Source organism: Halorubrum distributum JCM 13561, assembly GCF_000337395.1.
Taxonomy (GTDB): Archaea; Halobacteriota; Halobacteria; order Halobacteriales; family Haloferacaceae; genus Halorubrum; species Halorubrum distributum.
On sequence record NZ_AOJF01000031.1, the window covers coordinates 1 to 56,532 of the forward strand.

53 protein-coding genes and 1 pseudogene (1 of these 54 only partly in view) are annotated in these 56,532 nt (G+C 71.2%); 27 read left to right on the forward strand and 27 right to left on the reverse strand.

Annotated elements, in window-relative coordinates:
• The 3 genes from C470_RS06105 to C470_RS06115 form a co-directional block, all read right to left on the reverse strand.
• Window positions 1-446 (reverse strand): ATP-binding cassette domain-containing protein (locus C470_RS06105; RefSeq protein ID WP_008365974.1); only part of this gene is annotated, 446 nt, incomplete at its 3' end.
• Window positions 447-605: 159 nt separating this feature from the next.
• Window positions 606-2,882, reverse strand: a complete 2,277-nt coding sequence (gene purL, locus C470_RS06110; RefSeq protein ID WP_008365975.1) for a phosphoribosylformylglycinamidine synthase subunit PurL — start codon at window positions 2,880-2,882, stop codon at window positions 606-608.
• 428 nt (window positions 2,883-3,310) lie between these two features.
• Complete coding sequence (locus tag C470_RS06115) at window positions 3,311-3,688, reverse strand: hypothetical protein (protein WP_004595161.1); 378 nt, start codon at window positions 3,686-3,688, stop codon at window positions 3,311-3,313.
• Window positions 3,689-3,857: 169 nt separating this feature from the next.
• On the opposite strand from C470_RS06115, the gene C470_RS06120 reads away from it, so the two are divergent.
• The 7 genes from C470_RS06120 to C470_RS06150 all read left to right on the forward strand — a co-directional run bounded on the left by C470_RS06120 (window position 3,858) and on the right by C470_RS06150 (window position 10,222).
• On the forward strand, window positions 3,858-4,907 hold the full coding sequence (locus C470_RS06120; protein ID WP_008365976.1) for an MBL fold metallo-hydrolase: 1,050 nt from the start codon (window positions 3,858-3,860) through the stop codon (window positions 4,905-4,907).
• Window positions 4,908-4,982: 75 nt separating this feature from the next.
• Window positions 4,983-5,927 (forward strand): DUF4129 domain-containing protein, encoded by a 945-nt coding sequence (locus C470_RS06125; protein WP_008365977.1) that lies wholly within the window; start codon window positions 4,983-4,985, stop codon window positions 5,925-5,927.
• Window positions 5,928-5,994: 67 nt separating this feature from the next.
• The gene (locus tag C470_RS06130; RefSeq protein WP_004595166.1) at window positions 5,995-6,546 is read left to right on the forward strand and encodes a DUF7269 family protein; all 552 of its coding nucleotides are present in this window, start codon (window positions 5,995-5,997) and stop codon (window positions 6,544-6,546) included.
• A complete protein-coding gene (locus C470_RS06135) occupies window positions 6,543-8,096 on the forward strand; it encodes a DUF58 domain-containing protein (RefSeq protein WP_008365978.1) in 1,554 nt (517 codons plus the stop codon). The genes C470_RS06130 and C470_RS06135 overlap by 4 nt, the downstream gene beginning before the upstream one ends.
• Window positions 8,036-8,692 (forward strand): DUF7519 family protein, encoded by a 657-nt coding sequence (locus tag C470_RS06140; RefSeq protein WP_007344896.1) that lies wholly within the window; start codon window positions 8,036-8,038, stop codon window positions 8,690-8,692. Before C470_RS06135 ends, C470_RS06140 begins: the two co-directional genes overlap by 61 nt.
• A 102-nt stretch (window positions 8,693-8,794) precedes the next feature.
• Complete coding sequence (locus C470_RS06145; RefSeq protein WP_004595172.1) at window positions 8,795-9,490, forward strand: phosphoribosyltransferase; 696 nt, start codon at window positions 8,795-8,797, stop codon at window positions 9,488-9,490.
• Between the two features lie 12 nt (window positions 9,491-9,502).
• Entirely contained in the window at window positions 9,503-10,222 is a 720-nt protein-coding gene (locus C470_RS06150; RefSeq protein WP_008365979.1) for an HD domain-containing protein, read from the forward strand.
• A 34-nt stretch (window positions 10,223-10,256) separates the two neighbouring features.
• Here C470_RS06150 and C470_RS06155 read toward each other — a convergent pair whose 3' ends face one another.
• Complete coding sequence (locus tag C470_RS06155; RefSeq protein ID WP_008365980.1) at window positions 10,257-10,991, reverse strand: helix-turn-helix domain-containing protein; 735 nt, start codon at window positions 10,989-10,991, stop codon at window positions 10,257-10,259.
• An 87-nt stretch (window positions 10,992-11,078) separates the two neighbouring features.
• Between C470_RS06155 and C470_RS06160 the strand changes: the two genes are divergently transcribed.
• The 3 genes from C470_RS06160 (at window position 11,079) to C470_RS06170 (ending at window position 15,093) form a co-directional block, all read left to right on the forward strand.
• Window positions 11,079-12,185, forward strand: coding sequence for an MBL fold metallo-hydrolase (locus C470_RS06160; RefSeq protein ID WP_008365981.1), 1,107 nt, complete (start codon window positions 11,079-11,081; stop codon window positions 12,183-12,185).
• A 3-nt stretch (window positions 12,186-12,188) separates the two neighbouring features.
• Entirely contained in the window at window positions 12,189-13,478 is a 1,290-nt protein-coding gene (locus C470_RS06165; RefSeq protein WP_008365982.1) for an MFS transporter, read from the forward strand.
• A gap of 151 nt (window positions 13,479-13,629) precedes the next feature.
• Complete coding sequence (locus tag C470_RS06170; RefSeq protein ID WP_008365983.1) at window positions 13,630-15,093, forward strand: FAD-dependent oxidoreductase; 1,464 nt, start codon at window positions 13,630-13,632, stop codon at window positions 15,091-15,093.
• Window positions 15,094-15,145: 52 nt separating this feature from the next.
• Here the strand turns inward: C470_RS06170 and C470_RS06175 are convergent.
• A pseudogene (locus tag C470_RS06175) lies at window positions 15,146-16,569 on the reverse strand (HD domain-containing protein).
• 127 nt (window positions 16,570-16,696) lie between these two features.
• On the opposite strand from C470_RS06175, the gene C470_RS16045 reads away from it, so the two are divergent.
• From C470_RS16045 to mtnP, 3 genes are all read left to right on the forward strand, one after another.
• A complete protein-coding gene (locus C470_RS16045) occupies window positions 16,697-16,858 on the forward strand; it encodes a hypothetical protein (RefSeq protein WP_008365984.1) in 162 nt (53 codons plus the stop codon).
• The gene (locus tag C470_RS06180; protein ID WP_008365985.1) at window positions 16,855-17,853 is read left to right on the forward strand and encodes a YeiH family protein; all 999 of its coding nucleotides are present in this window, start codon (window positions 16,855-16,857) and stop codon (window positions 17,851-17,853) included. The genes C470_RS16045 and C470_RS06180 overlap by 4 nt, the downstream gene beginning before the upstream one ends.
• Window positions 17,854-17,917: 64 nt before the next feature.
• A complete protein-coding gene (gene mtnP, locus C470_RS06185; protein WP_008365986.1) occupies window positions 17,918-18,796 on the forward strand; it encodes an S-methyl-5'-thioadenosine phosphorylase in 879 nt (292 codons plus the stop codon).
• A 389-nt stretch (window positions 18,797-19,185) separates the two neighbouring features.
• On the opposite strand, the gene C470_RS06190 is transcribed toward mtnP, so the two are convergent.
• The 3 genes from C470_RS06190 to C470_RS06200 are packed head-to-tail and all read right to left on the reverse strand — an operon-like array spanning window position 19,186 to window position 24,271.
• On the reverse strand, window positions 19,186-20,205 hold the full coding sequence (locus tag C470_RS06190; protein WP_008365987.1) for a segregation and condensation protein A: 1,020 nt from the start codon (window positions 20,203-20,205) through the stop codon (window positions 19,186-19,188).
• The gene (smc, locus tag C470_RS06195; protein ID WP_008365988.1) at window positions 20,198-23,782 is read right to left on the reverse strand and encodes a chromosome segregation protein SMC; all 3,585 of its coding nucleotides are present in this window, start codon (window positions 23,780-23,782) and stop codon (window positions 20,198-20,200) included. The genes C470_RS06190 and smc overlap by 8 nt, the downstream gene beginning before the upstream one ends.
• 18 nt (window positions 23,783-23,800) lie before the next feature.
• Window positions 23,801-24,271 (reverse strand): DUF7518 family protein, encoded by a 471-nt coding sequence (locus C470_RS06200; protein WP_004595185.1) that lies wholly within the window; start codon window positions 24,269-24,271, stop codon window positions 23,801-23,803.
• Between the two features lie 159 nt (window positions 24,272-24,430).
• Here C470_RS06200 and C470_RS06205 point away from each other — a divergent pair, with 159 nt between their 5' ends.
• The 4 genes from C470_RS06205 (at window position 24,431) to C470_RS06220 (ending at window position 27,885) form a co-directional block, all read left to right on the forward strand.
• Window positions 24,431-25,036: a double zinc ribbon domain-containing protein gene (locus C470_RS06205; RefSeq protein ID WP_008365989.1), complete on the forward strand. Its 606-nt coding sequence runs from the start codon at window positions 24,431-24,433 to the stop codon at window positions 25,034-25,036.
• 216 nt (window positions 25,037-25,252) lie between these two features.
• Window positions 25,253-25,432 carry a ribbon-helix-helix domain-containing protein gene (locus C470_RS06210; protein WP_004595187.1) on the forward strand — a complete coding sequence of 60 codons (180 nt, stop codon included), beginning with the start codon at window positions 25,253-25,255 and terminating at the stop codon, window positions 25,430-25,432.
• Between the two features lie 4 nt (window positions 25,433-25,436).
• Window positions 25,437-26,672, forward strand: a complete 1,236-nt coding sequence (ftsZ, locus tag C470_RS06215) for a cell division protein FtsZ (protein WP_004595188.1) — start codon at window positions 25,437-25,439, stop codon at window positions 26,670-26,672.
• A 193-nt stretch (window positions 26,673-26,865) separates the two neighbouring features.
• Complete coding sequence (locus tag C470_RS06220; RefSeq protein ID WP_008365991.1) at window positions 26,866-27,885, forward strand: zinc-dependent alcohol dehydrogenase; 1,020 nt, start codon at window positions 26,866-26,868, stop codon at window positions 27,883-27,885.
• A gap of 100 nt (window positions 27,886-27,985) precedes the next feature.
• Here the strand turns inward: C470_RS06220 and C470_RS06225 are convergent, their stop codons facing one another.
• From C470_RS06225 to C470_RS06235, 3 genes are all read right to left on the reverse strand, one after another.
• Complete coding sequence (locus C470_RS06225; RefSeq protein WP_008365992.1) at window positions 27,986-28,756, reverse strand: CDP-alcohol phosphatidyltransferase family protein; 771 nt, start codon at window positions 28,754-28,756, stop codon at window positions 27,986-27,988.
• A gap of 74 nt (window positions 28,757-28,830) precedes the next feature.
• On the reverse strand, window positions 28,831-29,217 hold the full coding sequence (locus C470_RS06230) for a DUF7475 family protein (RefSeq protein ID WP_004595191.1): 387 nt from the start codon (window positions 29,215-29,217) through the stop codon (window positions 28,831-28,833).
• 71 nt (window positions 29,218-29,288) lie between these two features.
• On the reverse strand, window positions 29,289-31,268 hold the full coding sequence (locus C470_RS06235; protein WP_008365995.1) for an aldo/keto reductase: 1,980 nt from the start codon (window positions 31,266-31,268) through the stop codon (window positions 29,289-29,291).
• Window positions 31,269-31,395: 127 nt separating this feature from the next.
• Between C470_RS06235 and C470_RS06240 the strand changes: the two genes are divergently transcribed.
• The 4 genes from C470_RS06240 (at window position 31,396) to C470_RS06255 (ending at window position 34,961) form a co-directional block, all read left to right on the forward strand.
• Window positions 31,396-32,271, forward strand: a complete 876-nt coding sequence (locus C470_RS06240) for a hypothetical protein (protein ID WP_008365997.1) — start codon at window positions 31,396-31,398, stop codon at window positions 32,269-32,271.
• Window positions 32,272-32,374: 103 nt separating this feature from the next.
• Window positions 32,375-32,752 carry a 6-pyruvoyl trahydropterin synthase family protein gene (locus tag C470_RS06245; protein ID WP_007994708.1) on the forward strand — a complete coding sequence of 126 codons (378 nt, stop codon included), beginning with the start codon at window positions 32,375-32,377 and terminating at the stop codon, window positions 32,750-32,752.
• On the forward strand, window positions 32,749-33,858 hold the full coding sequence (locus tag C470_RS06250; RefSeq protein ID WP_008365999.1) for a glycosyltransferase family 4 protein: 1,110 nt from the start codon (window positions 32,749-32,751) through the stop codon (window positions 33,856-33,858). Before C470_RS06245 ends, C470_RS06250 begins: the two co-directional genes overlap by 4 nt.
• A complete protein-coding gene (locus tag C470_RS06255) occupies window positions 33,855-34,961 on the forward strand; it encodes a hypothetical protein (RefSeq protein ID WP_008366000.1) in 1,107 nt (368 codons plus the stop codon). The genes C470_RS06250 and C470_RS06255 overlap by 4 nt, the downstream gene beginning before the upstream one ends.
• A gap of 12 nt (window positions 34,962-34,973) precedes the next feature.
• On the opposite strand, the gene ncsA is transcribed toward C470_RS06255, so the two are convergent.
• The gene (gene ncsA / locus C470_RS06260) at window positions 34,974-35,975 is read right to left on the reverse strand and encodes a tRNA 2-thiolation protein NcsA (protein WP_008366002.1); all 1,002 of its coding nucleotides are present in this window, start codon (window positions 35,973-35,975) and stop codon (window positions 34,974-34,976) included.
• Window positions 35,976-36,584: 609 nt separating this feature from the next.
• Between ncsA and C470_RS06265 the strand changes: the two genes are divergently transcribed.
• Window positions 36,585-37,103 (forward strand): DUF4442 domain-containing protein, encoded by a 519-nt coding sequence (locus C470_RS06265; protein ID WP_008366004.1) that lies wholly within the window; start codon window positions 36,585-36,587, stop codon window positions 37,101-37,103.
• A 30-nt stretch (window positions 37,104-37,133) separates the two neighbouring features.
• Here C470_RS06265 and C470_RS06270 read toward each other — a convergent pair whose 3' ends face one another.
• From C470_RS06270 to C470_RS06285, 4 genes are all read right to left on the reverse strand, one after another.
• Window positions 37,134-37,898: a response regulator gene (locus C470_RS06270; RefSeq protein WP_008366005.1), complete on the reverse strand. Its 765-nt coding sequence runs from the start codon at window positions 37,896-37,898 to the stop codon at window positions 37,134-37,136.
• Between the two features lie 105 nt (window positions 37,899-38,003).
• Window positions 38,004-38,954, reverse strand: coding sequence for an alpha/beta fold hydrolase (locus C470_RS06275; RefSeq protein WP_008366007.1), 951 nt, complete (start codon window positions 38,952-38,954; stop codon window positions 38,004-38,006).
• Between the two features lie 84 nt (window positions 38,955-39,038).
• Window positions 39,039-40,277 (reverse strand): methylmalonyl Co-A mutase-associated GTPase MeaB, encoded by a 1,239-nt coding sequence (meaB, locus tag C470_RS06280; protein WP_008366008.1) that lies wholly within the window; start codon window positions 40,275-40,277, stop codon window positions 39,039-39,041.
• Entirely contained in the window at window positions 40,278-40,697 is a 420-nt protein-coding gene (locus tag C470_RS06285) for a cobalamin B12-binding domain-containing protein (RefSeq protein WP_004595202.1), read from the reverse strand.
• Between the two features lie 133 nt (window positions 40,698-40,830).
• Here C470_RS06285 and C470_RS06290 point away from each other — a divergent pair, with 133 nt between their 5' ends.
• Entirely contained in the window at window positions 40,831-41,751 is a 921-nt protein-coding gene (locus C470_RS06290; RefSeq protein ID WP_008366010.1) for a VOC family protein, read from the forward strand.
• 339 nt (window positions 41,752-42,090) lie between these two features.
• Here C470_RS06290 and C470_RS06295 read toward each other — a convergent pair whose 3' ends face one another.
• From C470_RS06295 to C470_RS06320, 6 genes are all read right to left on the reverse strand, one after another.
• Complete coding sequence (locus tag C470_RS06295) at window positions 42,091-43,143, reverse strand: sodium:calcium antiporter (protein WP_007344916.1); 1,053 nt, start codon at window positions 43,141-43,143, stop codon at window positions 42,091-42,093.
• An 85-nt stretch (window positions 43,144-43,228) separates the two neighbouring features.
• Complete coding sequence (gene phoU, locus C470_RS06300) at window positions 43,229-43,930, reverse strand: phosphate signaling complex protein PhoU (RefSeq protein WP_007344917.1); 702 nt, start codon at window positions 43,928-43,930, stop codon at window positions 43,229-43,231.
• Window positions 43,931-44,764 (reverse strand): phosphate ABC transporter ATP-binding protein PstB, encoded by an 834-nt coding sequence (gene pstB / locus C470_RS06305; protein ID WP_004597992.1) that lies wholly within the window; start codon window positions 44,762-44,764, stop codon window positions 43,931-43,933.
• A 1-nt stretch (window position 44,765) separates the two neighbouring features.
• Window positions 44,766-46,532: a phosphate ABC transporter permease PstA gene (gene pstA, locus C470_RS06310; protein WP_008366013.1), complete on the reverse strand. Its 1,767-nt coding sequence runs from the start codon at window positions 46,530-46,532 to the stop codon at window positions 44,766-44,768.
• On the reverse strand, window positions 46,532-47,506 hold the full coding sequence (pstC, locus tag C470_RS06315) for a phosphate ABC transporter permease subunit PstC (protein WP_004597994.1): 975 nt from the start codon (window positions 47,504-47,506) through the stop codon (window positions 46,532-46,534). The genes pstA and pstC overlap by 1 nt, the downstream gene beginning before the upstream one ends.
• A gap of 56 nt (window positions 47,507-47,562) precedes the next feature.
• Window positions 47,563-48,573 (reverse strand): PstS family phosphate ABC transporter substrate-binding protein, encoded by a 1,011-nt coding sequence (locus C470_RS06320; RefSeq protein WP_004597995.1) that lies wholly within the window; start codon window positions 48,571-48,573, stop codon window positions 47,563-47,565.
• A gap of 215 nt (window positions 48,574-48,788) precedes the next feature.
• Between C470_RS06320 and C470_RS06325 the strand changes: the two genes are divergently transcribed.
• Complete coding sequence (locus C470_RS06325) at window positions 48,789-49,085, forward strand: DUF7853 family protein (protein ID WP_007344921.1); 297 nt, start codon at window positions 48,789-48,791, stop codon at window positions 49,083-49,085.
• 33 nt (window positions 49,086-49,118) lie between these two features.
• Here C470_RS06325 and C470_RS06330 read toward each other — a convergent pair whose 3' ends face one another.
• The 4 genes from C470_RS06330 to C470_RS06345 all read right to left on the reverse strand — a co-directional run bounded on the left by C470_RS06330 (window position 49,119) and on the right by C470_RS06345 (window position 53,595).
• The gene (locus C470_RS06330; RefSeq protein WP_008366016.1) at window positions 49,119-51,371 is read right to left on the reverse strand and encodes a (Fe-S)-binding protein; all 2,253 of its coding nucleotides are present in this window, start codon (window positions 51,369-51,371) and stop codon (window positions 49,119-49,121) included.
• A gap of 110 nt (window positions 51,372-51,481) precedes the next feature.
• A complete protein-coding gene (locus tag C470_RS06335; protein ID WP_004597998.1) occupies window positions 51,482-52,195 on the reverse strand; it encodes an energy-coupling factor transporter transmembrane component T family protein in 714 nt (237 codons plus the stop codon).
• Window positions 52,192-52,983: an energy-coupling factor ABC transporter ATP-binding protein gene (locus C470_RS06340; protein ID WP_008366018.1), complete on the reverse strand. Its 792-nt coding sequence runs from the start codon at window positions 52,981-52,983 to the stop codon at window positions 52,192-52,194. The genes C470_RS06335 and C470_RS06340 overlap by 4 nt, the downstream gene beginning before the upstream one ends.
• Window positions 52,984-53,013: 30 nt before the next feature.
• Window positions 53,014-53,595: a biotin transporter BioY gene (locus tag C470_RS06345; protein WP_007344925.1), complete on the reverse strand. Its 582-nt coding sequence runs from the start codon at window positions 53,593-53,595 to the stop codon at window positions 53,014-53,016.
• 145 nt (window positions 53,596-53,740) lie between these two features.
• On the opposite strand from C470_RS06345, the gene C470_RS06350 reads away from it, so the two are divergent.
• Complete coding sequence (locus C470_RS06350; protein ID WP_004598001.1) at window positions 53,741-53,956, forward strand: ribbon-helix-helix domain-containing protein; 216 nt, start codon at window positions 53,741-53,743, stop codon at window positions 53,954-53,956.
• Entirely contained in the window at window positions 53,949-54,668 is a 720-nt protein-coding gene (locus C470_RS06355) for a queuosine precursor transporter (RefSeq protein WP_004598002.1), read from the forward strand. Before C470_RS06350 ends, C470_RS06355 begins: the two co-directional genes overlap by 8 nt.
• 60 nt (window positions 54,669-54,728) lie before the next feature.
• Here C470_RS06355 and C470_RS06360 read toward each other — a convergent pair whose 3' ends face one another.
• Window positions 54,729-55,748: a WD40/YVTN/BNR-like repeat-containing protein gene (locus tag C470_RS06360; protein WP_007344927.1), complete on the reverse strand. Its 1,020-nt coding sequence runs from the start codon at window positions 55,746-55,748 to the stop codon at window positions 54,729-54,731.
• A gap of 142 nt (window positions 55,749-55,890) precedes the next feature.
• Between C470_RS06360 and C470_RS06365 the strand changes: the two genes are divergently transcribed.
• Window positions 55,891-56,532, forward strand: the 5' portion of a protein-coding gene (locus C470_RS06365; protein ID WP_004598004.1) for a DUF5781 family protein. 90 nt of this gene lie beyond the right edge of the window; only the first 642 of its 732 coding nucleotides appear in the window; it begins with the start codon at window positions 55,891-55,893; its stop codon lies off the right edge, out of view.

Consider the following 56,532-nt stretch of genomic DNA (forward strand, 5'->3'; position numbering starts at 1 on the left):
TCGAGCCCGAACGCGATGTTCTCGCGGACGGTGAGATGGGGGAACAGCGCGAAGTTCTGGAAGACGATGCCCACGTCGCGCCGCTCCGGCGGGACGAACGACCCGTCGCCGGCGACCACCTCGTCGCCGAGCGAGATCTCACCCTCCGTCGGCTCTTCGAGGCCCGCGATGGTGCGGAGCGTCGTCGTCTTGCCGCATCCGGAGGGGCCGAGGAACGTCAGCAGCTCGCCGGAGCGGACGTCGAGCGAGACGTCGTCGACGGCGGTCTCGGGACCGAACGCCTTCGTGACGTCCGACAGCGACAGGACGGGGTCCGCGCCGGCGCTCGACCCGTCGTCGGAGGCGGCGCTCGCCCGGTGTTCGACCGCCGAGTCCTCCGAGCCCTCGGCCGTCGCGTCGTCCGACTCGGCCGAGCGCGTCGTGCCGACTGGTTCCGTGGATGCCATCGATGGGGGGCGGGCGCCGGGCGGACCGGCGTCCCGCGGTTGCCACCTCATACTTTAGGAGTACCTAAAAGCGTATCGCTCGCTCTCGCGGCGTCGAAATCGGGTGATCGCGGGGAGTCGGCGTCCGGTCTCGCCGCTCGCCCACCGCGTCGCGCCGGTTCAGGCGAGTTCGCGGTCGATCACGTCGCGGTGGTCGCGGACCGCGTCGGCCGAGAGCGCGACGGACTCGTCGCCGACCGCGAGCGAGAGCGCGCCGTCCGTCGTCACGTCGCCGATCCGGAACACCGGGAGGTCGCCGACCGCGGCCGCGACCGCCTCGGGGTCCGTCGTCTGGACGAGCAGGCGTCCGGGCGTCTCGTCGAAGGCCGCGACGCGGTCGGGCAGCGTCACGTCGGCGCCCGCGTCGTCGGTCACCAACTCGGCGAGCGCGACCGCGAGCCCGCCCTCGCTCACGTCGTGGGCCGCGAGCGTCGACTCGTGGCGGGCGGCCGCCGCGAGCGACGCGACGAGGCCGCCGAGGTCGTCGGCGGCGCCGGACTCGTCGGGCAGCGTCGGGAACCGGTCGCTCCCGCCGGCGTGCGCGAGGTACTCGGAGCCGCCGAGCGCGTCGCCGCCCGCGCCGACGAGCAGGAGCTCGGAGTCGTCCCCGCGCTCGGCGTCGAGCGCGGCGGGCGGCGCGTCGTACCCGCGCGTCGTGCCCAAGACAGCGAGCGTCGGCGTCGGCGGGATCGGGCCCTCGACGCTGTCGTTGTACAGCGAGACGTTGCCGCCGACGACGGGGGTGTCGAGCGCGGAACAGGCGTCCGCGAGGCCGTCGACGATCCCCTCGAACGCCCCGTACACGTCCGGCTTCTCCGGGTTACCGCCGTTGAGGCAGTCGACCGCGGCGAGCGGGACCGCGCCGGTCGCGGCGAGGTTCGTCGCGTTCTCCAACGCGACCGCGCGGGCGCCCTCGTACGGCGCGACCGCGGTCCACTTCGGGTTCGCGCCGGAGGCGAGCGCGAGGCCGACGCCGTCGGCGGGGTCGCCGGCCTCGTCGGCTCCGGCCTCCGATTCCGTCTCCCGGACCGCGAGGAGCGCGGCGTCGTCGCCCGGCTTCACCGCGGTGCGCGTCCCGACCTCGTGGTCGTACTGGCGGTACACCCAGCGCTTGCTCGCGGTCGAGGGGGCCGAGAGGACGGCCGCGACCGCCTCGGCGAGCGGGGGCTCGTCGGCCGGGAGGTCCCGTTCGGGCTCGCTCGGCGGCTCGCTCGCGAGGTCGTTCATCGGCGCGCCGTCCGCGAGGAACTCGGCGGGCGCGTCGACGACGACCTCGGATTCGGCGCCGCCGTCCTCCTCGCCGCCTTCCTCAGCGTCGCCCGCGAACTCGCAGACGTAGTTTCCGTCGGTCACCTCGCCGATGACGGAGCAGCCGAGGTCGAACCGCTCGGCGAGGTCGGCGACGCGGTCGACGTCGTCCGGGGCGACCTCGTAGCACATCCGCTCCTGGCTCTCGGCGAGCAGGATCTCCATCGCGTTCATGTTCGGCTCGCGCTGGTGGACGCTGTCGAGGTCGATCCGCGCGCCGAGCCCGCCCTTCGCGACGAGTTCCGAGGAGGCGCCGCCGAGGCCGGCCGCGCCGAGATCGCGGGCCGACAGGACGAGGTTCTCGTCCACGAGGGCCTCGTTACACTCGATCAGCCGTTTCTCGGCGTAGGGGTCGCCGACCTGGACCGCGGGGCGGTCCTCGGTCTCGGCGTCCTCCGCGAGGTCCTCCGAGGCGAAGGAGGCGCCGCCGAGCCCGTCGCGGCCGGTGCCGTTGCCGACGAGGACCAGCTTATTTCCGGGGTCCTGCGCGGTGGCCGTGACGAGTCGGTCCTCGTTCGTGACGCCGACGCAGGCGACGTTGACGAGGGGGTTCCCCTCGTAGCCGCCGTGGAAGGCGACGCTGCCGCCGACCGTGGGGACGCCGATACAGTTGCCGTAGTGGGAGATGCCCTCGACGACGCCCTCGAAGAGGTACCGAGAGCGCTCGCGGTCGAAGCCGCCGAAGTACAGCGAGTCGAGGAGCCCGATCGGGTACGCGCCCATGCTCATCGTGTCGCGGACGATGCCGCCGACGCCCGTCGCCGCGCCGTCGAACGGGTCGACGAAGGAGGGGTGGTTGTGGCTCTCGACGCCGAAGGTGACGTAGGTGTCGCCGTAGTCGTCGGCGTCGCGCTCGCTCGCCGGCCGGTTCGCCGCCTCGGGGTCGGGCAGCGCGAGGACCGCGGCGTCGTCGCCGGGGCCGACCACGACCTGGTCGCCCTCGCTGTCGAACGCCGACAGCAGGGGCCGCGAGGAGCGGTACGCGCAGTGCTCGCTCCAGAGGTTCTCGAACAGCGCGGCCTCGGCCGCCGTCGGCTCCCGACCGAGCTCCGCGGTCACGAGCTCGTGGTCCGCATCGGACAGACTCATTCACTTACGTGGTTACCGAGCCGGGTCTAATGCTTTTCTATACGCACGTTCGTGTGTATCCGGCGACCGCGACGCCGACGGGACGTGAGACGGCTCGCAGTGTTGTGCGGTGGCGCGTGCCTGCGAGCGGCCGCTAGGCCGCGAGCCAGCACGCGCGAGGGACGCCGCGAGCGACCGGAGGGAGCGAGCGGCGAGGCTGGGGAGGCGTGAGGTGCGGTTGCGGTGCTGTGCGGGGCGGGAGTCAAAGGGGCAGCCGCGAGGACGAAGCACGCCGCAGCAAGCACCGCAACGAGGGAGCGAACGCAGTGAGCGACCGAGTGAGGCGCACAGCAAGGCGCGCGAGTCCTCGCGGCTGGGGCTTTGGCGGTGTTCACCGCCGATCCGCTAGCAGTTATTTATAAACGAACGACCAGCGATCATGCGACGATTTATAAGAGATAGGTCACCGCGACGAACACGACGACCGTTCCGGCGACGCCGAGCGCCATCGCCTTCGCGTTGAGCCGGACCGCCTTCTTGCGGTCGGCGGCGAGCGCCGCCTCGTTTTGAATCTCGTTCGCCCCGTCGCCCACGTCGAAGACGCCCATCCCGGCGAAGCCGATACAGAAGCGCTCGCGGTACTGTAACGCCCCCATCGCGGCGCCGTACAACGGGACCACCGAGGCGATCAGCGCCCACCGCGGCCACGCGAGCGCGACGGCCGCCGCGACGTACGCCGCCGCGGCCAGCAGCGACCCGACGCCGAGGAGGAGCCGCCGTCGCTGTTGGGTCGGTCCGATGTTACACACGCCCGGTTGGTACTCCATACCGGCGGTGAGGGACGCGCGAGTAAAAGCCCTCCCGACGGCGGAGATCGGAGGCGCCGGCCGCGGTCCCGACGTCCGACCGAGAGGGATCCGGTCGCCCGAGAGCGCGTCCGCCGGTCCGCCTCGCCGCGGTGGCAACCGTAAAAAGGGCTCCCGCCGACGTAGTCGTGTGAAACGGATCCAGCTCGGCAACACCGTCTTCGAGGGCGCAAACGACGTGTACCTGCTCGACGGGGAGACCACCGCGCTCGTCGACACCGGCGTCGCGCTCCCGGACGTGCGCGGGGAGTTGGTCGACGGCCTCGCCGAGTACGGCCGCTCGTTCGGGGACATCGACGCGGTCGTGCTCACCCACTGGCACCCGGACCACGCGGGGCTCGCCGGCGAGATTCAGGCCGAAGGCGGCGCGGACGTGTACGTCCACGAGGCGGACGCCGCCCTCGTCGACGGGTCGGAGACGCCGCTGTTCGCCGACCGCGACCTCCAGCGCGAGACGTTCGAGCGGTGGGGGATGCCCGACGCCGACCGGGAGCGACTCACCGATTTCTTCTCGGCGGTCAGCGCGGACCTCTCCGGGGAGCCGGCCGACGTGACGACGTTCGAAGACGGCGACGCGATCGAGGCCGGCGGCGTCGAGCTCGAAGCCCTCCACCTGCCGGGCCACACCGCGGGGCTCTCCGGGTTCGCGTTCGACCCCCGAACCGTCCCCGATCACGACCCCGTGGCGGGAGAGAATGCGACGGAGGAGGCGTTCACCGGCGACGCGCTGCTCCCGAAGTACACGCCCAACGTCGGCGGCGCGGACGTGCGCGTCGAGGGCGCGCTCGCGGCCTACGCCGAGAGCCTCGCGCGGATCGTCGCCCGCGACTTCGACGCGGCCCACCCCGGCCACCGGTGGCGGATCGACGAGCCGAGCCGCCGCGCGGCGACGATCCTCGACCACCACCGCCACCGGACCCGGCGAGTGATCGAGGTCCTCGACGAGTCCGGGCCCGCGACCGCGTGGGACGTGTCGGCCGCGCTGTTCGGGTCGCTGGAGGAGATCCACGTCCTCCACGGCCCCGGCGAGGCGTTCTCGCACCTCGACCACCTCGCGGCCGCCGGCGTCGTCGAGCCCGACGGGACCGCGTACCGCCTCGTCGACCCCGACCCCGACGTCGACGCGCTGTTCCCGACGACGCCCCTCGACGACCTCGTCGACGGGAGCGACGACGCGTAGGCGGAGCGTTCCGGTAATCCCTCCTCTCGTTTCGGCCGGCGAAAGCTATTCCCGGCCCCCGGCGTATTCGGGGACGTGAAGCGGGACGCCCTCGTCGCGGTCGCGGTCGCCCTCCTCGCCCTCGTCGCGCTCGGCGTCGCGGCCGCGACGCTGAACACCGCCGTCGACACGGGCAGCGGCGGGTTCGGCGGTGGCGGCGGCGACGCCCCGAGCGTCGGATCGGACACCGGAGACCCCGGCGTGCTCTCCCCGTCGGGCGAGGCCGGCGAGTTCTCCGCGTCGGGCCTCTGCTTCCCGTTCCTCAGGGAGCCGCCCGCCGTGCTCGCGCTGCTCGCCGGACTGACGCTGATGGCCGGGATCACCTATCGGGACACCGCGTCGCCGTTCGCGAGCGTCGCCGTCGCCGCCGTGATGGGCGCCCCGATCGGGGTCCTCTTCTGGGTGCTGTCGACGTGCCGCACGGTGGCGCAGAGCATTTCCATCTCGCTCGGCACCGGCGGCAACGGAACGGGGCTGTTGCCGGGCGGCGCGGCCGGCGGCGGGTTCGGCAGCGGGGAGGGCGCGGCGTCGGCGCCGCAGATCCTGTTCGCGCTCGTCGTCGTCGCCGCGGTGATCGCGAGCGTCGCCGCGCTCCTCCTCGCCGGCGGCGACGACGGGGCGGGCGGGGACGCGGGCGGTCGGCCCGAGGAGGCGGACGAGGAGCCGCCGGCCCTCGACGCGATCGGTCGGACCGCCGGCGAGGCCGCCGACCGGATCGAGTCGTCGGACGCGGACAACGAGGTGTACCGGGCGTGGCGGGACATGACCGACGTCCTCGACGTCGACCGCCCGGCCTCCTCGACGCCGGCGGAGTTCGCGACCGCCGCGGTCGACGCCGGCGTCGACGAGGAGCCGGTGACCGCGCTCACCGAGGTGTTCGAGCGCGTGCGGTACGGCGGCGAGGACGCGACCGACGACCGCGAGCGCCGCGCCGTCGAGGCGCTGCGCCGGATCGAGGAACGGCACGGGGGCGACTCGTGAGCCGCGAACCGAACGGCGTCGCGGCCGCGGTCGAGCGCCGCGCCGAGCCCGGCGGGGGTGACCCGTAGTGCGCCCGCTCGCGCTCGCGGGGGTGCTGGCGGTCGCCGTCGGCCTCCTCGCGGCGCTCGACCGCGGAATCGCGGCCGCAATCTCCCCGACCTCGGCCGTCGTCACGCTGATCGGCGTCCTCGGCGTGGTCCAGGGGGTCCGGTACGCGAACGCGCGCCGCGACCGGCGGCGGCTGCTGACCGACCCCGGCGAGCCGGAGCGGCGCGCGCCGGCCGCGGTGCCAGGGTCGGACCTCGACGAGCGGATCGCGCGGGTCGCCAGCCCGGCGCCGGGCGGCTACCGAGATCGCAGGGACCTCCGCGACCGGGTCCGGGAGGTCGCGGTCGACGCCGTGGCCCGCGACCGCAACTGCTCGCCGGAGGCCGCGGCGACCGCCGTCGACGACGGGACGTGGTCGGACGACCCCGTCGCGGCCGCGTTCTTCGACACCCGGACCGCGTATCCGCTCCGGGTCCGCCTGTCGGCCGGGGTCCGGGGGCGCTCCAACTACTGGTACGGCCTCCGGGCCGCGATCGACGAGATCGAGCGGGTCGAGGGGGGAGCGCCGTGAGCGACCCCGGAGACGCAGCGGTCGCGTCCGAGTCGGACGCGGCGACGCTCGATGAGGCCGAGACGGGCGCGCCGGAGCGGAGCGAGCGAGCCGGACCGAACGCCGCCGACGCCGACGAGACGGGAACCGAGAGCGACGCGGCGGAAAGCGCAGGCGGCGCAGCCGAAGGCGCAGGCGACGCGGCAGAAAGCGCAGGCGACGCGGCAGAAAGCGCAGGCGACGCGGCCGAAGGCGCAGGCGACGCGGCCGAACTGGCTTCCGAGACCCCGACCGATCGCGAGCGCCGTCGCGAGGTCGCGACCGACCGCTGGCTGGGGATCGCGGGCGCGGCGCTGGCGCTGGTCGGCCTCGGGGTGCTCGTCCGGCAGCCGTCGCTGGTGCTCTCGGGCGCGGTCGGCGTCGGCTACGCCGTGTACGCGCGGGCGGGCGACGCGCCGACGCCGACGCTCTCGGTGACGCGGTCCGTGAGCGACGAGGCGCCGGCCCCCGGCGACGAGGTGCGCGTGACCGTCCGCGCCGAGAACGTCGGGGAGACGGCGCTGCCGGACCTCCGGCTCGTCGACGGCGTCCCGCCCGGGCTGGCTGTCGTCGACGGCCCCGCGCGGGTCGCGACGGCGCTGCGGCCCGGGACGGCGGTGACGTTCGAGTACACCGTGCGAGCGGCTCGGGGCGACCACGAGTGGGAGCCGCTGACCGCGGTCACGCGCGACGCGGCGGGCGCCCGGGAGCGCACGACCGTCCTCGACGCGCCGACCGCGATCGCCTGTACGCCGGAGCTGTCGGCCGGCGGGGACCTCCCCCTGCGCGGGCTGACGACCGTCCACCACGGGCGGGTGCCGACCGACGTGGGCGGCGCCGGCGTCGAGTTCCACGCCACCCGGGAGTACCGCCGCGGCGACCCGCTCAAGCGGATCGACTGGAACCGGCGGGCGCGGACGGGCGAGCTGTCGACCGTCGAGCTGCGCGAGGAGCGCGCCGCCACCGTCGTGCTGCTCGTCGACGCCCGCGAGCCCGCGTACGTCGCCGCCGACCCCGACGCCGAGACGGCGGTGGAGGCGAGCGTCGCGGCCGCCGGCCAGGCGTTCTCCGCGCTCCTCGACGGCGGCGACCGGGTCGGGGTCGCTGCGCTCTCGCCGCTGGACTGCTGGCTCCCGCCCGGCAGCGGGACCGTCCACGCCGCCCGCGGGCGCGAGACGCTGGCCACCGACCCGGCGCTCGCGCCGACGCCGAGCGACGAGCGGTTCTACCGGTCGCTGTGGCTCCGGCGGTTCCGGCGGCGGCTCCCGGCCGACGCGCAGGTGCTGTTTTTCACCCCCTTGGTCGACGACACCGCGGCGACGCTCGCACGGCGGATCGACGCGCACGGTCACCTCGTGACGGTGCTCTCGCCGGATTCGACGACGACCGAGACGGCCGGCCAGCGGCTGACGACCTTCGAGCGCCGCCAGCGGCTGCGGTCGCTCCGGTCGGCGGGGATCCGCGCGCTGGAGTGGGGCGACGACTCCTTCCCGGTCGCGGTCGCGGCCGCGACGAGGCGGTGGTCGCGATGAGCGGGGAGGGGTCGGGGAGCAAAGTGGCGGGCGACGATTCGGCGGGCGGGGCGACCGGGGACCGCTCGCGGGCCGCGACGAGCGACGACGCGCTCGTCGACTTCCACGAGACGGACGCGCGGCCGCCGACGGTCGCGGTCGTCGCGAGCCTCGCGGCCGCAGGCGCGGCGGCGACCGCCGCGCTGGTCGCGAGTCCGACCGGCGGCGCGCTGCTCGGCGTCGCCGCGCTCGGGTTCCTCGCCGGGTCGCTCCGGGGCTCGACGCGGGTCTTGGGGTGGGGCGCGGCCGTCGGCGTGGTCGGCCTCGCGCTCGCGGGGTATCGCGGCGCGCCCGCCGAGGCGCTGCTCGTCGCCGCCGTCGGCCTCGCGGTCGCGTGGGACGTCGCCGACCACGGCGTCGGCCTCGGCGAGCAGGTGGGTCGGGGTGCCCGCGTTCGGCGCAACGTCGCGGTCCACGCGGGGGCGAGCCTGCTCGTCGGCGCGCTCGCGGCGGCCCTCGTCTACGGCGTCTCCCTCGCGGTCGGCGGCGGGCAGCCGGTGGCCGCGCTCGCGCTGCTGTTGGCGGGCGGCATCGCGCTGATCTCGGCGCTGCGGTGACGCCGGGGACGGCGAGGCGAGCGGCGTCGACCGGGAGGGAGCGAACGCCCCGCGACGCCGGAGCTAAACCCTTATCAGCGCGCGGGTGGCAGGTACGGTCGTATGAGCGACCTCCCGGACGACTTCGACTGCACGCTCACCAACTGGGAGTACATCTACGGGCTCTGCCGCAACGTCTCCGACGCGGTGAAGCGGGCCGACTTCGAGCCGGACGTGGTCGTCGCCCTGGCCCGCGGCGGCTGGTTCGCGGGCCGGTGCGTCTGCGACTTCCTCGGGCTCAACGATCTCACCAGCCTCAAGATGGAACACTACGTCGGCGCCGCGGAGAAGAGCGACGAGCCCCAGATCCGCTACCCGATGCCGGAGGGGAGCGTGGAGGGCAAGAACGTCCTCATCATCGACGACATCGCGGACACCGGCGGCTCGATCCGCCGCGCCGAGGAGTACGTCGACGAGCGGGACGCCGCCGAGGTCCGAACCGCGACGCTCCAGCTTCTGGGCACCTCCGAGTTCCAGCCCGACTTCGTGGGCGAGCGGCTCGAACAGTGGACGTGGGTCGTCTACCCGTGGAACTTCCTCGAGGACATGGTCGACCTCACGGAGGGGGCGATGGAGCGCGCCGACGAGTCGGCGTTCTCGCGGGAGGACCTGCGCCACTACTTAGAGGAGTTCCACGGCATCGGTCGGATCGAGATGGAGGTCGCCCAGCCCGACCGCCTCGACGAGGTCATCGACGAGATGGTGCGGCGCGACGTCGCGGAGCCCGTCGGCGACGAGACCTGGGCGCTCGCCGAGTAGCGGGCCGGAGCGATGGACGGGGAATCGGACGACGACGCCGGTGACGACGATCGCGACGCGGACGCCGACGACCGCGACGCGGACACCGACGACCGTGACGCGGACGCCGACGACGGCCGGGACGCGGCGCTCGACGCCGTCCTCGCCGCCTACGACCTCAAAGACGAGCGGCGCACCGGCTGGCAGCTCCGCGGGGTCGACGACCCCGAGTCCGTCGCGGCCCACTCGTGGGGGGTCGCGTACCTCGTCGTGACGCTCGGGGACCGGCTGGCCGCCGACCTCCCCGGCGTCGACCTCGACCGCGCCCTGCGGCTCGCCGTCGTCCACGACGTGGCCGAGGCCGAGACGGGGGACGTGGCGACGCGGGCGGATTCGACCGCCGACGCGGTCGACCGCGAGGCGAAGGTCGCCGCCGAGCGCGAGGCGATGGCGGACCTCGCCGGTCCGCTCCCCGAGCGCGTGCGAGACGCGTGGGAGGCGTACGAGGCCCGCGAGTCGCCGGAGGCGATTCTCGTCAAGGAGTGCGACCTGCTCGACACCTGTCTCCAGGCGGTGGTCTACGAGCGCGGCGACCGGTACGACCCGGAGCGCGGCGAGCCCGACGCGTTCCGCGAGTACGACGACCTCGACGAGTTCTTTGCCACCTCCGAGCCGCGGCTCCGGACCGAGGCCGGGAGGGAACTGTTCGCGGCGGTCCGCGATCGGTACCGCGTCGAGCGGGACGGGGCGTGAGCATTCGCTCCGGAGGGAGCGCGTCTCCGGCGAGCTAATCCGCCGCCCGTTCGGCCCGTCGCGTCGCCTCCACTTCCAGCGGGTCGCCCGTCGACGTCGCGGTGACGAGTCGCAGATACTGTCCCGCGCTCGTGAGCAGCTTGTTCTCCGCCTTCCGGAGGTGTTCCTCGTACGTCGAGCGGGCGACCGCCGTCTGGTCGGCGAGCTCCCGCAGCGAGGTCTTCCGCGGCTGGGTGTAGTAGCCGCGCTCCAGCGCCAACTGGAGCGCCGCCAGCTGTCGATCGGTGAGGTCCTCGAACAGCTGGTTCGCCGGCGCCAGCATGCTGTGCGGGACCTGCTGTTCCGCGATCGAGGTCTTCGAGAGCAGCTCGATCTCCCTGTCGGCCCGGAGGTCGCCGAGCAGCTCCCGGATGTCGGCGTCGTCGAACGCGACCACCGTGTAATGCTCCCAGCCCTGTCGGTAGATGGTCGGCGACTGATACAGGCAGTTGTGCTTCTCGAAGCGATCGATGACGGACTCCTCGAGCGAACAGAGACAGGACTGCGTGACGACGTGGTACCCGTCGTCGTCCGCGGACTCGTGGAGGACGGTCCCGAGCCGATCGATGTCGTCGAGCAGCGCGTCCGTCGGCGTCGTCTCGCTGGTGATCTCGAGCACCTGACAGTCGCTCAGCGGCCACTCGCGGATGGTGAGATCCGGATGTCGTTCGGAGATCTCCCGGTACGGACACTCGTGTTTGACCCGTATCGAGGCCTCGTACAGGCTCATACACCGAATTGTCACTGCCACTGATTAACGGTGCCGGTCATGTCCGGCAGCGGCCGTATCCCCATCTCCCCGCTATACCGGTGTACGATGCAGGAACTATCGCCGGACGCGCTCAGCGAACAGCTGCGAGACGACGAGGAGGGCCCGCTCGTCCTCGACATCCGCCACGAGGCGGAGTTCGAGGAGTGGCACGTCCCGGGCAGCGTCAACGTCGACGTGTACGACGAACTGACCGAGGATCCCGACCGCGCCGAGCCGGCGCTCTCCGAACTCCCCGAGGGCTCGGAGATCGTCACCGTCTGCGCCGCGGGGGTCGTCTCGCAGACGGCGACGGACGTCCTCCGCGAACTGGGCTACGACGCCGTGACGCTCGCGGACGGGATGAGCGGCTGGAGCCGCGTCCACCGGCACGCCGAGGTGCCGGCCGACCTCGACGGGACGCTCGTTCAGGTCGCGCGCCCGGGCAAGGGCTGTCTCTCGCACGTCCTCGTCTCGGACGGCGAGGCCGCCGTCTTCGACCCGTCGCACTACCTCGGCGAGTACGACGCGGTCCTCGACGAGTACGACGCGGAGCTCGTCGGCGTCTTCGACACGCACGCCCACGCCGACCACGTCTCCGGCGCGGCGGAACTCGCCGACCGCCACGGCGTCCCCTACTCCCTCCACCAGAAGGACGCGCTCGACGCGACGCCGATCGAGGACGGCCAGGTCGTGACCGTCGGCGGGCTCGACGTCGAGGTCGTCCACACGCCCGGACACAGCGAGGGGAGCGTCTCGTTCGACGTCGGCGGTGCGGCGCTGCTCACCGGCGACACCCTCTTCCACGAGAGCGTCGGCCGCGTCGAACTCGGCGTCGAGGCCGGGATCGAAGACGCCGACGTGGAGGGGAACGCCGCGACGCTGTACGAGAGCCTCCGGCGGCTGCTGGACCGGCCGGACGACGCGGTCGTGCTCCCGGCGCACGATCCCGGCTCGCCGGAGCCGCCGGTGGCCGCGACGCTCGGCGAAGTGAAGCGCCGGAACGCGGACCTCGACCGCGACCGCGAGTCCTTCGTCGCGGCGCTCGCGTCGGACGTCCCGGACCATCCCCCGAACTTCGAGCGCGTCAAGCGCACGAACGTGGGGCGGGAGTCGGTTCCGGCGGCCGAGCTGGCCGAGCTGGAGCTGGGGCCGAACAACTGCGCGGCCGAGTGACCGATGAGCGCGACAACCGACGTCAAACAGGGAATCCGCGAACACCTCGGCCAGTTCTCGCTCCACGTTCTGTTGGTGTTCGCCACCGGACTGACCATCGGGTCCGAGCGGACCGTCGTCCCCGCGCTGGGGGAGGACGTACTCGGCGTCGAGTCGTTCCTCGTGATCGGCTCGTTCGTCGTCTCCTTCGGGGTCGTGAAGTCGATCCTCAACCTCTACGCCGGGAAGTGGGGCGAGGAGTACGGCCGCAGGCCCGTGCTCGTCGCCGGGTGGGTCACGGCGCTCCCGCTGCCGGTCATCCTCATCTTCGCCCCGAGCTGGGGCTGGATCACCGTCGGGAACGTCCTGCTGGGGATCAACCAGACGCTGACGTGGAGCATGGCGATAAACGCCAAGATCGACCTCGCGAGCCCGGACGAGCGCGGCCTCGCGGTCGGCATCGACGAGTCGTTCGGTTACACCGGCGTGGCCGTCGGCGCCTGGGTGACGGGCGTCATCGCCAGCCGATGGAGCCTCCGACCGGAGCCGTTCTACTTCCTCGCTGCCGTCGTGGTCCTGGCGTTCCTCGTCTCGCTCTTCCTGATCAGAGAGACCGTCCAGTACGCGCAGGCCGAGGGAGACGACGACGACCGCGACGCGAACCTCCCGTTCAAGGAGGTCGTGAAGCGGGCGACCTACGGCGACCGGACGCTGTTCGCGGCGGCGCAGGCGGGTCACATCGAGAACTTCGTCGACACGCTGTTCTGGATCGCCGTCCCGCTGTACCTGCTGAACCAGGGGCTCGACATCGCGGCGGTCGGGGCCGTGGTCGGCGTCCACAGCGCGATGTACTTCCTCCAGATCGGCACCGGCGGCCTCGCGGACCGGATCGGCCGGCGACCGCCGGTCGTCGCCGGGATGTTCCTGGCCGGCGCGGGCGTCCTCGGGATGGTCCTCGTCGAGGGATACCTCGCGTGGGCCGCGCTGGCCGGCGTCTCCGGGTTCGGGATGGCGCTTTTGTACCCGAACCTGATGACCGTTCCGAGCGACGCGGCCCACCCGACCTGGCGGTCCGCCGGAATGGGGGTCTACCGGATGTGGCGCGACTCGGGCTACGCCGTCGGGGCGATCCTGATCGGGCTCGCGATGGAGTTCGTCAACGCCGAGGCGGCGTTCTACCTGACCGCCGTCCTGATGTTCCTCTCCGGCGCGATCGTGGTCGTCTGGATGGAGGAGACGCACCCCGAGTTCGGGACCCACGAGCCGCCCGCTCCGGCGCCGGAGTCGCCGGCCGAACCGGCCGCACGGGAGTAGCCGACGGCGGACGATCAGGTGAGCGACAGTAGTTTCGACGATCGTCGTATTAGTAATCGACGTTTGTAGGCGCTCTACCGGTCGATTTCGCGCGAGGATGGTAAAAGGGTTAACGGGGGAGGTCGTCTCACGAGGTGAGCTTTCACCACGCATGTCTGACACCGATCTCGTAATCATCGGCGGGGGGATAAGCGGGGCGTCGCTGCTGTACACGGTCGCGAAGTTCACCGACGTCGACGACGTCACGCTGATCGAGAAGGAGCGGGAGATCGCCGCGATCAACTCCCACCGGACGAACAACTCCCAGACCCTCCACTTCGGGGACATCGAGACGAACTACACCCTCGAAAAGGCGGAGGAGGTCAAGGAGGGCGCCGAGCTGCTCGCCGGCTACCTCGAAGGGGAGGACCCCGACCGGGAGATGCACAGCAAGCGCAGCAAGATGGTGCTGGGCGTCGGCGACGAGGAAGTCGCCAAGCTGGAGGAGCGCTACCACGAGAACGGCTTCGGGGACCTGTTCCCGAAGCTGCGCGAGATCGGCCGCGAGGAGATCGCGGAGCTGGAGCCGAAGGTCGTCGAGGGGCGCGACCCCGGCACGGAGCTGAAGGCGCTCCAGACGCCCGACGGCTACGTGGTCGACTACGGCGCGGTCGCGGCGTCGTTCGTCGACGCCGCCCGCGAGGAGGAGGGCGTCTCCGTCCACCTCGGGACGACCGTGACGAACGTCGACGACCGCGGCGACGGCTTCCTCGTCGAGACGGACGACGGCGACTTCGAGTCCGAGGCGGTGGTCGTCGCGGCCGGCTCGCACAGCCTCCAGTTCGCCAAGGAGATGGGGTACGGCGAGGGGATGTCCCTGCTGCCGGTCGCGGGGAGCTTCTTCCTCGCGGACGACCTGCTGAATGGGAAGGTGTACACGCTACAGATGAAGAAGCTCCCGTTCGCGGCGGTCCACGGCGACGCCGACGTCCACGACGACGGGATCACCCGGTTCGGCCCGACCGCGAAGCTCGTGCCCGCGCTCGAGCGCGGCCACCTCTCGACGGTGAGCGACTTCGTCGACGTGTTCGGCTTCAACCCCGACTCCGTGCTGAGCTACGTCAACATCCTCTCGGACAAGATCCTCTTCCCGTACGTCGTTCGCAACCTCGTGTACGACCTCCCGGTGGTCGGCAAGCGCGCGTTCCTGCCGGACGTCCAGAAGGTCGTGCCGAGCGTCGACGTCGACGACATCGACCGCGCGAAGGGGTACGGCGGCGTGCGCCCCCAGATCGTCGACACCGAGAACAAGGAGCTCGACATGGGCGAAGCGAAGATCGTCGAGGACGGAGTGCTGTTCAACATCACGCCCTCGCCGGGCGCGTCGACCGCGCTGAAGAACGCGATGCGGGACGTCGACACCGTCCTCGGCTTCTTCGAGGACGACTACGAGTTCGACGAGGCCGCCTTCCGCGACGCGACCATCGAGAACTTCCCGCGGGCCGACGAAGAGGCGGAGACCGACGACGAGGCGGAAACGGACGACGAGGCGGAGGCGGACGACGAGGCGGGCGAGGAGGCGACCGAAAACGACGACGCTGACGGCGAGGAAGTCGCGGCCGAAACCGACGACTGATCCGGTCGAAGGCCGATTTCGTCTCCGACCGCCTCGAACGCCGGCGCGGGGGCTACGCGCGCGCTTCTTCTCTGACCTCCCGCTCGAACGCCTCCCGGAGCACGCGGATCGCCCGTCGCTTCGCCCCGTCGGGGACGAACACGAAGGGGATCGGCACGTCGAACGCGCGGTCGCCGTACAGCCCCCAGTCGGCGACCGACCGCGTCGTGCCGCCGTACGCGATGGGGATGTCCTCCAGCTCGTCGGGGTCGTAGGCGGGGACGTACGAGCGGTCGATCCACACCTCGTGGACCGGCACGTCGAGGGCGTCGGCGAGGAGCCGCTCCAAGCGGTCGTCGCCGGCGGTGAGCCACGCGGTGAACTCGTCGAGGGGGTCGCCGTTCACGGGGAGGTCGTCGTCGAAGTCGCCGCCGATCCGGTCGGCGAGCGCGATCCGGTGTTTCCAGCAGGTGGCGGGGAAGCGCCGCCCGCGGAAGCGGTCGTACATCGACGCGAGCGTCGAGTCGGGGTTCTCGCGGGCGGCGGTCCGGAGCCGTTCGAGCACCGCGTTGTCGTCGAGCTCGCGGTCGAGTATGCCGTCGACCGTGACGGGGCTCTCCCCGGTCTCCCGCTCGTACTCGCCCAGGAGCGCCTGGAGGAGCCGGTTCGCGTACACCGACTTGTGGTGCTGGGTGACCCACATGTACAGGGCGATGCGGCCCTCGAGGTAGTTGCCGATGGTCGACAGCGCCTTCTCCGAGAGCGCCAGGCCCGCCTCGGGATGGGCGGTGTAGGCGTCGACCATGCGCTCGACGTCGAAGCTCAACACGCCCGCGCCGGTCATCTCGTTGTCGCGGGTGATGTAGTCCAGCCGGTCCACGTCGATGGGGGAGTGGAGCAGCTGGGCGCCGACCCCGTACTGCCACGGCTCGCCGCGCTCGTACGCAAGGCTGTATCCCAGCACGTACGCGCACACCTCGAAGGGGTCCACGTCGAAATCGCGGAGGGCGTCGCCGTACTCCTCGACGATGATCACGCAGCCGAGCAGCTCGTGGGGGTTCGCCGAGCGGAGCGGCGCGCCGCCGACCCGGCCGCGTCGAAGGCGTCGACCAGCCCGGTCTCAGCGACGCGCTCCCGGAGGATCCCCTCGTCGAGGAACCCCTCGGAGAGGTGCGAGAAGGGCGGGTGGCCGACGTCGTGGAGCAGACAGGCGCACTCCAGCGTGCGCTGGATCTCTTCGAGCTCGTCGACGGCCGCGTCCCGAGCGAAGTACGACTGCCGGCGGAGGTTCTCGAAGACGGTCCGGCCGAGGTGGTAGACGCCGAGCGAGTGCTCGAACCGGGTGTGGTTCGCGCCCGGGTAGACGAGGTGGGTCGCCGAGAGCTGGCGGACGTAGCGCAGCCGCTGGAACGGCCGCGTGTCGACGACGCCCTCGACGAGCGCGTCCGGCAGCTCGATGTAGCCGTGAACGGAGTCTTTGATCTGTGTGGTGGGCATCGATTGTGGGCACCACTCCCTCCCGCTCCCTGCCTCTTTCGGTCGTCAGCCGGCCCCGTGCGCTCCCTCGACCCCGGAAACCGCCCCGATTCACACTACATAAATGCGAGCGCGGCGAGTCACGCGTATGGTATCGGACGCCGCCGACGCGACCGACGGGCGACCGGACCCCGCCGACGCGACCGACCCCTCGCTCGTCGACCGCTGGACTGCGCTGGATCGCGGCTGGCAGGCGCTCGCGCTGGGGCTCGGGATCGTCGCCGCGCACCTCGTCGGACAGGCGCTGTGACGGGGATCGCCGAGGCGGTCCGGGCGTACCTCCCCGGCCTCGCGCTGCTCGCGGGCGGCGCCGTCGCGGCGACGCTCGTCGCGGACGCGGTCCCCGGCCTCCAGCCGCTCGTCGTCGCCGTCGCCATCGGCGTCGGGATCGGGAACACCGTCGGGATCCCGGCGGTCGCGGAGCCGGGCGTCGGCGTCGACAAGCTGTTCTTGGAGACCGGGATCGTGCTGCTCGGCGCGGCGGTCGCGGTCGAGGAGTTCCTGGCCGCCGGGCCGACCGTCCTCGGCCTCGTGGTGGCGTTCGTCGCCGGCGGGCTCCTGTTCGCGGAGGTCGTCGCGCGCGTCCTCTTCCGGATCGAGTCGCCCACTTCCTCGCTTCTGGCGGCCGGCGCGAGCATCTGCGGCGTCTCCGCGGTCGTCGCCATCGGCCGGGTGCTCGACGCGCGCGGGACGGCGATCACCTTCGCGGCCGCGACGGTCCTACTCTTCGACGCCGCGACGCTCGTCGCGTTCCCGCTCGCGGGCGAGTGGCTCGGCCTCACCGGCCGGCAGTTCGGCGTCTGGGCGGGCGTGAGCATGTTCTCGACCGGCCCCGTCGCGGCCGCGGGGTTCGCCTACTCGCCCGAGGCGGGCCAGTGGGCGACCGTGACGAAGCTGGCGCGCAACTCGCTGCTGGGCGGCGTCGCGGTCGCGTACTCGCTGGCGTACACCGCGCGCTCGGCCGCCGACCCCGGCGTCCGACGGCTGTGGGCGGAGTTCCCGAAGTTCCTGCTCGGCTTCCTCGTCGTCGCGGCGGTCGCCAACAGCGGGCTGCTCTCGCCGGCCGCGCTGGCGTCGATCGGCCGCGTCTCGGACGCGCTGTTCGCGCTCGCGTTCGTCGGCCTCGGGCTCTCGATCCGCGTCGAGGACATGCGCGCAGTGGGGGCCGCGCCGGTCGGCGCCGTCCTCGTCCACCTGCTCGTCGTGAGCGCGGTCGCGCTCGCGGCGGTGCGCTGGCTGCTGTGAGCGGATCGGGGCCCCCGGCGACGGGGTTCGGTCCGTATAAGTGGCGAGCGGGCGCACTCCGGGTATGGGCACCATCGGATTCATCGGCGGCAGCGGCATCTACGAGGCGCTCCCCCTGAACGACGTGCGGGAAGTCGAGTTCGACACGCCGTACGGCGAGCCGAGCGACGCCGTGACGATCGGCGAGTTCGGCGATACCGGGAAGGAAGTCGCGTTCCTCCCGCGCCACGGCTCCGAACACGGCGTCTCGCCGACCGACCTGCCGTACCGCGCGAACATGTACGCCTTAAAAAAGGCGGGCGTCACCCACATCTTCGCGTCGAACGCGGTCGGGAGTCTGAAGGAGGAGCTGGAGCCCGGCACGCTCGTCGTTCCGGACCAGATCTACGACCGGACGAAGGGCCGCGACCTCTCCTTCTACGGCGACGGCGTCGTCGTCCACCAGCCGTTCGCGGACCCGTACAGCCCGGAGCTCGTCGACCACCTCACCGAGGCCGCGGAGTCGGCCGTCGGCGGCGAGAGCGACGACGGCACGAAGGTCGTGAAGGGCGGCACCTACGTCTGCATCGAGGGGCCGCAGTACTCGACGCGCGCGGAGTCGGAGTTTTATAAGAGCCAAGGGTGGGACCTCGTCGGCATGACCGCGATCCCGGAGGCGAAGCTGGCCCGCGAGGCCGAGATCGCGTACGCGACGATCGCGGGCGTCACCGACTACGACGTCTGGAAGGAAGACAGCGAGGTGACGCTCGAAGAGGTGCTCGAGAACGCCGAGCAGAACCAGCAGGCGATCAAGGCCGCCGTCGAGGAAGCCGTACGGTCGCTCCCCGAGGACTTGGAGTGTGACGCGCACACGTCGCTGGAGGGCACCGTCAACACGCCGACCGAGGCGATTCCGGAGGAGACGAAGGAGCGCGTCGAGCCGCTGCTCGGCGACTACTTATAAATAGACGCGGCGGTGGCGCGTGCCGGTGAGCGCCGCACCGCGGCGCGAACCGCACGCGCGAGGGACGCCGCGAGCGACCGGAGGGAGTGAGCGGCGAGGCTGGGGAGGCGTGAGGTGCGGTGCTGTGCGGGACTGGGTGGGACTCAAAGGGGCAGCCGCGAGGGCGAAGCACGGCGCAGTAAGCACCGCAGCGAGCAACGCGAGCGAGGAGCGCAACAAGCCGCGCGAGTCCTCGCGGCTGGGGCTTTGGCGGTGTTCTCCGTCGATCCGCAATCAGCTATTTATAAGCGGGTGGCTGGGGCCTTGGAGATATTCACAGCCGGTTCGCAGTCGTTTATTTATAAGCGATCGCCGATGGCCCCACAACCGGTGACGACGTCGAAAACGTACTAGTCCGCGATCGCTTCCGACTCGCCGGTCATCGCGGTCGGGTCCTTCACCCACAGGTCGCCGAACAGGTCGTCCTGCTGGAGCCGGACCGAGCCGCGGTGGGCCATGAACAGCAGCGCGAGGTACGTCATGAACGGGCGCCCGCCGGCAGATTCTATCTCGGCGAACAGCACCTCCGTGCGCCCGCGGTCGAAGTGGGTCCGGAGGGCGTTGTCGATCTCCACGATCACCTCCTCGATGTCCTCGTCGTGGGTGCGGTCGGTCGCCTCGCCCGCGGTCGGCTCCCCGTCCTGCCGGAACTCGTCGTCCGCGTGGTAGTCGAGCGTCTGCGTGCCGCGGGCGTGGCCGTGCGGCGACTCCGAGGTGTCGTACTCGCGGGAGTCCTTCCACCACGAGCCGCGCTCGGCCTCGCGCAGCTCGCGGACCAACTCGTCGAGCGTCTCCGGCGAGCCGCGGGTGTTCTTGCGGTCGAGCCGGCGGTCGATCTCCGCTTCCAGCTCGTCGACCGGGTCGAAGTCGCCGTCGGCCGGGTCGGGCGCGCCGCCCTCCATCGCGACCTCCCACGGCTCCGGCTCGGGCTCCTCCTCTTCGTCGTCGTCGGCCAGCATGCCGTCGCTCTTCATCCGGAGCAGGACGCTGGCGTAGAACAGCGCCCGCCCGGTCGTCCGGAGGTCGGTCTCGTCGAGCTTCTCCAAGAACGCGTCCGTCACCTGGACGATGTCGATGTCCCACGGCTCGATCTCGCCCTCCTCGGCGAGCTGGACGAGGAGCTCGACGGGCTCGACCTCGTCGTCGTCGGTCTCGTCGGGCGGGGAGACGTCGGGCACGTCCGGGCCGGGTCCGTCGGTCGCGTCCGAGCCGGACTCGGCAGCCGAGTCGGAGCCGGATTCGGCGGTCGAGTCGGAGCCGCCGTCGCCCTCGGGAGCGTCGTCGGCGAACGGGTCGGCGCCGTCGCGCTCGCTCGTCAGGTCGAGGTCGGGGACGCCGCCGTCGGCGGCGCCGTCGCCGTCCTCAGTCATCCGCGCTCACCCCTTCCCCGTCGCCGTCGTCGCCGAACTGCATGCCGGTCACCGCCGAGAGGTTGTCGCCCTGCATCGTGACGCCGATGGCGCGGTCCGACCGCTCCAGCAGCGCCGAGCGGTGGCCGACGACGACGAACTGGGCGTCCTGCGCGAGTTCCTCGATCATCTCGCCGACGCGTTCGGCGTTGACCGCGTCGAGGAACGCGTCGATCTCGTCGAGGGCGTAGAACGGCGCCGGGTTGTGTCGCTGAACGGCGAAGATAAAGGAGAGGGCGGTGAGCGACTTCTCGCCGCCGCTCATCGCGTCGAGTCGCTGGACCGGCTTGTCCGCGGGCTGCGCCTTCATCGTTAACCCCTCCTCGAAGGGGTCCTCCGGGTTCTCCAAGACGAGCTCGCCCGACCCGGCCGAGAGCCGCGCGAAGATGTCCTCGAAGTGGTCGTTGATCGACTCGAACGTCTCCATGAACGTCTCCTTCTTCGCCGCCTCGTACCCCTCGATGCGCTCCTCGATGGCGTCGCGCTCCTCGACGAGCACGTCGCGGCGCTCCTGGAGCTCGTCGAGCGCCGCCTGGACCTCCTCGTACTCGTCGATCGCGAGCATGTTCACCGGTTCGAGCGCCTCCATCTCCGACTCCAGCTCCTCGATCCGTGACTCCACCTCGTCGAGGTCGGGAATCTCGTCGGCGTCGTAGGCGCCCACCTGCGACTCCAGCTCGTCGATCTCCCACTCCAAGCGGTCGCGGCGGTCGGTGAGGTCCGAGAGGTCGGACTCCGCCTCCGAGACGAGCGACCGCTGCTCGTCGCGCTTCCGGGTCGCCTCGCGGATCTCCTCGCGGAGCTCCTCGCGCTCCGCCTTCAGCTCCGTGAGCTCTTCTTCGAGGTCGGCGATCGCCTCCTTCTTCTCCGCCAGTTCGGCCTCCTTCTCCTCGATCGCGGCCTCGTGGTCGGCGATCGCCTCCTCGGCCTCCGCCTTCGCGTTCTGCGCCTCCTCGACGTCGTCGTGGAGGTCGTCCAAGGCGTCCTCGGCGTACCCCTTCTCCAACTCCAGCTCGTTGATCCGACCGTCGAACGAGTCCATCCGCTCTTCCAAGTCGTCGATCTCCGCGCGGATCTCGTCGGCGCGCTCGGAGAGCTCCGGAATCTTCGAGTCGGCGAGCTCGGCCTCGATGTCGTCGATCTCGGCGGCGAGCTCGTCGATCTCCGCGTCGGTCGCCGCGAGCTCCTCGTCGAGCGCCGTCATCTGCTCGTCGACGGACTCGCGTTCCGCCTCCAGCTCCTCGAGCTCGTCTTCCAGCTCCTCGATCCGGTCCTCCGCGTCCGCGAGGTCGTCCTCGGCGCGCTCGACGTCCGCCTCCAGCGACCGGACGCGCTCGGCCGCGTCGGCCTTCCGGTCGCGGGCGTCCTCGATGTCGTCGTCGAGCGCGTCGATCTCGGCCTGGACCGACTGCCGCTCGTCCTCGAGGTCGGAGATCTCCGTCGCGAGGCGTTCGAGCTTCCCGCCGCCGGACTTCGTGAACGAGTAGCGGGAGCCGCCGCCGGAGCCGCCGGTCATCGCGCCCGACTTCTCGACGAGGTCGCCGTCGAGCGTCACCATCCGGTAGTCGCCCATCAGCTCCCGCGCGGTCGCCATGTCCTCGACGACGAGCGTCGAGCCGAGCACGTACGAGAAGATCGACTCGTACTCGGCGTCGTAGTCGACGAGGTTCCGCGCGAAGTCGACGACGCCCGGCAGCGAGGGCTTCCGCGGCAGGCTCCGGTCGTCCATCTTCGTGATCGGGAGGAACGTCGCCCGCCCCGCGTTGCGCTGTTTCAGGTAGTCGATACAGGTCGAGCCGACGCCGTCGTCGTCGACGACGACGTTCGCCAGCCGACCGCCGGCGGCGGTCTCGCAGGCCTCGGCGTACTCGGCCTCGACCGAGGCCAGCTCGCCGACCGCGCCGTGGACGCCGTCGATGCCGCCGTTCTTCACCTCGGAGACCGCTCGGGGCCAGGAGGCGTCCCCCCGCTGGTCGGCCGCCGCCTCCAGCTTGGCGTACTCGTTCTGCTTCTCGCGGAGCGTCGACTCGATCTCCTCGAGGCGCTCCTCCGTCTCGGCTTTCTCGGCAAACAGGTCGGCGACGGCGTCCTCGATGGTCGCCTGGTTCTTCTCGGCCTTGTCGAGCTCGCCCTTCAGCTCGGAGATGCGCGCCTTGTGTTCCGGGAGCGACTCGCGGGCCTCCTCCAGCTCCTCGCGGGCCTCGCTCACCGCGTTCGAGCGGCGGCGGGCCTCGTCGAGCAGCCGGTCCTTCTCGCGTTGCGTCTCGTTCTTCTCCTCGCGGAGCGACTCGATCGCCTCCTTCTTCTCCGCGAGGTCGCGTTTCAGCTCGTCGAACTCCGTGTCCGCGCCCTCGATCTCGGCCTCGACGTCCGCGAGCTCGGAGCGCTTCGTCGCCAGCTCCGACTTCACCGACGCCTTCTCCACTTTCGTCTCGCGGATCTCCGCCTCCAGCTCCTCGACTTTCTCCTCTTTCCTGTCTATCTGGACGAACGCCTGCCGCCGGTCGTTCTCGGCCGACTCGGCCCGCTCCTCGGCCGACTCGATTTTGTCCTCCAGCCGCGAGATCTCGCCTTTGACCTCCTCTATCTCCGAGCGGATCTGGATCTGCTCCTCCTCGCCTTTCGTCTCGATCTCGTGGTTGAGGTCCGCGAGGTCCTCCTCCAAGCGGGTGAGCTTCCCCTGCCTGGCGTCGAGCTCCTCGCGGAGCTCCTCGAGGTCCGCCTCCGCCTCGTCGACCTCGCGCTCGACGTCCGCGAGCGCGTCGCGCTTCTCCTCGAGCTCGGAGGCCTTCCGGAACCCCCGGTACTCCTCGAGCTCGTCGCGGAGCTCCTGGTACTGGAGCGCGGTCTCGCGCTCGTCGGCGAGCTGGTCGAGCCGGTCCTGCTTCTCCCCGATGCGGAGGTCCGCCTCGCCGATCCGGTCTTCGACCGTGTCCAGCTCCTCGTAGGCGGCCTCCTTCTTCTCGTCGAACTCCGCGACGCCCGCGATCTCGTCGATGATCCCCCGCCGCTGGTAGGGGGTCATGTTGATGATCTCGGTGACGTCGCCCTGCATCACCACGTTGTACCCCTCCGGGGTGACGCCCGCCGCCGCGAGCAGGTCCTGGACGTCCGAGAGGTTCACCGAGCGCCCGTTGAGGTAGTAGTACGAGTAGTAGTTGTCCTCGGTCTCCTTCACGCGGCGCTTGATCGTGATCTCGGAGACGTCGCCGACGTTCTCCGTGCCGGCCGCGGAGACCACCTGCGAGCGGTCGAGGGTGCCGTCCTCGTTGGAGAGCACGACCGTGACGGAGGCCTCGTTCGGCCCGTCCGCGGCCTCGCCGTCGTCGTGGCCGGGGTTGTAGATGAGGTCGGTGAGCTTCTGGGCGCGGATCCCGCGGGTTCGGGCGAGCCCGAGCGCGAACAACACGCCGTCGATGATGTTCGACTTCCCGGAGCCGTTCGGACCGGTGACGACGGTGAAGTCCTCGTAGAAGGGGATCCTCGTCGTTCGCCCGAAGCTCTTGAACCCGTCTAGGACGACTTCAGTGATGTGCATGGAGTCGGGGGCGACCGCTTACGCGACGATGATGTCGTCGCCCTCGCTCGACTCGCCGTCGTCGTCCTCGGCGGCCTCCTCGGCCCCCCCGTCGGCGTCGGGCGTCGTCGCCGACTGCTCGGGGACGATGACGTCGTCTCGTTCGCCCGCGTCGTCGGTCGCCGCCTCCTCGTCGGCGCTGTCGGACGACTCCTCGACCGACTCGAAGACGTCGACGTGGTCGTCGGAGTGCGTCGTCCGCTCGCCGCCGGCCGCGGCCTGCGCCGCGTCGTCGGCCGCGGACCCGTCGCTCGCGGACTCGTCGGCCGCGGCGTCCCCCGCGTCGGAATCGGCCGTCGCGCCGGCGGCCGCCTCCTCGACCGCGACCGACCGCTCGTCCTCCAGCTGTCGGACGCGCTCTTTCATCTCGACGAGCTCTTCGGTGAGCCCGTTGACCGCCGCCTGTAGCTCCGCGACCTGCCGTTCGAGGTCCTCGACGCGGTTACTCATATACACACGCATGCTCGCGCGACGCGTATAAATCTGCGTCAGACACATGTGTGACCAAACCGCACGATTCGGGCGTCGTCCGCTCGAACGTTTCGGCGCCGTGAAACGTGTCAGACAGCAGGAGAAGATACTTATACCGACCGGAGACACTCCTTCGGTATGAGCAAGATCACCTTCCGGGCGGACGACGACCTCGTCGACCGGCTGGAAGCGTGTGACGCCTCCAAAAGCGAGGTGATGCGGGAGGCGCTCCGGACGCACCTCGACGGGGAGGCGGACGCGTCCGACGCGTCCGACGCGACGTCCGGCAGCGTCGACGACGCTCTCGCGGACCGCGTCGACGACCTGATCGCGGAGCGGCTCGACGCCGCGCTCGACGAGCGGCTCGGTCCGCCGGGCGGCGCCGCGGGGCGGGCGTATACGCCCGAGAACGCCGGCGATATCAACGTAAACGTCACGCTCGACGCCCCGAACGCCGGATCCGACGAGCGGGACGACGAGGTGCGTGTGACGCGTGAGACGGCCGGCGAGACGGAGCCGAGCGCGCGTAAGACGGAGGGGAGTCCGGGCGCGCAAACGCGCGAAAACGCCTGCGGCGGATGCGGCGAAATCGTCCCGTCTGACCACGTATACTGCCCGAACTGCGGTGAGAAGCAGTCGCACAGGGCCTTCTGTGAGTGCGGCGACGAGCTCCGAACCGACTGGGCGTTCTGCCCCGGCTGCGGGCGCCGGACCCCGGCGGCGGACGTTTTGAAAGACCAATAACCTGCGTTAACACCCTGTATACGCCAATTTTCGGGCGTTTTCACGTTCTGTCTTACACCCTCCGGTAGTTTTATAATGGTTCGCTCGATGACTTCAATTGCGTAAGACGGTCGTCTTACAGCGGCCGGCCGGTGCGGGGTATCGCCCCGCAGTCGGGCGGTTTCGCGCTGTAAGACACACGCGTCGCGTGTTCGCCGTCTTACCGGGGGAATACCAATGGAGCGTGTGACACTACGAATCCCGAAACAGCAGATCGACGAGGTCGAACAGATGGTGGAGACGGGCGAGTTCCCGAACCGGAGCGAGGCGATCCGGTCGGCCGTCCGCGACATGTTGAACGAACAGGACGGCGAGCGCGACGAGCGCGGCCGCAACCGCAACTGGGCGAAGGTGTAAACTGATGCAAGATCTCGTTCAGGACGCCCTCGACAACGCGGAGGCGGAGAAGCGCGACATGGACGACGTCGACATGGGCGACGACGAGTTCGGGGACCCCCGGATCGTCATCGTCGGTGCCGGCGGCGCCGGGAACAACACGGTCAACCGGCTCTACAACATCGGCGTCGACGGCGCCGACACCGTCGCCATCAACACGGACAAACAGCACCTCAAGATGATCGAGGCCGACACCAAGATCCTCGTGGGCAAGTCGCTCACGCAGGGGCTCGGCGCCGGCGGCGACCCCAAGATGGGCGAGCGCGCCACCGAGATGGCCCAGGGCACGATCAAGGAGGTGCTCGGCGACGCCGACCTCGTCTTCGTCACCGCCGGTATGGGCGGCGGCACGGGCACCGGCGCGGCGCCGGTCGTCTCGAAGATCGCCAAAGAGCAGGGCGCCATCGTCGTCGGGATGGTCTCGACGCCGTTCAACGTCGAGCGCGCCCGCACGGTGAAGGCCGAGGAGGGCCTCGAAGACCTCCGCAACGAGGCCGACTCGATCATCGTCCTCGACAACAACCGGCTGCTCGACTACGTCCCGAACCTGCCGATCGGGAAGGCGTTCTCCGTGATGGACCAGATCATCGCGGAGACGGTGAAGGGGATCTCGGAGACGATCACCCAGCCGAGCCTGATCAACCTCGACTACGCGGACATGTCGACGATCATGAACCAGGGCGGCGTCGCGGTCATGCTCGTCGGCGAGACGCAGGACAAGAACAAGACCCAAGAGGTGGTCAACGACGCGATGAACCACCCGCTGCTCGACGTCGACTACCGCGGCGCCTCGGGCGGGCTCGTCCACATCACGGGCGGCCCGGACCTCACGCTGAAGGAGGCCGAGGGGATCGCGAACAACATCACCGAGCGGCTTGAGGCGAGCGCCAACGTGATCTGGGGCGCCCGCATCCAGGAGGAGTACAAGGGGAAGGTGCGCGTCATGGCGATCATGACGGGCGTCCAGAGCGCGCAGGTGCTCGGTCCCTCCACCCAGAAGCAGGCCGACAAGTCCCGCGCGGCGGTCGACGCCGACGACCTCGGCGACTCGCGCTCGCGAGCGGCCGACGCGAACGAGGGCCCGGGCGCCGCGGGCGAGCGAGGCGAGCCCGCGGTCTCCGGCGGCACCGACCGCGGCTGGGAGTCCGACGGCGGGAGCGACCCGATCGAGAAGAACAACGGGCTCGACGTCATCCGCTGAGCGTCTCGCGACGGAGGCCGCTGCGGTTCGTTTTCGATTCCGTTTTCCGTCGATACTGTTCGAACCCGCGCACGGCGCGAGGACTTAACATCACACGGTCCGTGTGGGGTTACGTGTCACGTCACCAGCCGAGCCGGGGGACGCGGCGTCGCTCCGTCGCCGTCCGCGGTCGAGCCAGATTCGCGACGACACGATGACCGACGCGGCGCTCTACTTCACGGGTCCGGAGACCGTCGAGGTTCGGGAGGCGTCGGTCGGCCCGCCGGACGCAGACGAACTGCTCGTCGACACCCGGGCGTCGGCGATAAGCGCCGGGACGGAGCTGCTCGTGTACCGCGACCAGACGCCCGACGGTCTCCCGGCCGACGAGACGCTCGACGCGCTCGACGGCGACCTCTCGTACCCGCTCCAGTACGGGTACGCCGCGAGCGGGGTCGTCAGCGAGGTCGGCGCGGACGTCGACCCGGACTGGGTCGGTCGGTCCGTGTTCTCGTTCGTCCCCCACCAGACGAACTTCCGAACCACCCCCGACTCGGTGGTCGCGCTCCCGCCGGGGACGGCGCCGGCCGTCGGATCGCTCCTCCCCTCGGTCGAGACCGCGACGAACATCGTCCTCGACGCCGCCCCTCGGCTCGGAGAGCGGGTCGTGGTGTTCGGCGCCGGCGTGATCGGGCTCTGCGTCACCCGGCTGCTGGCCGCGTTCCCGCTGGAGTCGCTCGTCGTGGTCGACCCGGTCGAGCGTCGTCGGGCCCTCGCGGCGGCGTTCGGCGCCGACCGGACGACGACGCCGGCGGCTCTCGACGGCGGCGCCGGCGGCGGCGGTTCGGACGCCGCCCTCGACGACGCCGACCTCGCGGTCGAGCTCTCCGGCCAGCCGAGCGCGCTCGACGACGCGCTCGGCGTCGTCGGCTACGACGCGCGGATCGTCGTCGGGTCGTGGTACGGCACCAAACGCGAGCCGATCGGGCTCGGCGGGCGGTTCCACCGGGACCGCATCGACATCGTCTCCAGTCAGGTGTCGACGATCAGCCCCGAACTCCGGGGGCGCTGGGACCGCGACCGACGCATGGACGCGGCGCTCGAACGGCTCGACCGGATCCCCGCCGACGAGCTGATCACCCACCGGATCCCCTTCGAGCGCGCGGCGGAGGCGTACGAGCTGCTCGACTCGGCGACCGACGAGACGGTTCAGGTAATCCTCGAGTATTCGTGAACGGCCGCCGCGGTCAGCGGCGGTCGGAGAGGNCCGCTCAGAGATGTGTATAAGAGACAGGTTCAGGTAATCCTCGAGTATTCGTGAACGGCCGCCGCGGTCAGCGGCGGTCGGAGAGGTGCCCGCTGACGTAGAGGTAGTCGCGCGTAAACACCGCCAGCGACGGGAGGAGGACGACGGGCGCGACGGTCCACACGAGTTCCGTCGGGACCGGCGGGACGAGCGCGAGCGTCACGAAGACCATCTGGACGCCCGCGAGGTACTTCCCGAGGTCGCTGTCGGGGAGGTCGCCGACGGGGAGCCCGCGGACGCGGCGCAGCCACACGGCGCCGCGGAACACGTAGCGCGCGGCGGAGATCGAGAGGTACCAGACCGGCAGCAGCCCCCACAGCACCGCCACCAGCGGCGCGGCGACGAATCCGAAGGTGTCGAACGCCATGTCGAGCCGGCGGCCGATCTCGGTCTCCCGGCCCACCGTCCGGGCGAGGATCCCGTCGAGCCTGTCGAGGGCGACGCCCGTCCCGTAACACAGCGCCGGCGCCCACGCGAGCGACGTCCCCGACGGGACGACCGCGAACCCGGCGACGACGGCGTACAGCGCCCCTCGGGCGATCGTGATCGCGTTCGCCAGCCCGAACAGCCGCCGCCAGAACCGCCCGGCCAGCCGCTCCGGGTCGAGCCGGAAGCCGACGTACCAGAGCTGTCCGGCCCAGCAGCCGCCCGCGACGACGGCGGGGGAGAGCCCCCACCTTCCCGCCGCATCCGCCGGGAACAGCCGAAAGAGGAGCGCGGCGAGCGCGACCGCGGCGACGAGCGGGAGCCCGACGCCGATCCCGACGCGGAGGGAGCGCCGCCGGCGCGCGCCGGCCATCTACCCGTCACCTCCGGCGGCGGTGCCCGCGACCGCGGGCTCGCGTCGCGGTCTGCGCTTCCGGGCCGACACGGCTACCGGCGCAGTAGGAGGACCAGGACGGCTATCAACACGACCTGTGCGACCTTGTCGACGGCGCCGAGCGTCCCGACGTCGGCCGGGAACGACTTCCCCCCGCCCGCGAAGTTGAAGACGTACCACAAGACGATCTGGACGAGCGTGAAGGGGATCCCGACGGCGTACACCGCCCGGCGGCGGTAGTCGAGCAACACCAGCACGACCGCTCCGAGGAAGCCGAACCCGGCGAGAAGGAAGCTGATCCGAAGCGGCAGCGGGAGCCCCCCGACGCCGAGGCGGATGTGGACGGCGGCGGTGATCAGCGCAGCGGCGATGCCTACCCAGTGGAGGCCGCTCAGCGACCCGACATCTATCGCCGGCCCTCGTGATTCGGTCGTTGCCATACCTCACGCACGGACTTCACTCACATAGAAATACCGCCCGAACCGCGGGTGGCCGCTCTGCGCCGACCGTCTCACCGCTCGAGGTCGGGGTCGCGAAGGGCGTCGACGCGCGCGATCTCGTCGGCGGTCAGCCGCTCGCTCCCGGCCGCCAGGTTCGAGACGACGTGCGACTCGGCGGTGCTCGACGGGATCGGGACGACCCCCCGCGAGACGTTCCACGCGATCACGACCTCGGCCGGCGAGAGCCCCCGCTCCGTCCCGATCGCGTTCAGGACGGGCTCGTCGAGGAGGCCGGGCGCCGACAGCGGCGAGTGCGCGACCACTCGGATCCCGCGCTCGTGACAGAAGTCGACCAGATCGTTCCGGGGCCGGTAGGGGTGTCGCTCCACCTGCACGAGCGCCGGGTCGACCGCCCCCGCCTCCAGCACCGTCTCCAACTGCGCCCGCGAGACGTTACAGATCCCGAGCGTCCGCGCCCACCCCCTGTCGTGAACGGCCTCCAAGTTCTCCCACGCGGTCGCGAGGGACACGTCGTCGGCCGCGAGCTCGCCGTCGGCGTCCGCGGGGAAGGTGAGCGCCTCCTGCCGCTCGACCGGCTTCTCGGCGAGGCGACGGAGCTCGCCCCGGTGTTCGAGCGCCGAGGGCCAGTGGAGCGCGTAGCAGTCGAACGCGTCGATCCCGAGCTCCTCTCGGCTGCCCGCACAGGCGTCGAGCAGGTGCTCGCGGCGGTGGTTCGTGCGCCACGCCTTCCCGAGGAGGAACACGCGCTCGCGGTCGGGCGCGCCCGGCGCGGCGAGCAGCTCCCCGATCCGGTGTTCGTTGCCGTACAGCTCGGCGGAGTCGAAGAGGCGGTAGCCGGCGTCGAGCGCGGTCTCGATCGAGTCGGCGCGCTCGACGTACTCCCCGTCGCGGTAGCGGGAGCAGCCGAAGCCGACGGCGGGGAGCCGGAGCGCGGCGGCGCCCGCATCGGTCTCGCCTCCAATCTGCTTCTCCGGCCGCACCGCCGGCGCCGGCGGCGGGTCGGCGGTCGCGCCGCAGTCGTCGACAGCGACCGGGCCGTCGCCCTCGGCGGCCGCCTCGATCGCGTTGCAGACGGCGACGACGTGGGCGCCCCGTCGTCCCCCCGCCCGCGAGGGCGACCCGGCCTCGACCGACGCGGCGAGGCGCTCGACCGCCTCGACGTACTCGTAGGGCTCCTCGGGCGCGTCCGGGGGCGCGCTCACGTACTCCCGGCCGACGCGGCCGAACCGGACGGCGTCGCGGTCGTCGCCCATCGCGCCGGTCCCCTTCAGGTACAGCGAGCCGTCGTCGCCGTGGAGTTCCAGTCCGTAGAACTCCCGGCTCCGGTGGGGCGCGTAGAAGCTGGCGGTGAGTCTGACGGTCGGCCCCGCCGCGAACGCCAGCGTCGCCTCGACGTGGCTCGGCGTCGACGGCCGCCGGTCCTCCCGCGCGGGCCAGACGTCGAGGGTGTCGGCGACACGGACGCGCTCGACCGGCCCGAACCACGACACCAGCAGCGCGAGCGGGTACACCGCCCCGTCGTACAGCGGCCCGATCTCGAGGAAGGAGTCGGGCCGGTCGTGCCAGTCGCTCACGCGACCGACGTGGGCGTGGGCGTACCCCAGCCCAACCGGCCCGAGTCGGCCGTCGGCGAGGAGTCGGCCCGCGCGGCGCTGCGAGGGCGCTCGCGGCGTCCCGGGCGCGCAGCCGAGGGCGAGCCCGCGGTCGCGGGCGAGCGCCACCAGCGACCGCGCCTCGTCGGCAGCGAGCGCCAGCGGCTTCTGCGAGTAGACGTGGCGGTCGGCTTCGAGCGCAGTCCGCGTCACCGCCGCGTGGGCGGCGTGGCTCGTCAGGTTCACCACGAGCGGCGCGTCGACGCGCTCCATCGCGGTCTCCAGGTCGGCGAACGACGGGCAGCCGCGGGCGTCGGCGAGCGACGCGGCGCGGTCGGCGTCGAGGTCGACGACGCCGGCCAGCGACAGCGAACTCTCCGACAGGCCGGCGGCGTACTCCGGCGCGATCGCTCCGGCCCCCACGAACAGGCAGTTCACGGTCGTACCGGGGCGGCGAGACGTATAGGTGTCCCGACGGCGTCGGGTCGTCGGGGGCGACAGAGGCGATCCCGCCGGAGCGGTTTAGTCGCCTCGCGCCGAACTCGCGGTCGTGACGGAGCCGGGCATGGGCCGCCTCGGGACCGCCTACCTGCGCGGCCTGCAGGCGATCGGTCGGCGGCTCGACTACGGGACGAACGCCTTCGACCGCGAGTGGGACGTCCTCGTCGTCCTCGACGCCTGTCGGGCCGACCTGCTGCGCTCGGTCGCGCCCGACTTCGGGTTCCTCGGTGCGGTCGAGACGGTCCGGTCGGTCGGGAGCTCCTCCTCGGAGTGGCTGGAGAACACCTTCCTCGGTCGCCCCGAGACGGCGCGGACCGCGATGGTGACCGGGAACACGTGGACCGACCGCTACCTCGACGCCGACGCGTTCGCCGCGCTCGACGAGGTGTGGAAGTACGCGTGGGACGGGGAGGCGGGAACCGTGCCGGCAGCGGCCGTGACCGACCGGGCGATCTCGCTCGCCCGCGAGCGCGACCCCGACCGGCTCGTCGTCCACTACATGCAGCCGCACCACCCGTTCGTCCCGGACCCGCTCGACGGCGACGACGGGCTGGCGCGGACCGGGAGCCACAGCAACGCGGGGAACCCGTGGGTGCTGCTCCGGCGCGGCGAGGTCTCGGTGGAGCGCGTCTGGACGGCGTACGAGGCGAACCTCCGACACGTCCTCGGCGAGGTCGAGTCCCTCGCGGCGAACGTCGACGGGCGGATCGCGGTCACCGCCGACCACGGCAATCTCTTCGGCGAGTGGGGGCTGTACGGCCACCCGATGCACACGCCAGTCCCCGCGCTGCTCAAGGTGCCGTGGGCGACGGTCGACGGCGCGGACGAGGGCGCGCGCGAGCCGACCCTGACGCCGCCCGAGCCGCTACCGGTGTCGCGGGTCCACGGCGGCGAGGGCGAGACGGACCGGGACCGGCTGCGCGCGCTCGGTTATTTATAAATGGCCGTTGTCGGCGCTCGCGTCCGATTACAGATACCGTGACGCGTCGAACGTCCTTCCGCCGCCCTCCGGATTTAGGTTGCTCGCGTCCCTGGTTCGGTTCATGTACGCGACGACGGTGCTGACGGACTTCGTGGCCCAGCACTACCTCACGGTCGTCGACGAGGGGCCGGAGAGCGTCCCGCACTCCCACCACTTCGAGGTGGAGCTGACCTTCCGCGGCCCCGAGCTGAACGAGCACGACTACCTCGTCGACATCGACGACGCCGAGGCGGCGCTCGGCGACCTCGCGGACCGCTACCGCGACGAGCTTCTCAACGATCTGCCCGAGTTCGAGGGGTACAACCCCAGCGTCGAGCGCTTCGCTCGCGTCGTCTTCGAGCGCGTGAGCGACGCGGTGACCGACGACGCGGTGAGCGAGCTGGCCGTGACGGTCTGGGAGGACGACGCGGCCGCCGCGACGTACGACGCGCCGGTATGAAGGTTGGGCTCGCGCTGTACGGCAGTCTCGACGAGCGGTCGGGCGGGTTCCGCTACGACCGGAAGCTCGTCGAGGGGCTCCGCGCGGCCGGCGACGCCGTCGAGGTCGTCGAGCTCCCGTGGCGGGCGTACCCGCGCGGGCTGCTGGACAACGCGCTCCCGGGGGTCCGCGACCGCCTCCGCGTCGACGTCGACGTGATGCTCCAAGACGAGCTCGCGCACCCCTCGCTTTTCCTCGCCAACCGGGACCTGCCGTACCCGGTCGTGAGCGTCGTCCACCACCTGCGCGCGAGCGAGCCGCGCCGGCTCTCGCCGCTGTACCGCGCCGTCGAGCGCCGGTACCTCGCGACCGTCGACGGCGTCGTCTGCAACAGCGCTGCGACCCGCGACGCCGTCGCCGCACTCGGCGTCGGTCCCGAAGCGACCGTCGTCGCGCCGCCCGCCGGCGACCGGTTCGACCCCGCGATCGACGGCGACGCGATCGCGGCGCGGGCCGCGTCGCTCGGCGGGCCCGACCCCGAGCCGCTCCGCGTCGCGTTCGTCGGCAACGTCGAGCCGCGGAAGGGGCTCGACACGCTCGTCGAGGGGGTCGCCCGCGCCGACGCCGCCGTCGACCTCACGGTCGTCGGCCGGGCGGTCGACGAGTCTCACGTCACCGACGTGCGGCGACTGGTCCGGGAGCGGGGGCTCGGCGACCGCGTGCGCTTCGCCGGCCGGCTGTCGGACGCCGAGCTGGCCGACGCGCTCCGCGCGAGCCACGTCCTCGCCGTCCCCTCCCGGTACGAGGGGTTCGGGATCGTCTACCTGGAGGGGATGAGCTTCGGCCTGCCGGCGATCGCCTCGCGGGCGGGCGGCGCGAGCGAGACGGTCGCCGACGGCGAGACGGGCGTCCTCGTCGACCCGGACGACCCGGCCGCCGTCGCCCGGGCGCTCGACGGGTTCGCGACCGACCCCGACCGGCTCGCCGAGATGGGTCGCGCCGCGAGGCGGCGGTACGAGCGCCACCCGAGCTGGGAGGAGACGACGGCCCGCGTCCGCGGGCTCCTCGCCGACGTCGCCGACGCGTCCGACGCCGTCGACGCGGCCGAGGCGGAGGTGACGACGTGACGGGGACCGACGACGCCGCGGGCGGCGACGGCGGTTCCGCGGACGGCGACGCCCTCGCCGCCGACGCCGAGGCCTTCCGGCGCTACCTCCGGGCGAAGCGGAGCGTCGACGACCGGGCGCTCGACCGGCGGCTCCTCGGGATCCTCCGAGAGCGGCTCGCGGACCGCGCGGCGCGCGACGGCCGCCTGCGCGTCTTCGAGGTCGGGACCGGCGTCGGGACGATGGTCGCTCGGCTGATCGACTGGGAGGTGCTCCCGCCCGGCGAGACCCGGTACGTCGCGGTCGACCGCGACCCGGACGCGCTCGCCGGGCTGGGTCCCTTCCTCCGAGAGTGGGCGGACGACCGGGAGGCGCCCGCCTCCGTGACTGAGGCGGCAGGCGAGAGCGAGGCGGCAGGTGGGAGTGAGGCGGCAGGCGAGAGCGAGGCGGCAGGTGGGAGTGAGGCGGCGGGCGGGAGCGAGAGGGCGGGCGGGAGCGAGGCGGACGCGCTCGTCGTCGAGACCGACGCGCGCACGGTCAGGGTCGAGCCGGTCGCGGCCGACGGGGTCGCGTACGCCGCGGAGCACGCCGGCGAGTCCGACGCGCTGATCGGGATGGCGCTACTGGACGTACTCGGGCTCGACCGGCTCGACCAACTGCTCGACGCGCTGGCGCCCGGCGGGACCTACTACTTCCCGATCACCTTCGACGGCGGGACCCGGTTCCGCCCGGCACATCCCGACGACCGGGCGATCGAGCGGCTCTACCACCGGCACATGGACGAGAAGCCGGGCGGGAACAGCCGCGCCGGCGGCGCCGCGCTCGCGCGCCTTCGCGAGGCGGACGGCTCGACGCTCCTCGGGGTCGCCGGCTCCGACTGGATCGCGCGTCCCGCCGACGGGGAGGCCGGCTATCCGGGCGACGAGGCGTTCTTCCTCCGACACATCCTCGACACCGTCGAGGCCGCGGTCGGCGAGGTGATCGCCGGTGGGGGTGAGACGAGCGCTCTCTCCGCCGCCGACCTCGACGCGTGGCTCGAAATTCGCCGGCGGCAGGTCGATTCCGGGGAGCTCGTCTACCTCACCCACCAGCTCGACCTCATCGGTCGCGTCGACGACGCGTGAGCGACGCCCCGGTTACGTCGCCGCCTCGATCGAGTCGAGCAGGCGGCACTTCCGACAGACGTCCCGGCTCGTCTTCGAGCCGCAGCGCTCGCACTCGCGGAGGGCGGAGCCCTCGCCGTCGTCTTCGTCGCCGGCGTCGTCTCCGTCGCCCCCGCGGTAGGCGTCGGCCGCGAGCGCGGACAGCTCCTCGTAGCCGGCCATGATCGAGTGGCGCGCGCCGGGGTGGTTTTCTTCGAGTTCGTGGATCGTCGACTGGATCTCGCCGCGGTACGCCTCCTCGGCGTGGGGGCACTCGGCCATGTGGGTCGGGAGGTCGCGGACGTGACAGTACAGGGCGATCTCCTTTTCGGGCACGTCGCGGAGCGGCTTGGCGCGCGGGACGAACGCGTCGGTGGCCTCGCGCTCGTCGAACGGGCCGAGCGAGGCGTCGAAGTGTTTCGCGACCTGCCGGACGTCGCCCTCCAGGAAGTTCATCATCGCGGTCTGCGCCTCGTCGTCGAGGTTGTGACCGGTAAGCAGCTTGTCGGCGTCGAACTCGGCGGCGTAGTTCTCCAAGAGGTCGCGGCGGAACACGCCGCAGTACGCGCAGGCGGCCATGTCCTCCGGGTCATCCTCGACGACGTCGTCCATCCGCACGTCGAACTCCTCCTCGTAGGAGACGAGCTCGTGGCGCAGGGAGAGCTCGTCGGCCAGCTCGACGCAGGCGTCGACGCTGGCGTCGCGGTACCCCTCGATCCCCTCGTGGATCGTTAAGGCGAGCATCTCCACGCGGGGGTCCTTCCCGAACACGTCGTCGAGGATCCGCGTCAGGGCGACGCTGTCTTTCCCGCCGGAGAGTCCGATCACCCAGCGGTCGGGGTCGTCGGGCGTCGCGTCGGGGTCGAGGAGGCCGTCCTCGCGGACCCGACGCTTCACGCGCTTCTCGACCGACCGCCGGAGGTGCTCGCCGCAGAGGTGCGCCCCGGAGTAGGCGGCGTGGTGGATCGCGTCGCTCCCGCACTTGTCGCACTCCATCGGTGTCGGGTTGCGCTCGCGCGGGGATACGGGTTTCGGGCCGCCTACGTGAGGGGAGTGTCGGAGGTGAGTGGAAGCGACGGCGATTCGAACGCTCCCGAAGCGACGGCGATTTATAAATAAACGGTTGCTGGCGGATCGACGGCGAACGCGGTCGAAGAACCAGCCGCTTACTTATAAGTTATTGCTGGCAGGTCGGCAGACAACACCTCCGAAGCCTCAGCCGCTCGCCTATAAATTATTGCTGGCAGATCGGCAGACAACACCTCCAAAGCCCCAGCCGCGAGGACTCGCGCGGCTCGCTGCGGTCCTCAGTCGCTCGCTTCGCTCGCTCTTTGTGGTCCTTACATCGCCGTGCTTCGTCCTCGCGGCCGCCCCTTTGAGTCCCGCCCCGCTCCGCGACCGCAGCCTCACGCCTCCCCAGCCTCGTCGGTGGTCCTCCGCTTCGCTCCGGACCACCGACTCCCTCGCGCGGTGCTGCTCGGCCGCTCCGCGGCCTCGCAGGCACGCGCCACGAGGTTAATATAAACGAGCGTTCGAGAGCGACAACCCCCGGTCGGTTGTCGCCGGTTCCGACACCGGTTTGACGGCGGGGCGTCCTGAATCTGCGTGAGCGATTCCCCGACCGGGGTCGACCGCGACCCCGACCCGCGACCCCTGCGCGAGGACCCGCCGGCGGAGAGCCGCCGGACGCGGCTCTGGCGACTCGGGTTCAACCTCCTCCCCGCGTACCGGGGCACGGGCGCGCGCGTCGACCACATCGCGGCCGACTGGCGCTACATTCGAATTCGACTGCCGCTGAACTGGCGCACCCGCAACGCGGTCGGGACGATCTTCGGCGGCAGCATCTACGCCGCGATCGACCCGGTGTACATGATGATGCTGCGGCGGGTCCTCGGCGACGCGTTCACGGTATGGGACAAGTCGGCCGCGCTGGAGTTCATCGAACCCGGCCGCGACACGCTGTACGCCGAGTTCGAGGTGCCGACCGCCGAGACCGAGGCGATCCGCGAGACGCTCGGGCCGGGGGAATCGACCGACCGCGAGTACCTCGTCTCGCTGGTCGACGACGAGGGAGAAGTCCACGCGGCCTGCGAGAAGACGCTGTACGTGCGCCGCGACGAGTGAGGCGGGCGGGGTCCTGCGGTTCGCGCCCGTTCAGTCGTCGGCGACTTCTCGGACGGCGTCGAGCGGCGACACCGAGATGACCAGCCGGTCGTCCGCCGTCGCGCTCACCATCTTCGACTCGGCGAACCGGCTGCCGTCCGCCCGGAGCCCCGTGCTCGCCCCCGTCCACCGCTCGCCGTCGGTCACGGCCGGGATGATGTTCGTCTCGATGTGTTCGACCTCGGTCTCGGGATGGAGCCGCTGCCACGGCTCTCCCTCCAGCTCCTCGGGGGCGTAGCCGTACAACGCGCCGTACTCCTCGCCGACGAACTCGAAGGTCCCGTCGGGCGCCACGGTACAGACCCCGTCGAGCGCCACGTCCGCCTCGGTCAGGTCGTCGGCGTCCCGAGCCCCGAAGCGCCCGTTCTCGCCGGCTGCGGTCCGCTTGACGCGCCGCAACAGCGCCGTGTAGCCGTCCGCGCCGCCGCGCTTCGAGACGTAATCGCTGACGCCCGCGCGGACCATCTCGGCCGCGATGTCGGCCGGGCCGGTCGCGGAAAACAGGAGGAACGGGAGGTCCGGGTCGACCTCGCGGGCGGCCGAGAGCAGTTCCACGCCGGTCAGGCGGGGCATGTCGTAGTCGCTGACGACGCAGTCGAACGACTCGCGCTCGATCCGGCGGAGCGCGTCGCCGGGGTGGGTCTCGACCGCGGCCTCGCAGTCGAGGTCGGCGTCGCGTTCGAGGTGGGTCGCGACGAGCCGCGCGAGTCCGGGCTCGTCGTCGACGCACAGCACGCGAAACGTCTCGTTCGTCATACGCGCCTTCGGCGGACGGCGTACTTATTGGTGTTCGCCCGATGCTCAGCGCTGAGAACCGGGGTCGGCGGCGACCGAAGAGCGTCGGCCGACCGGCCAGCCGAGCTACGCCGCCGCGGCCGCGACGAGCGCCTCCTCGACCGTCTCGACGAAGCGTTCGGGGTGTTCGACGTGCGGGAGCAGCCGCGCGCGGTCGAAGACGACGAGGCGCGCGTCCGCGGCGTCCGCCAGCTCGCGGCCGTCGGTGAGCGGGCTCACCGTCGCCTCGCGGCCCCAGACGATCGTCGGGGGCACGTCGAGGTCACCGAGCGCGGCGGCGAGGTCGATCTCGCTGTTGAGCGTCCCCGAGATGAACGAGGCGGGCGCGAAGCGCGCGTTCTCGACGTGGGTCGTGCGCCACTCGTAGTCGGTCCACTCCGCGCTCGGGTTCGCGGGGTCGTCGTAGCCGTGGTCGGCGTTGAAGTAGCGGATCGCCGGCTTCGACGTGATGCCGTTGAACAGCGCCTGCCCGACGAGCGGCGCGCGGAACAGCTCTCGCAGCCACCCCTTCGCCGGACTCGGCCCGGCGGTCGCCGTCGGACAGACGGCGACGAACCCGCTCAGTTCGACGCCGCCCTCCGCGCCGTCGTCGACCGCCGCGACCGCGTACGCCGCCGACAACGAGGAGGCGACGACGGCCGGCTCGTCGAACTCCGCGAGGAAGTCGTGGACGAAGTCCTCGTACAGCGCCGCCGAGTACCGGAGCGGCGGGCGGTCCGAGCGGCCGTAGCCCGGGAAGTCGGGCGCGACGACGTGATAGTCGGCGGCCAGGTCGTCGAACACCGCGCGCCACTCCCCGGAGGAGCCGGCGGCGTTGATCCCGTGCAGCAGGAGGAGGTCGGGGTCGTCCGGGTCGCCCGCCTCGGTGTAGGCGACGTCCATCCCGCGCCAGCGGAAGGTGCGGTCGTCGCCGTCGAGCGGGGACTCCAACTCGCCCTCGTACCGGAGGCCGGTGTTGATCGCGGCGAGCGCGCCGGTGCCGAGGACGGCACCGCCGAGGAGGTTTCTGAGCTTCATGGAAACCTGTTGGTTCGCTGGCGACTTATACCCGTGGGACGCGGTCGCGGCCGCGGTCCGCGCGACCGCGAACAGGCCCGGGCGTCAGTCGTCGCGCTCGTCGTCGTCGGCGCGCTCCTCGTCGACGCAGTCGGCTATCGGGCCGACGATCGCCTCCGCGACCGCGTACGGGTCCGTCTCGCGGTCGCGGACCCGCTCCGCGAGGCGATCGATCCCGCCGTGCCGCTCGATCTCGGCGGTCGCGAGCGCCCCTACGTCGGCCCGCACGAGCGTGCGGATCTCCGCGGCGTACCGGCGCCGCTCGGTCGTCTCGATCTCGCCGGACTCCCGGAGGTACGCCGCGTGCGCGTCGAACGCCTCGATCAGCGCCTCGACCCCCTCGCCGCTGTTCGCGACGGTCTCTAACACGTCCGGCGTCCACGAGTCGTCGGAGTCGCCGGCGCGCGCGTCGGATTCGCCGTGTCCGGAACCGCCCGCGTGATCGCTGGCGTGGTGGCCGTCGCCGTGGTTGCCGCCATCGTGGTGGCCGCCGTCGTGGTGGCCGTCGCCGTGCCCCGCCGCGGAGCCGCCCGCGCCGGTCGAGGCCATCGAGGCCGCGCCGTGGTGGCCGGCGCCGCGGCCGGTGGTCCCGCCCTCGCGGCGGTGGACCATCTCCTCCAGTTCGGCGACCGTCCGCTGTGCGCCGTCCATGTCCGCCTTGTTGACGACGAACACGTCGCCGATCTCGAGGATGCCGGCCTTCAGCGTCTGGACGTCGTCGCCGGAGCCGGGCTGGACCAACACCGCGACCGTGTCGGCGGTGCGGACCACGTCGACCTCGTTCTGTCCGGCGCCGACGGTCTCTAAGACCACGACGTCCTTCCCGAAGGCGTCGAGCGCCTTCACCGCGTCCGCGGTCGCCGTCGAGAGGCCGCCGAGCTGGCCGCGCGCGCTCATCGACCGAAAGAACACGTCCATGTCGCCGACGTTCGACCCCATCCGGATCCGGTCGCCGAGGACGGCCCCGCCGGTGTACGGCGAGGAGGGGTCGACCGCGATCACGCCCACGGTGTCGCCGCGGTCGCGGTAGGCGGCGGCGAGCTTGTCGACCAGCGTCGACTTCCCGGCGCCCGGCGAGCCCGTGATCCCGATCACGTCCGCGCCGCCGGTGTGCTCGTGGAGCGCGGAGACGATCGCGCGGTACCCCGGCGTGCGGTTCTCGATCTTGGTGATGACGCGGGCGAGCGCGCGGTGGCTCCCCGAGAGGAGGTCCTCGACGAGCGCGGCGTCGTCGTCGGAGAGCGTCGGCGCGTCCGCGAACGCGGGTGCGTCCGACCCGGCCATCTACGCGCGCTCCGGGACGTTGTTCCGGATGAACTCGATCGTCTCCTCCATCGGCGTCCCGGGGCCGAACACCTCGGCGACGCCCAGCTCCTTCAGCTCGTCCTCGTCCTCGTCCGGGATGATTCCCCCGACGAGCACGAGGGTGTCGTCGAACGCGTCGTACTCCTTCAGCCCCTCGATCACCTTCGGGACGAGCGTGTTGTGCGCGCCCGAGAGGATCGAGATCCCGAGCACGTCGACGTCCTCCTGCACCGCCGCCTGGACGATGTCCTCCGGCGCCCGGTGGAGCCCGGAGTAGACGACCTCGAAGCCGGCGTCGCGGAACGCCCGCGCGATCACGTGTGCGCCCCGGTCGTGGCCGTCGAGCCCGACCTTCGCGACCAGACACCGGACGGCCCGCTCCTGCTGTTCGGCGCTCATACACCCTTCTGTGTCGCGTGCGGGTTTGATTCTAACGGAAGATGGGGAAGGTTCGGGCGGCCGGCCGGGGCGGTCGCTCGGTTCGGCTTCCGCGACCGACGCGTTGAACGCGCGAGCGACCGTAGTCCGCCCGATGACCGACAGCGACGACGATTCCGCGGCCGGCGCTCCGGGAACCCCCGAAAGCTCGCTCCCGGCCGAGACGCGTATCGGCCGCGCCGCGCTCCGGGTCGCAGACCTCGACGAGACGACCGCCTTCTACCGGGACGTGGTCGGCCTCGCCGTCCTCGACCGCGACGCCGAGCGCGCGACGCTCGGGGTCGAGGGGACGCCCCTGCTCGTGTTGGAGCGCGACGCCGACCGACCCGCCCGGGGCCGGACCGACGCCGGGCTCTTTCACGCCGCGTTCCGGGTCCCCTCGCGGGCCGCGCTCGGCGAGGCGCTGGGGCGCGTCCGGGAGCGGTGGCGGCTCGACGGTGCCTCCGACCACCTCGTCAGCGAGGCGCTGTACCTCGACGACCCCGAGGGGAACGGCGTGGAGATATACCGCGACCGCCCCCGCGAGGAGTGGCCCGTCGACGGCGACGGAACGGCGCGGATGGCGACCGACCCGCTCGACATCGAGGGCGTCGCCGCGGCGGCGGCCGGAGACGGGACGGGCACCGCTCCCCTCGTCGACCGCGCCCCCGCCGGCACCGACGTGGGCCACATACACCTCGAAGTCACCTCGCTGTCGGCGTTCGAGGCGGTGTACGTCGACGGGCTCGGCTTCGAGGTCGGGATGAGCGGCCCGGACGTGCGGTTCGTCGCGGCGGGCGGCTACCACCACCACCTCGGCGCGAACACGTGGCGGGGGCGGACGACCCCCGCCGCGGGGCGAGGGCTCGCGTGGTTCGAGGTTGTCGTTCCCGACGCGGCGGCGCTGGAGGCGGTCCGGGACCGACTCGACGCGGTCGTGGCCAACGGCGACGTCGAGTTCGACGTGAACGAGCGGGACGAGGGGATCGCCGTCACGGACACCGACGGGATCGAGGTTCGGATCCGAGCAGAGTAACAGGCCCGAATGGTGACAAGCTCAACTACTTATAAACCATGAGACGGTGGCGCGTGCCGACGAGTGCCCGGTAGGGCGCGAGTCGCACGCGCGAGGGAGTCGCTGGCGGCACCAGCCGCCAGCGACGAGGGTGGGGAGGCGTGAGGCTGCGGTGCTGTGCGGTGTGGGGTGGGCCTCACGGCTGGGGCTTTGAGCGATTCGCCGTCGTTCCTCGGGAGATTACTTATAAGCAAGAGCTTGAGATTTCAAAGGAGACGACTGTTGTTCCGAGTTCAACTATTCATAAATGCGCGTTCGACCCACTGTCAGCCATTTAAAACCAATCGACCCACCGCCCGCTCAGCCGACGATCGTCCGGAGCGTCGACTCGGTCAGGAACGTGGTGATCCCGAACGCTTCGGCCGTCATCCAGCCGAGGAAGGCGACGTACATCGCGAGGAAGACGTACCCCTCCTCGGTGGTGATCTCGAAGTCCGTCGCGGCCATCACCACCACGACGAGGGTCGTGTAAAACAGGAACAACAGGAGCGGCACGGAGGTGAGGAAGCCGATCGAGACGCCGCCGGCGAGGATGACGCCGATCGGCAGCGCCGCGACGAGGTTGAACGTGTTCGTTCCGAAGACGTTCGCGATCGCCGCCCGCTTGTCGCCGGCCTTGCCCATCTTCACGCCGACGAGCAGGTCGGGGAAGGAGCTCAGCGCCGACAACACCGTCACGGAGATGAGGAACGACGGCGCGTCGAGCGCGTCTGCGATCTGCACCGTCATGGTGACCATCGACTCGACGCCGACGAGCACGACGACCAGCCCGGCCGCGAACAGTCCGGCCTGTTTGGGGACGTTCGTCGATTCAGCCCGTTTGAGGTCCGACGCGCCGCTTTTCCCGCCGGCGAGGAGAATGACGTACACGCCGTACAACACCACTAGGCCGACGCCCATCTGCGGGGTGATCCGCGCGATCTCCCGCCCGTCGGTCCCGAGGACGCCGAGCGCGATCACGCCGAAGAGGGCGAGGACGGCGACCATATAGAAGATGGCGTCGCGGTAGACGATCCCCTGCGTCGTCGTCGTGTCGCCGCTCGTGATGGAGACGGCCGCCGGGATGACGAGGATGTTGAACACCGCCGTCCCGATGAGCGCCCCCGCGCCGACGCCGAAGTCGCCGAGCACGAGCACCGAGATGAGGATAATCGCGAGCTCGGGGAACGACGTCGCGGCCGCGACGATGAGTCCGCCCTGAATCGCCTGCGAGACCCCGAAGTGGTCGCTGATCTTCGAGGTCGTCGACTCGATGACGTTCGCCCCCTTCCAGGTCAGCAGGAACCCGATCGCGCCCAAGACGATCCAGACGGCGAGCGACTGGTCTCCGACGAGCTCCTGCAGTACGGTCACGTGTGGTCACTGGGTCCGGAGTTGATTATGGGTTCCGGAGGCGCCGAGACGGAAGCCGGTCCGCCCGCGGCGGGCCGAACCGCGCTCAGTAGATCAGTTCGTCGTCGTTTTCGACCATGTACAGCGTCCGCGCCGCGATGTTGACCGCGTGGTCGGCGACCCGTTCGAGGTCGCGCACCGCGAGCAGCGCCTGCGACACCTCGTCGAGGGAGGCTTCGAGCGCCTCGCCGTCCGTCGGCGCCGGGCCGTCGCGCGCCGCGTTGCGGGCGCGGTCGGCCTCCAGCAGCTCGCGGACGACCGCCTCGCTCGCCTCCCGACAGCGCTCGTCGAACGCGTCGTCGCTGGCGGCGATCTCGCGGCAGGCGTCCGGGTCGCGCGCCGCGTAGGCGGCGACCGCGTCCGCGACCATCTCGCGGGCGCGCTCTCCGAGGTCGCGCACGTCGACGGCGTCGTGGACGCCGCCCTCGGGACCGCCGTACGCCGCGACGTTCGTCGCGAGGTCCGCGACGCGTTCGAGGTCGGTGATGATCTTGAACGAGGCGGTGACGAGCCGGAGGTCGCCGGCCACCGGCTGCTGGAGCGCCAACAGCTCCGTGCACTCGTCTTCGAGGGCGAGGTACGTCTCGTTGACCTCGTGGTCGGTCTCGATCACCGACTGTGCGAGCTCGTCGTCGCCGGTCACCGCGGCCTCGATCCCGTCGTCGAGGCGGTCGCAGACGGTCTCGCCCATCGCGACCACGTCCTCGCGGAGCTCGTCGAGCCGCTCCTGGTAGCTCTCGCGGGGCATCTATCCGAACTTCCCCGTGATGTAGTCCTCGACGCGCTGCTCTTCGGGGTCCTCGAAGATCTTCGCGGTGTCGTCGTACTCGACCAGCTCGCCGCCCGTGAGGAAGACGGCGGTGCGGTCGGAGATGCGGGCCGCCTGCTGCATGTTGTGCGTGACGATGATGACGGTGTACTCCTCCGCGAGGTCGTCGATGAGGTCCTCGATCTTCGAGGCCGCGACGGGGTCGAGCGCCGAGGTCGGCTCGTCCATCAGGATGACCTCCGGGTCGGGCGCGATGGCGCGGGCGATACAGAGCCGCTGCTGTTGCCCGCCGGAGAGTTCGAGCCCCGAGGAGTCGAGCTGGTCTTTCACCTCGTCCCACAGCGCCGCCCCCTTCAGCGACTCCTCGACGCGCTGGTCGACGTCGCCGTCGAAGTCCTGGATCTTCAGGCCGTAGGCGACGTTGTCGCGGATCGACTTCGGGAAGGGGTTCGGCTTCTGGAACACCATCCCGATCTTGCGGCGCAAGGCGACGGGGTCGACGTCGGGGTCGTACACGTTCTTGCCGCCGAACTCCACGTCACCCTCGACGCGGCAGATCTCGATCATGTCGTTCATCCGATTGATGCACCGGAGGAACGTCGACTTCCCGCAGCCGGAGGGGCCGATGAGCGCGGTCACGCGCTTCTCGGGAATCTCCATCGTCACGTCGTCGATCGCCTGCTCGTCGCCGTAGAAGACGTCGAGGTCGCGGGCCGCCACCGCGGTCCCGGCGGCGGGCGCCTCGCGGCCGTCGTTCGAGTCCGTCTGTACCTCCGTCGTGATGAGCGAGTCGTCTGTTGTGCTGTTACTCATGTTAGCTCCCCCGTTCCGCGCGGTTCCGCAGCAGAATGGCCGTGCCGTTCATGCCGACGAGAATGATCAGCAGCGTGATAACGCCTGCGGCGACGACGCCGTACCGGAAGTCGGCCTGCGGGAAGCCGGCCCACGTGTAGATCTGCATCGGCATGGCGCTGAACCGGCTGAACAGGCTGTCCGGCGCCCTGAACACGGTCGTCGCCGCGCCGATCATGATCAGCGGCGCCGTCTCGCCGATGGCCCGTCCGAGCGCGAGGATCGTCCCGGTGAGGATCCCCGGCATCGCCTCGGGCAGCACGACGTTCTTCGTCGTCTGCCAGCGCGTCGCGCCCATGGCGTCGGAGCCGCGCCGGAGGTCGTCCGGGACCGATCGGATCGCCTCCTGGGCGGAGATGATCGTGATCGGGAGGATGAGCAGCGACAGCGTCAGCGCCGCGGTCACCGCCGTGCCGATCCCGAGCCCGAGGAGGTTCGCGAACAGCCCCAGGCCGAGGAGCCCGTAGACGACCGACGGGACCGCCGCGAGGTTCGCGATGTTGACCTGGAGGATCCGGGTCAGCGTCCCGAGCGGACCGGTGCCTGGCGTGTACTCCTCCAAGAAGACGGAGGTCCCGACGCCGAGCGCGAACGATAACACGGCGACCATCGCGATGATGATGACGGAGCCGACGATGGCGGGGTAGAGACCGGCCTCCGACGGCGTCCGAGAGGGCGCCTCGGAGAGGAACGACGCGTCGAGCCAGGGGTTCGGCGCCGGGACGCCCAACGCCTCGACGATCAGCGCCCCGGCGATCGCGCCCGCGGCGAGGAGCAGCGGGAGCCCGAGCCCGGCGAGCCCCTCGCCGCCGTCAACGACGCGGGAGACGTACACGGCCGTCGGCACGCCGGTCAGGGCGATCGCGAGGAGCACGGTCGGAGCCGGCAGCCCGGCGCCCGCGGCCAGGAAGCCCCCCGCGGTCGCCGCGGCGAGCGGGACGCCGCCGACGGCGGCCGCGGCGAGGCGACCCCTGCGGTCGGCGACGAGGAGCGCCCCGGCGGCCGCGACGGGGACCGCGATCGTCCAGAGGTAGATGATGAGGTCCGACGGGTACGTCGCGATCACGTCGCGGAGGAACACCGCGGCGGTCAGGCCGACGAGGCCCACCGGCGTCGCCGCGGTCCGCGCCCGCGGCGACTCGCGAACCCGCCCGAATGCGTACAGCCCGACGGCCGGGAGGACGCCGAGCGTGTACGCGAGGAACCAGACGAGAGAGTCGAACACCAAGAACAGCGTCCCGACCGCGAGACCGAGCGCGGCGCCGCCGACGAGCCGGCCGAGAAGTCCGAAGCCGACCGCGCCGACGCGGCCTCCGCTCCCGACGTACGCGAGGTACGCCGTGACGGGGGCGGCGACCACGAAGAGGTACGCGAGCTGCCAGTTGAGCCGCGGGATCGGGACGAGAAGGGCCTCAATCGCGGAAAACAGCACGGCGACCGCGACGAGTCCGCCGCCGAGCGCGACGAGTGCTCGCCGAGTGACGTCGCGGTCGTTCGCGCTGTACAGGCAGAAGACGATGAACGGGACGACGAGCGTGAGGAAGTACGTCAGCAGCCACTCGGGGCTGGCGTTCGCCAGGTCGAAGGCGTCGATGGCGACGTAGACGAGCAGCACGCCGAGCGCGACGAGGCCGAACACGCTCGCGCCGAACGAGAGGTACTCGAAGGCGATTCCTCTGACGCGGCTGACCTCGCCGAACCCGTCCGCGTTCGGATTTTCGGTCGCCATCAGTACTCCTCCCGGTAGCGTTGTGCGATGATATCACTGATCACGTTCATAACGAGCGTTACCGCGAACAGCGCGAGGCCGAGCGCGAACATCGAGTTGTACGGGAGCGTGCCGCCGGTGAGGTCGCCGCCGGTGATCTGGACCATCGCGACGGTGATCGTCATCCCGGACTGGAGGAGGACGTCTGCGGGGTTGACGAACGGGATCCCGAACAGCGCCTGTTGGACCTCGGGCATCCGCGCCTGCGCGCCCATCGCGACGACGACGATCATCGTCTCGCCGATGGCGCGGGAGACGGCGAGGATGTACGAGGAGGCGATCCCGGAGATCGACGCCGGGACGACGATGCCCGTCGACACCTCGAACTTGGTCGCGCCGAGGCCGTAGCCGGCCTGGCGGAGCTCGTCGGGGACCGCGCTCATCGCGTCCTCGGAGATCGACGACACCATCGGGATCGTCATGATCCCGACCATTATCGACGCCGCGAGCGCGTTGAACGTGCTCATCTCCGGGAACAGCGTCGCCTTCAGCGCCGGCGTGACGTACACCAGCGCGAAGTACCCGTACACGACCGTCGGGATCCCCGCCAGAATCTCCAGGAGCGGTTTCAGGATCGACCGGGCGTTCGGGGTCGCGTACTCGCTGAGGTAGATGGCGGTGAGCGTCCCGATCGGGATCGAGATGAACGCCGCCGTGATCGTCACGGTGAGGGTGCCGATCAGCAGCGGGATGATGCCGAACGCCTGCCCGCCGCCGGCCGGGTTCGGGCTCCAGTTGGTGCCGGTGAGGAACTCGACTATCGAAATCGACCGGAAAAACACCACCGCGTCCGACAGGAGCGTGACGAAGATCGCGGCCGTCGTGAGCAGGGTGATCGCCGCACACGCCGCGAAAAGCCCGCCATAGGTGCCCTCCTTCAGTCGTGTGAGCCCGCCCCGCCGGGTCAGGTCGGGACTCTCTGTGCTGTCAGTCACGAACGGTGGGGTATCGAACGCAGTCGTAAATCAATACACCGGTTCATCGCGCCGGCTCAGCCCTGCGCCTGCTCGATCGCGTCTTCGAGCTTCTGCATCTGTTCCTCCTGCGTCTCCTCGGTGGCGGGGACGTAGCCGACGTCGCCGGCGACGAGGTCCTCGTTGGTCGTCTGCTCGACGAAGTACCGGGCGAACTCGGCGATGTGCTCCTCGCCGAGCGACTCGATCGACGGGTAGGTGAACAGGGGCCGCGAGAGCGGAGTGTACTCGCCCGAGGAGGCGGTTTCGAGGCTCGGCTTGACCGGCCCGTCGCCGTCGTCGATCCCGAGCGCCTTCAGCTGGTCGGGGTTCTGGAAGTAGTACGCGAAGCCGAAGTAGCCGATCGCGTACGGGTCGCCGGCGACGCCCTGTGCGATCGTGTTGTCCTGCTCGGTCGCCTGGTAGTCGCTGGTGTGGCCCTCCTCCTCGAGGATCGCCTCGATGAAGTAGTCGTACGTGCCGGAGGTGTCGGCGGCGCCGAAGCGGTTTATCTCCTCGTTCGGGAACTCGTCGCGGACCTCGTCCCACGTCTGGGCGGGGTCCGACTTCCAGATCTGCGCGAGCTCGTCGGTCGTGAGCGAGTCGACGAAGTCGGCGTCGGGGTTGACGACGACGGTGAGCGCGTCGGTGGCCGCGATCAGTTCGATGTACTCGACGCCGTTGTCGGCGCACAGCTCCTCTTCTTCCGGCTGGATCGGACGGCTCGCGTTGTTGAAGTCCGTGTCGCCCGTACAGAAGAAGTTCGAGAACCCGCCGCCGGAGCCGGTCGAGCTGATGTCGGGGTCGACGCCCGGGTACTCCTCCGCGAAGTCCTCCATGACCGCGCTCATCAGCGGGAACACCGTGCTCGAACCGGCGATGTTGATCGGGCCGGAGATCTCATCGTCGCCGTCCCCGCCGTCGGAGCCGTCCCCGCCGTCGGAGCTCTGGGTACAGCCCGCGAGCCCGAGCGCTCCGGCACCTGCGATCGCCGCGAGCGATTTCCGCCGTGTGATTCCCGCTGTGTCCGCGTCGTGGCTGGAAGCCATCACCCGTGGATGGGCGAGTTCCGGTTAAGTAGTATGCTATGAGGGGTACGGGGTGACGCGTACGGCCCTGTACGACTATGTTCTACTATATACGCTATATAGCGACGCGCGTTCGGCGGACCGCCGCCGTCGGGTCGAGCGCGGGGTCTCCGGGCCGTCCGCGGTCCCGAACCGAGACGTGGTTTTAAGTCCCCGTACCGGGAGAACCCGGACGAATGACCCCTCCCACCACCGACGGGCCGCCGGCGCCGACGACCTCCCGGGAGGAGGCGTGGGTGGCTCACGCCGCGCTGCTCGACGCCGCGGAGCGCGCGACCGACGAGGACGTCGCGTACCGCCGTCCGATCGAGTCGATAGAGCGGGGCGCGGCGCTCGACGACGAGGACATCGCGCTGCTCCGGGACGCGCTCGTCGACTACCTCGGCGACGCGCCGGTCCGCGACCGCGCTCCCGGTCGCGCGCTGCTGCGCCGCACCGACGACGCGACGGACGCGCGGTCGCGGCGCGCGTAGCGTCGACGACCGCGGGAAAAGAGCTCCCGACCGCTACGGGCCGGCCTCCACCGCCTCGATCAGCAGCTCCGCCACGTCGACGATCTCCACGTCGTCCTCGAAGTCCCCGGTCTTCCGGCCGTCCTCGAACATCGTCGTACACATCGGGCAGGCGACGACGAACTTCTCGATCGCGGCGCCCGCGTCGGTGTCCTCGACCGCCTCGCGGAGGCGTTCCTCGCTCGGCTTCACCTCCTCCTCGTGTTCGGTCCAGAGGCCGCCGCCGCCCCCGCCACAGCAGAAGGAGTCGTCCCGCGAGCGGGGCATCTCGTAGAGGTCCGCGCCGGTCGCGCGGATCAGCTCGCGGGGCGCCTCGTACTCGTCGTTGTACCGGCCGAGGTGACACGGGTCGTGGTAGGTGACGGTGTAGTCGAGCTCGTCGCCGGAGAGGTCGAGCCGCCCCTCGCTCACCAGCTCCTCGACCACCTGCGTCCAGTGGAACACGTCGATTCCCCCGTCCGGGTTCCACGGCTCCTCGCGCTCGAACGGCATCATCGGGTCGTCCGCGAACTCGGCGAAGTCGACCTCGGGGTACTCGTTTTTGATGGTGTTGTACGAGTGCGGGTCCGTACAGACGATGTTCTCGAACTCGCAGTCAGCGAACGTCTCGACGTGGTGGCCCGCCAGTTCGAGGTAGAGGAACTCCTCGCCGATCCGGCGGACGTCGTTGCCGTCGGTCTTCTCGTCGTCGAAGAGGATGCCGAACGACACGTCGGCCTCGTCGAACAGGCGAGCGAGCGCGCGGGCGACCTTCTTGTTCCGGTCGTCGAAGCTCGGGTAATCGCCGACGTACCAGAGGTACTCGACCGACTCCTCGCGGGCGTCGGGCACGTCGACGTCGTCCAGCTCGTCAGCCCAGTCGCCGCGCGCGGACTGCGACTCGCCGAAGGTGTTCCCCTTCTGCATCACGTCTTGGAACACGTCTTGGAGGTTCGAGTCGACCGCCCCCTCGTCGACGAGCTGACGGTTCATCTTCGTGAACGAGGTGAGGTGTTCGATGTCGACCGGGCAGGCGTCCATGCACGCCATACAGGACATGCACGACTCCATCGACTCGGCGTCGATGACGCCGCCCTCGTCTGCGACGATTGGGACGGTGCCGCCGTCGGAGGCGGCGGCGGAATCGGCCACGCCGCCGTCGGAGGCGGCGGCGGAATCGGCCACGCCGCCGTCCGAGGCGGCGGCGGTTCCACCGTCGGTCGCCATCGGCCCGTTCCCGCTGCCCGACCCGGCGACCGGGTCGTCGCTCACCGATTCCCGGTACGACTTCAGGTCGAGGATGACGTTCCGCGGGTCGAGGTTGCGGCCGACCGTGTCGGCGGGACAGGCGTCGGTACAGCGCCCGCACTTCGTACAGGCGTCGCCGTCCATCAGCTCCTTCCACGTGAAGTCGTCGAGCGACTCCGCGTTGGTGTGATCGAGGTCCGCGGGGACGTTCGGGAGCCGCGCGCCCGCGTTCTCGTCGCGGGCGACGACGTTCGCGAACGAGGAGATCATGTGGAACGGCTTCGCGTACGGGATCCACGCGACGAACGCGAACGCGAGCAGCGAGTGGCTCCACCAGAGGACGCCGTATATCGCCTCGGCGCCCGCGGCCGTGAGCCCGGCCGACTCCAGCCCGGTCGCGAGCGCCATCCCGACGAAGCTCACCGTCTCGGTCGCGCGTTGCGGCTGGCCGACCATGCTCACGCCCTCGACGAGGAAGCCGCCGACCCCGAGCAGGAACAGCGTCCAGACGAACGCGTCGTCCTCCAGCGAGGTGTGTTTCCCCCACAGCCGCCCCTCGCGGGTCCGGTAGCGCCGGTAGCCGGCCATGCCGACGCCGACGACGAACAGCAGGCCGAACGCGTCGACGGCGAACTGGTAGGCCAAGTAGAAGTCGCCGACCCAGAAGGACTCGCCAGTGAGCGGGCGGTAGAGGTCGATGTCGATCCCGAGGATGGTCGTCGCGACGAGGAGGACGAGGAACCCCCACAGCACGAACGTGTGCATCACGCCGGTGTAGAGGTCCCCGTCGAACTGGTTCTCGTTCGCGAGGACGGTCTTCGTGGCGTCGGCGACTCGCCCGGGGAGGTTCGACAGTCTGTCGCGCGGGTCCGCGCTCCCGCGCGCGTACGCCGCGAACCGGGCGTAGACGCCGTACAGGAAGACGAGGACCGCGACGGCGGCGAGCCAGTAGAACGCAGCCTTCCCCACCGGACCGATCGTCCAGAAGGTCTCTCGGGTGGCCGCCTGGAGAGGAATCATGATCGATCACCGGGATACGGTCCGGTTAAAGCTTGCCACAACGCGGAGTTCGTCGCTCGGCGTTCACGCGATTCGGGGATCGGGCCACGCTCCGCCGACGCGCGGCCGCCTCACGCGATCCGCAGGACCGCGGCCGCGAACATGGCCGCCGCGAGCGTCAGTGCCGGAGCGTCGGCGCGACGGAACGCGAGCCGCGGGAGCGTGGGGTTCCACGCGAAACAGCGGGCGACGAGCGCCGTCCCGAGGCGGTCAGCCCGAGAGAACGCCCGCGAGAGCCCGCCGACCGCGACGAGCCGCATCCGCTCGCGGCGGGAGCGTTCGGCGCCGAGGCGCGCTCGGACCGCTTCGCGCGTCGCGACGAGGTCCCGTTTCAACAGGGGGAGGAACCGGAAGACGAGCGCGACGCCGACGCCGAGGAAGACGCCCGGCCGTCCCGGAATCGTCCGCTGGAGGGCCGCGCGCGACTCGCGGACCGGGGTCGACCGCACGTACGCGGCCGCGACGACGAGCAGCAGCAGGACGCGGTAGCTCGCGAGTCCCGTCGTCGCGGCGCGCTCGACCCGAAACCACGGCGCGCCGAGCGTCGCGCCCGCGACGAGGGGGGCGAAGAGGAGGACGGGAAACGCGACGCGGTAGCTCCACAGGTCCCGGGCGCCACCGTCGGCGGCGAGCAGGCAGCCGACGGCGACGAGCGTGAGAAGCGCGAGCCCCCGCGGCGTGGTGTACGCGTACGCGACGGCCGCGAACGCGACCTGAACGAGCAGCTTCGACCGCGGGTCGAGCCGGTGGGCGAGCGAGTCGCCGGGGACGAAGGAAAGCGTCATCCGGCCGGATTTCGGAACTCGCCGCCCTCGGGAACCCGCACGTCCAGCCCGGGAAGGGACTCGACCGCCTCCTCGGGGGGCGCGTCGACCGCGACTCGCCCGTCCGCCAGCCCGACGATCCGGTCGGCGAGCGCGGCGACGTCGCGGAGATCGTGCGTGACGACGACGACGCTCGTCCCCTCGCGGTGAAGCGCCCGAAGCCGGTCGACGACCGACCGACGCGCGGGCTCGTCGAGGCCGGTGAACGGCTCGTCGAGGACGAGGTGATCCGGCTCCATCGCGAGCGCGCCCGCGATCGCCACGCGCTCGCGCTCGCCCCCGGACAGGGAGTCGACGCGCTCGCGCTCCCGGCCCGCCATGTTCACGGCCGCGAGCGCCTCGTCGACCCGCCGGTCGATCTCCGTATGCGAGAGCCCGAGGTTCTCCGGGCCGAACGCGACGTCGGCGCCGACGGTGGCGGCGACCAGCTGGTCGCGCGGGTCCTGGAACACCATCCCGACCGCCGAGCGCGCGGCGACGAGGTCCGCGTCGACCGGGGTCCCGTTCACCGCCACGGTCCCGGCGTCCGGCTCGACGAGGCCGTTGAACGTCCGCACGAGCGTCGTCTTCCCCGAGCCGTTCGCGCCCGCGACGACGAGGAACTCGCCGTCGGGGACCCTGAGGGAGACGTCGTCGACCGCGACGGTGGCGGCGGCACCGTCGGCGTCGTCGGAGTCGCCGTCCGCCCCGTTACCTCCCTCGCTCTCGGACCGACCGTACCGGCACGTGACGCCGTCGAGTTCGATCACGGTTGCGCCTCGCGTGCGCTCACGAGCGGCTCACGTCGCGGCGATCGCGTCGGACCTGACGACGCCGACCGCGGCGGCGATCTTCAGCGCCTCGGCCGGGAGGAACGCGACGGCGCCGACCGTGACCGCCTCGACCGGGCCGAGCGAGAGGACGAGCGCGAGGCCGGCCACGCCGAACCCGTAGATGACGACGGTGCCGAGGACCATCGCGCCGACGAGCGTCGGGAGGCCGACGGCGTCGAGGTCGCGGAGCGTCGCGCCCCGGTGGACGACCGCGCCGACGACCGCCGCGGCGACCGGGTACGACCAGAGGTAGCCGGCCGACTGGCCGACGAGGGCCCCCACGCCGGCCGATCCGCCCTCGAAGACGGGCGCGCCGAGCGCGCCGGCCGCGAGGTAGAGGACCAGCGACGCGCCGCCCCACACCGGACCGAGGAAGATCCCCGCGAGGAAGACGCCGAGCACCTGGAGGGTCACGTCCACGGGCGAGACCGGGTTCGGGAACGTGACGTACGCGAACGCCCCGACGAGCGCCGCGAACAGCGCGGCGCGCGCGAGGTTCGTCGCCGCCTCGTCGCCGACGAGGTCGACGGACTCCGTGTTGGTTGCCATACCCGAACGGACTCGTAAACCCACTTCAACGTAGCGGTTTACGAGCTGGGACGCCCCGGCCGAGTCCGAGTTCGAGCACCGAGAGAACTCCTCGATAATCCTCGGATAATAACGTTCATGCCCGCCCGGCGTCCACGACGCGAGTATGCCAAAGATAAGCGTCGAGATCCCGGCGGAGCTGCTCGCCGACCTCGACGAACACGTCGGCGACGACGGGAAGTTCGTGAACCGCAGCGACGCGGTGCGCGCGTCGATCCGCAAGAACCTCGACCTGCTCGACGAGATCGACGCCCGCCACGACCGGCTTGACGACGACGCCCCGTCGACCGCGGCCGGGTCGGCGGAGGAGACCGATGAGTAGCCGGACCGCCGGCGGTCAGGACGGTCCCTTCCGGGCCGACCCGCTGGATCGGTCGGCGGTCGCGGCGGTGGCGCTGATCACGCTGTTCACGGTCGCGCTCGCGACCGCGCAGCTCACCGCCGTGAAGGTGCTCGCGCTGCCGCTCCCGTTCGCGCTGCCGGTCGTCGGTCCGGAGATCCTGCTGCCCGGCGCCGCGCTCGCGTACGCGCTCACGTTCCTCGCGTCGGACTGCTACGCGGAGCTGTACGGCCGACGGGCGACGCAGGTGGTCGTCAACGTCGCGTTCCTCGCGAACTTCCTCGTGCTGGCGCTCGTGTGGTCGACGCTGGCGGCGCCCGGGGTCGATCCCGAGGTGTCGGCCGCCTTCCAGACCGCGCTCGGGCCGACGGGGAACATCGTCGCCGGCAGCCTGCTGGCGTACGTCGTCAGTCAGAACTGGGACGTGTTCGTCTTTCACGCGATCCGGGACCGGACCGGGGAGCGCATGCTGTGGCTCCGCAACCTCGCGTCGACGGCGACGAGCCAGGCGCTCGACACCGTCATCTTCGTCGGCGTCGCCTTCTACGCCGCGCCGACGCTGTTCGGCGTCGGGATCGCGTTCGAACCGCCGGCGCTGCTCGCGCTCGGGCTGGGCCAGTACCTGCTGAAGCTCGCGATCGCCGTCCTCGACACGCCGGTCGTCTACCTGATCGTCGGCGCCGTCCGGAACTGACCGAACGGGAACCGACCGGACCGGGGGCGTTCGTTCTCGGTCGCGCCGTTTTCTCTCGATTCAGGCGACCGCCAGCGCCCGCGCCGCCCGGTCGGGGAGGTCGGCCGGGACCTGCTCGAAGGAGTCGCCCGCGTCGCGGGTGACGAAGAGCCCGCGGTTCGAGAGCGCCCAGATCTCTCCTGGGGCGCGGCCGGACGCCAACACGGCCCGATAGGTGCCTTCCCCCGTCGGGAATCCGCGCTCGTCGAGCCGATCGAATCCTTCGTCGCGGCGGTAGCGGTACAGGTACGCCTCCCCGCGGCGGTGGGCGGCCGTCGCGCTCTCCGCCGCGCTGACCAGGGCTGTGTCGGGGTCGCCGGGATCGACCGCGAGCCCCCAGACGTAGCCGTGATCGAGACCGGCGTCGCGGACGCGCCACGAGTCGCCGCGGTCGCCGCTCTCGGCGAAGCCGTCGCCGGCGGCGGCGTAGACGCGGTCTGGCGCGTCGGGGTGGGTCGCCATCGCGTGGGTGTCCCGGCGCGACCCCGGCGGGCGGTCGGTCCACCTCTCGCCGCCGTCGGCCGTCACGGCGAGCGCGCCCGCCTCGATGCCGACGAGCCACCGCTCCGGGTCGGCCGGGCAGGGCTCGATCCACCGGACGTGGTGGGTGTCGGGCCGCGGCGGGAACGACCACTCCGCGGCGGAGGGGAGGTCGGTCAGCCCGCCGACGCGCTCGGCCGTCTCGCCCCCGTCGACGGAGCGGTACGCCCGCGAGGGCTCCGTGCCGATCCAGACGACGTCGGGGTCGTGCGGGCTCGTCGCGACCGCGGTCACCGCGTCCGGGCCGGACCCGTCGGGGCCGAGCGTCGAGGCCGTCACGCAAGCGAACCGGCTCCCGCCGTCGACGGAGCGGAACAGGCCCGCGCCGAACGTCCCCGCGAGGACGCGCGGCGGGTCGGTCGCGCCGTCCGCGTCTTCGCGGACTTCGCCGTGCGCGACCGAGAGGCACTCGACGCGCTGGCCGGAGAGGCGCGTCTCGACCGCGCCGGTCGCGGGGTCGACGACTCGGAGTCCGTCGTCGTAGGCCGCGTAGATGCGCATGCGTCGAGGTTCGGTCAGGAGGCTCAAAAGGGTACGCCGGGCGTGCGGGGGCGAGGCGTCGGCGCGTCGGGCCCCGGCGCGCGCGATTCGGGGTTCCACGAGCGCAAGAGACTTACCGCCCGCTCCCGTGTGAACTGTACGCATGGATCTTCGCGTTCAGGGGGACGTTCCCCCCGACCCGTTTCTCGGCGCCGCGGACCTCTTCGAGACCGAGCGCTCCGTGGAGGCGCCGGTCCGCGTCGTGGTCCGCGAGGACCCGGACGAGCGGACCTGGGCCGGCCACTACGACGACCACCACGTCCTGAACGTCTCGCGGCGGGCCGCCACGAGCGCGATGGCGCGCGAGCTGGCGATCCACGAGCTCGCGCACATGGCGCGGTACGAGGAGGGCCACCCCTCGCACCTCCAGTCGACCGAAGAGGCGCTGTACCTCGGCCTCTCCGGCGAGAAGGTCGAGCGCCGGAAGCTCGCGCACTGTTACCAGATCGCGAACCACATGAAGGACATCTACGCCGACGACATCACGCTCTCGGTGGCGCCCGCGGACAAGCTCCTCGGCTTCCTCGAATCGACGCTGGCGACTGCGGTCGCGGACCGACCCGACGTGTCGCGCACCGGCTCGCCGCCGGTGACGGCCGGCGCCGACCCCGAGATCACGGCCGTCAACGCCGCGTTCGCGCTCGCTCTCGTCGAGCGGCACGACATCGCCGGCCCCGACCACCGCATCTACGACCTCGCGCGCGCCGCCGGCAGCGACACGGACGCCGTCGACGTCGACGCGTTC

Coding starts and splice junctions, on each gene's coding strand:
- C470_RS06250 (WP_008365999.1), top strand. CDS start 32,749: ATGAAGGTTGGGCTCGCGCTGTACGGCAGTCTCGACGAGCGGTCGGGC.
- C470_RS06160 (WP_008365981.1), top strand. CDS start 11,079: ATGCAGGAACTATCGCCGGACGCGCTCAGCGAACAGCTGCGAGACGAC.
- mtnP (WP_008365986.1), top strand. CDS start 17,918: ATGGGCACCATCGGATTCATCGGCGGCAGCGGCATCTACGAGGCGCTC.
- C470_RS06220 (WP_008365991.1), top strand. CDS start 26,866: ATGACCGACGCGGCGCTCTACTTCACGGGTCCGGAGACCGTCGAGGTT.
- C470_RS06225 (WP_008365992.1), bottom strand. CDS start 28,756: ATGGCCGGCGCGCGCCGGCGGCGCTCCCTCCGCGTCGGGATCGGCGTC.
- C470_RS06360 (WP_007344927.1), bottom strand. CDS start 55,748: ATGCGCATCTACGCGGCCTACGACGACGGACTCCGAGTCGTCGACCCC.
- pstA (WP_008366013.1), bottom strand. CDS start 46,532: ATGGCGACCGAAAATCCGAACGCGGACGGGTTCGGCGAGGTCAGCCGC.
- C470_RS06330 (WP_008366016.1), bottom strand. CDS start 51,371: ATGATTCCTCTCCAGGCGGCCACCCGAGAGACCTTCTGGACGATCGGT.
- C470_RS06285 (WP_004595202.1), bottom strand. CDS start 40,697: ATGAGCGCCGAACAGCAGGAGCGGGCCGTCCGGTGTCTGGTCGCGAAG.
- C470_RS16045 (WP_008365984.1), top strand. CDS start 16,697: ATGGTATCGGACGCCGCCGACGCGACCGACGGGCGACCGGACCCCGCC.
- C470_RS06190 (WP_008365987.1), bottom strand. CDS start 20,205: ATGACTGAGGACGGCGACGGCGCCGCCGACGGCGGCGTCCCCGACCTC.
- C470_RS06335 (WP_004597998.1), bottom strand. CDS start 52,195: ATGACGCTTTCCTTCGTCCCCGGCGACTCGCTCGCCCACCGGCTCGAC.
- C470_RS06350 (WP_004598001.1), top strand. CDS start 53,741: ATGCCAAAGATAAGCGTCGAGATCCCGGCGGAGCTGCTCGCCGACCTC.
- C470_RS06200 (WP_004595185.1), bottom strand. CDS start 24,271: ATGAGTAACCGCGTCGAGGACCTCGAACGGCAGGTCGCGGAGCTACAG.
- C470_RS06165 (WP_008365982.1), top strand. CDS start 12,189: ATGAGCGCGACAACCGACGTCAAACAGGGAATCCGCGAACACCTCGGC.
- C470_RS06115 (WP_004595161.1), bottom strand. CDS start 3,688: ATGGAGTACCAACCGGGCGTGTGTAACATCGGACCGACCCAACAGCGA.
- C470_RS06210 (WP_004595187.1), top strand. CDS start 25,253: ATGGAGCGTGTGACACTACGAATCCCGAAACAGCAGATCGACGAGGTC.
- C470_RS06205 (WP_008365989.1), top strand. CDS start 24,431: ATGAGCAAGATCACCTTCCGGGCGGACGACGACCTCGTCGACCGGCTG.
- C470_RS06275 (WP_008366007.1), bottom strand. CDS start 38,954: ATGAAGCTCAGAAACCTCCTCGGCGGTGCCGTCCTCGGCACCGGCGCG.
- phoU (WP_007344917.1), bottom strand. CDS start 43,930: ATGCCCCGCGAGAGCTACCAGGAGCGGCTCGACGAGCTCCGCGAGGAC.
- ftsZ (WP_004595188.1), top strand. CDS start 25,437: ATGCAAGATCTCGTTCAGGACGCCCTCGACAACGCGGAGGCGGAGAAG.
- C470_RS06345 (WP_007344925.1), bottom strand. CDS start 53,595: ATGGCAACCAACACGGAGTCCGTCGACCTCGTCGGCGACGAGGCGGCG.
- C470_RS06170 (WP_008365983.1), top strand. CDS start 13,630: ATGTCTGACACCGATCTCGTAATCATCGGCGGGGGGATAAGCGGGGCG.
- C470_RS06155 (WP_008365980.1), bottom strand. CDS start 10,991: ATGAGCCTGTACGAGGCCTCGATACGGGTCAAACACGAGTGTCCGTAC.
- C470_RS06290 (WP_008366010.1), top strand. CDS start 40,831: ATGACCGACAGCGACGACGATTCCGCGGCCGGCGCTCCGGGAACCCCC.
- purL (WP_008365975.1), bottom strand. CDS start 2,882: ATGAGTCTGTCCGATGCGGACCACGAGCTCGTGACCGCGGAGCTCGGT.
- C470_RS06145 (WP_004595172.1), top strand. CDS start 8,795: ATGAGCGACCTCCCGGACGACTTCGACTGCACGCTCACCAACTGGGAG.
- meaB (WP_008366008.1), bottom strand. CDS start 40,277: ATGGCCGGGTCGGACGCACCCGCGTTCGCGGACGCGCCGACGCTCTCC.
- smc (WP_008365988.1), bottom strand. CDS start 23,782: ATGCACATCACTGAAGTCGTCCTAGACGGGTTCAAGAGCTTCGGGCGA.
- C470_RS06245 (WP_007994708.1), top strand. CDS start 32,375: ATGTACGCGACGACGGTGCTGACGGACTTCGTGGCCCAGCACTACCTC.
- pstB (WP_004597992.1), bottom strand. CDS start 44,764: ATGAGTAACAGCACAACAGACGACTCGCTCATCACGACGGAGGTACAG.
- C470_RS06230 (WP_004595191.1), bottom strand. CDS start 29,217: ATGGCAACGACCGAATCACGAGGGCCGGCGATAGATGTCGGGTCGCTG.
- C470_RS06355 (WP_004598002.1), top strand. CDS start 53,949: ATGAGTAGCCGGACCGCCGGCGGTCAGGACGGTCCCTTCCGGGCCGAC.
- C470_RS06150 (WP_008365979.1), top strand. CDS start 9,503: ATGGACGGGGAATCGGACGACGACGCCGGTGACGACGATCGCGACGCG.
- ncsA (WP_008366002.1), bottom strand. CDS start 35,975: ATGGAGTGCGACAAGTGCGGGAGCGACGCGATCCACCACGCCGCCTAC.
- C470_RS06240 (WP_008365997.1), top strand. CDS start 31,396: ATGGGCCGCCTCGGGACCGCCTACCTGCGCGGCCTGCAGGCGATCGGT.
- C470_RS06270 (WP_008366005.1), bottom strand. CDS start 37,898: ATGACGAACGAGACGTTTCGCGTGCTGTGCGTCGACGACGAGCCCGGA.
- C470_RS06320 (WP_004597995.1), bottom strand. CDS start 48,573: ATGGCTTCCAGCCACGACGCGGACACAGCGGGAATCACACGGCGGAAA.
- C470_RS06325 (WP_007344921.1), top strand. CDS start 48,789: ATGACCCCTCCCACCACCGACGGGCCGCCGGCGCCGACGACCTCCCGG.